The organism is Myxococcales bacterium, assembly GCA_016720545.1.
GTDB lineage: Bacteria > Myxococcota_A > Polyangia > Polyangiales > Polyangiaceae > JAAFHV01.
Map to the genome: position 1 here is coordinate 1 of JADKKK010000002.1, position 57,671 is coordinate 57,671.

The 57,671-nt window shown below is 72.2% G+C and carries 44 protein-coding genes, 1 tRNA gene and 1 pseudogene (1 of these 46 running past the window's edge); 32 read left to right on the forward strand and 14 right to left on the reverse strand.

The window, feature by feature from the left end:
• From IPQ09_04045 to IPQ09_04055, 3 genes are all read right to left on the reverse strand, one after another.
• Positions 1-1,689 (reverse strand): hypothetical protein (locus IPQ09_04045; protein MBL0193392.1); only part of this gene is annotated, 1,689 nt, incomplete at its 3' end.
• 173 nt (positions 1,690-1,862) lie between these two features.
• A complete protein-coding gene (locus IPQ09_04050; GenBank protein ID MBL0193393.1) occupies positions 1,863-3,419 on the reverse strand; it encodes a restriction endonuclease in 1,557 nt (518 codons plus the stop codon).
• A gap of 244 nt (positions 3,420-3,663) precedes the next feature.
• Positions 3,664-4,791: a prohibitin family protein gene (locus IPQ09_04055; GenBank protein MBL0193394.1), complete on the reverse strand. Its 1,128-nt coding sequence runs from the start codon at positions 4,789-4,791 to the stop codon at positions 3,664-3,666.
• Between the two features lie 186 nt (positions 4,792-4,977).
• Here IPQ09_04055 and IPQ09_04060 point away from each other — a divergent pair, with 186 nt between their 5' ends.
• Positions 4,978-5,706, forward strand: a complete 729-nt coding sequence (locus IPQ09_04060) for a CPBP family intramembrane metalloprotease (GenBank protein ID MBL0193395.1) — start codon at positions 4,978-4,980, stop codon at positions 5,704-5,706.
• A 198-nt stretch (positions 5,707-5,904) separates the two neighbouring features.
• The gene (locus IPQ09_04065) at positions 5,905-6,405 is read left to right on the forward strand and encodes a DUF2505 domain-containing protein (GenBank protein ID MBL0193396.1); all 501 of its coding nucleotides are present in this window, start codon (positions 5,905-5,907) and stop codon (positions 6,403-6,405) included.
• A gap of 49 nt (positions 6,406-6,454) precedes the next feature.
• Here the strand turns inward: IPQ09_04065 and IPQ09_04070 are convergent, their stop codons facing one another.
• The 4 genes from IPQ09_04070 to IPQ09_04085 form a co-directional block, all read right to left on the reverse strand.
• A complete protein-coding gene (locus tag IPQ09_04070; protein ID MBL0193397.1) occupies positions 6,455-7,450 on the reverse strand; it encodes a hypothetical protein in 996 nt (331 codons plus the stop codon).
• A complete protein-coding gene (locus IPQ09_04075) occupies positions 7,447-7,689 on the reverse strand; it encodes a hypothetical protein (protein ID MBL0193398.1) in 243 nt (80 codons plus the stop codon). Before IPQ09_04075 ends, IPQ09_04070 begins: the two co-directional genes overlap by 4 nt.
• Positions 7,690-7,742: 53 nt before the next feature.
• Positions 7,743-8,129: a hypothetical protein gene (locus IPQ09_04080; GenBank protein MBL0193399.1), complete on the reverse strand. Its 387-nt coding sequence runs from the start codon at positions 8,127-8,129 to the stop codon at positions 7,743-7,745.
• Between the two features lie 150 nt (positions 8,130-8,279).
• Positions 8,280-8,639, reverse strand: coding sequence for a hypothetical protein (locus tag IPQ09_04085; protein MBL0193400.1), 360 nt, complete (start codon positions 8,637-8,639; stop codon positions 8,280-8,282).
• Here IPQ09_04085 and IPQ09_04090 point away from each other — a divergent pair.
• Positions 8,638-11,406, forward strand: a complete 2,769-nt coding sequence (locus IPQ09_04090; GenBank protein MBL0193401.1) for a protein kinase — start codon at positions 8,638-8,640, stop codon at positions 11,404-11,406. The two genes, IPQ09_04085 and IPQ09_04090, sit on opposite strands and share 2 nt — an antisense overlap.
• A gap of 25 nt (positions 11,407-11,431) precedes the next feature.
• Here IPQ09_04090 and IPQ09_04095 read toward each other — a convergent pair whose 3' ends face one another.
• Positions 11,432-12,460 carry a serine/threonine protein kinase gene (locus IPQ09_04095; protein ID MBL0193402.1) on the reverse strand — a complete coding sequence of 343 codons (1,029 nt, stop codon included), beginning with the start codon at positions 12,458-12,460 and terminating at the stop codon, positions 11,432-11,434.
• 165 nt (positions 12,461-12,625) lie between these two features.
• On the opposite strand from IPQ09_04095, the gene IPQ09_04100 reads away from it, so the two are divergent.
• Positions 12,626-12,874: a peptidoglycan-binding protein gene (locus IPQ09_04100; GenBank protein ID MBL0193403.1), complete on the forward strand. Its 249-nt coding sequence runs from the start codon at positions 12,626-12,628 to the stop codon at positions 12,872-12,874.
• A gap of 22 nt (positions 12,875-12,896) precedes the next feature.
• Here the strand turns inward: IPQ09_04100 and IPQ09_04105 are convergent, their stop codons facing one another.
• The gene (locus IPQ09_04105) at positions 12,897-15,461 is read right to left on the reverse strand and encodes an O-antigen ligase family protein (GenBank protein MBL0193404.1); all 2,565 of its coding nucleotides are present in this window, start codon (positions 15,459-15,461) and stop codon (positions 12,897-12,899) included.
• Between the two features lie 175 nt (positions 15,462-15,636).
• Here IPQ09_04105 and IPQ09_04110 point away from each other — a divergent pair, with 175 nt between their 5' ends.
• The 7 genes and pseudogenes from IPQ09_04110 to IPQ09_04140 all read left to right on the forward strand — a co-directional run bounded on the left by IPQ09_04110 (position 15,637) and on the right by IPQ09_04140 (position 28,747).
• Entirely contained in the window at positions 15,637-17,844 is a 2,208-nt protein-coding gene (locus IPQ09_04110; protein ID MBL0193405.1) for a polysaccharide biosynthesis tyrosine autokinase, read from the forward strand.
• 517 nt (positions 17,845-18,361) lie between these two features.
• Positions 18,362-20,389, forward strand: a complete 2,028-nt coding sequence (locus tag IPQ09_04115; GenBank protein ID MBL0193406.1) for a hypothetical protein — start codon at positions 18,362-18,364, stop codon at positions 20,387-20,389.
• A 75-nt stretch (positions 20,390-20,464) separates the two neighbouring features.
• A pseudogene (locus tag IPQ09_04120) lies at positions 20,465-21,524 on the forward strand (MoxR family ATPase).
• A gap of 124 nt (positions 21,525-21,648) precedes the next feature.
• Positions 21,649-22,446, forward strand: coding sequence for a DUF58 domain-containing protein (locus tag IPQ09_04125; protein ID MBL0193407.1), 798 nt, complete (start codon positions 21,649-21,651; stop codon positions 22,444-22,446).
• Complete coding sequence (locus IPQ09_04130) at positions 22,443-24,353, forward strand: VWA domain-containing protein (GenBank protein ID MBL0193408.1); 1,911 nt, start codon at positions 22,443-22,445, stop codon at positions 24,351-24,353. The genes IPQ09_04125 and IPQ09_04130 overlap by 4 nt, the downstream gene beginning before the upstream one ends.
• Positions 24,350-27,175, forward strand: coding sequence for a VWA domain-containing protein (locus IPQ09_04135; protein MBL0193409.1), 2,826 nt, complete (start codon positions 24,350-24,352; stop codon positions 27,173-27,175). Before IPQ09_04130 ends, IPQ09_04135 begins: the two co-directional genes overlap by 4 nt.
• A gap of 222 nt (positions 27,176-27,397) precedes the next feature.
• Complete coding sequence (locus IPQ09_04140) at positions 27,398-28,747, forward strand: glutamate--cysteine ligase (GenBank protein ID MBL0193410.1); 1,350 nt, start codon at positions 27,398-27,400, stop codon at positions 28,745-28,747.
• A 36-nt stretch (positions 28,748-28,783) separates the two neighbouring features.
• Here the strand turns inward: IPQ09_04140 and IPQ09_04145 are convergent, their stop codons facing one another.
• Both IPQ09_04145 and IPQ09_04150 read right to left on the reverse strand, forming a co-directional pair.
• Positions 28,784-29,173, reverse strand: a complete 390-nt coding sequence (locus tag IPQ09_04145) for a response regulator (GenBank protein ID MBL0193411.1) — start codon at positions 29,171-29,173, stop codon at positions 28,784-28,786.
• A 45-nt stretch (positions 29,174-29,218) separates the two neighbouring features.
• A complete protein-coding gene (locus IPQ09_04150; protein MBL0193412.1) occupies positions 29,219-30,286 on the reverse strand; it encodes a type 2 isopentenyl-diphosphate Delta-isomerase in 1,068 nt (355 codons plus the stop codon).
• Between the two features lie 376 nt (positions 30,287-30,662).
• On the opposite strand from IPQ09_04150, the gene IPQ09_04155 reads away from it, so the two are divergent.
• The 12 genes from IPQ09_04155 (at position 30,663) to recO (ending at position 42,083) form a co-directional block, all read left to right on the forward strand.
• Positions 30,663-31,754, forward strand: a complete 1,092-nt coding sequence (locus IPQ09_04155) for a polyprenyl synthetase family protein (protein ID MBL0193413.1) — start codon at positions 30,663-30,665, stop codon at positions 31,752-31,754.
• The gene (gene mvk / locus IPQ09_04160) at positions 31,751-32,746 is read left to right on the forward strand and encodes a mevalonate kinase (GenBank protein MBL0193414.1); all 996 of its coding nucleotides are present in this window, start codon (positions 31,751-31,753) and stop codon (positions 32,744-32,746) included. The genes IPQ09_04155 and mvk overlap by 4 nt, the downstream gene beginning before the upstream one ends.
• On the forward strand, positions 32,743-33,714 hold the full coding sequence (gene mvaD / locus IPQ09_04165) for a diphosphomevalonate decarboxylase (protein ID MBL0193415.1): 972 nt from the start codon (positions 32,743-32,745) through the stop codon (positions 33,712-33,714). The genes mvk and mvaD overlap by 4 nt, the downstream gene beginning before the upstream one ends.
• Positions 33,711-34,673 carry a hypothetical protein gene (locus IPQ09_04170; GenBank protein ID MBL0193416.1) on the forward strand — a complete coding sequence of 321 codons (963 nt, stop codon included), beginning with the start codon at positions 33,711-33,713 and terminating at the stop codon, positions 34,671-34,673. Before mvaD ends, IPQ09_04170 begins: the two co-directional genes overlap by 4 nt.
• Positions 34,670-35,980 (forward strand): hydroxymethylglutaryl-CoA reductase, degradative, encoded by a 1,311-nt coding sequence (locus IPQ09_04175; GenBank protein MBL0193417.1) that lies wholly within the window; start codon positions 34,670-34,672, stop codon positions 35,978-35,980. Before IPQ09_04170 ends, IPQ09_04175 begins: the two co-directional genes overlap by 4 nt.
• Positions 35,981-36,065: 85 nt before the next feature.
• Positions 36,066-37,172, forward strand: a complete 1,107-nt coding sequence (locus IPQ09_04180) for a hybrid sensor histidine kinase/response regulator (GenBank protein ID MBL0193418.1) — start codon at positions 36,066-36,068, stop codon at positions 37,170-37,172.
• 144 nt (positions 37,173-37,316) lie between these two features.
• A tRNA-Leu gene (locus IPQ09_04185) sits at positions 37,317-37,398 on the forward strand.
• A gap of 143 nt (positions 37,399-37,541) precedes the next feature.
• On the forward strand, positions 37,542-38,345 hold the full coding sequence (locus tag IPQ09_04190) for a class I SAM-dependent methyltransferase (GenBank protein ID MBL0193419.1): 804 nt from the start codon (positions 37,542-37,544) through the stop codon (positions 38,343-38,345).
• A gap of 522 nt (positions 38,346-38,867) precedes the next feature.
• Positions 38,868-39,575, forward strand: a complete 708-nt coding sequence (locus tag IPQ09_04195) for a Crp/Fnr family transcriptional regulator (GenBank protein ID MBL0193420.1) — start codon at positions 38,868-38,870, stop codon at positions 39,573-39,575.
• 324 nt (positions 39,576-39,899) lie between these two features.
• A complete protein-coding gene (locus tag IPQ09_04200) occupies positions 39,900-40,775 on the forward strand; it encodes a tetratricopeptide repeat protein (protein MBL0193421.1) in 876 nt (291 codons plus the stop codon).
• 7 nt (positions 40,776-40,782) lie between these two features.
• Positions 40,783-41,304, forward strand: coding sequence for a helix-turn-helix domain-containing protein (locus tag IPQ09_04205; GenBank protein MBL0193422.1), 522 nt, complete (start codon positions 40,783-40,785; stop codon positions 41,302-41,304).
• Positions 41,305-41,321: 17 nt separating this feature from the next.
• Positions 41,322-42,083: a DNA repair protein RecO gene (recO, locus tag IPQ09_04210; GenBank protein MBL0193423.1), complete on the forward strand. Its 762-nt coding sequence runs from the start codon at positions 41,322-41,324 to the stop codon at positions 42,081-42,083.
• Between the two features lie 17 nt (positions 42,084-42,100).
• Here the strand turns inward: recO and IPQ09_04215 are convergent, their stop codons facing one another.
• Positions 42,101-43,117 carry a hypothetical protein gene (locus IPQ09_04215; GenBank protein ID MBL0193424.1) on the reverse strand — a complete coding sequence of 339 codons (1,017 nt, stop codon included), beginning with the start codon at positions 43,115-43,117 and terminating at the stop codon, positions 42,101-42,103.
• A gap of 154 nt (positions 43,118-43,271) precedes the next feature.
• Between IPQ09_04215 and IPQ09_04220 the strand changes: the two genes are divergently transcribed.
• From IPQ09_04220 to IPQ09_04255, 8 genes are all read left to right on the forward strand, one after another.
• On the forward strand, positions 43,272-44,879 hold the full coding sequence (locus tag IPQ09_04220) for a hypothetical protein (GenBank protein MBL0193425.1): 1,608 nt from the start codon (positions 43,272-43,274) through the stop codon (positions 44,877-44,879).
• 21 nt (positions 44,880-44,900) lie between these two features.
• Positions 44,901-47,939: a hypothetical protein gene (locus IPQ09_04225; protein MBL0193426.1), complete on the forward strand. Its 3,039-nt coding sequence runs from the start codon at positions 44,901-44,903 to the stop codon at positions 47,937-47,939.
• A 173-nt stretch (positions 47,940-48,112) separates the two neighbouring features.
• Positions 48,113-48,685, forward strand: coding sequence for a hypothetical protein (locus IPQ09_04230; GenBank protein ID MBL0193427.1), 573 nt, complete (start codon positions 48,113-48,115; stop codon positions 48,683-48,685).
• Positions 48,686-49,044: 359 nt separating this feature from the next.
• The gene (locus IPQ09_04235) at positions 49,045-50,103 is read left to right on the forward strand and encodes a carbohydrate kinase (protein MBL0193428.1); all 1,059 of its coding nucleotides are present in this window, start codon (positions 49,045-49,047) and stop codon (positions 50,101-50,103) included.
• Between the two features lie 160 nt (positions 50,104-50,263).
• Positions 50,264-50,620, forward strand: coding sequence for a DUF971 domain-containing protein (locus tag IPQ09_04240; protein ID MBL0193429.1), 357 nt, complete (start codon positions 50,264-50,266; stop codon positions 50,618-50,620).
• A complete protein-coding gene (gene murJ, locus IPQ09_04245; protein ID MBL0193430.1) occupies positions 50,617-52,476 on the forward strand; it encodes a murein biosynthesis integral membrane protein MurJ in 1,860 nt (619 codons plus the stop codon). The genes IPQ09_04240 and murJ overlap by 4 nt, the downstream gene beginning before the upstream one ends.
• A 153-nt stretch (positions 52,477-52,629) precedes the next feature.
• Entirely contained in the window at positions 52,630-53,271 is a 642-nt protein-coding gene (gene ysxC, locus IPQ09_04250; GenBank protein MBL0193431.1) for a ribosome biogenesis GTP-binding protein YsxC, read from the forward strand.
• Positions 53,268-54,137: a hypothetical protein gene (locus IPQ09_04255; protein MBL0193432.1), complete on the forward strand. Its 870-nt coding sequence runs from the start codon at positions 53,268-53,270 to the stop codon at positions 54,135-54,137. Before ysxC ends, IPQ09_04255 begins: the two co-directional genes overlap by 4 nt.
• A 75-nt stretch (positions 54,138-54,212) precedes the next feature.
• On the opposite strand, the gene IPQ09_04260 is transcribed toward IPQ09_04255, so the two are convergent.
• Both IPQ09_04260 and IPQ09_04265 read right to left on the reverse strand, forming a co-directional pair.
• The gene (locus tag IPQ09_04260; GenBank protein MBL0193433.1) at positions 54,213-55,427 is read right to left on the reverse strand and encodes a hypothetical protein; all 1,215 of its coding nucleotides are present in this window, start codon (positions 55,425-55,427) and stop codon (positions 54,213-54,215) included.
• Entirely contained in the window at positions 55,427-56,722 is a 1,296-nt protein-coding gene (locus tag IPQ09_04265; protein ID MBL0193434.1) for a beta-ketoacyl-[acyl-carrier-protein] synthase family protein, read from the reverse strand. The genes IPQ09_04260 and IPQ09_04265 overlap by 1 nt, the downstream gene beginning before the upstream one ends.
• Positions 56,723-56,995: 273 nt before the next feature.
• Here IPQ09_04265 and IPQ09_04270 point away from each other — a divergent pair, with 273 nt between their 5' ends.
• Positions 56,996-57,671: the start of a fatty acyl-AMP ligase gene (locus IPQ09_04270; protein MBL0193435.1), read on the forward strand. 1,040 nt of this gene lie beyond the right edge of the window; only the first 676 of its 1,716 coding nucleotides appear in the window; the start codon lies at positions 56,996-56,998; its stop codon lies beyond the right edge, outside the window.

Here is a 57,671-nt window from a genome sequence, read left to right on the forward strand (position 1 = left end):
CCGCACCGACCACGAAGGAGCGGTTGCGAGCTCGCTCGCGAGCTCCTCGTTGTCGGCGACGAGCGCGGGAGCGTCCTCCCCGAGCGAAATCGTGAGCCGATTCATCTTGCGCGCGCCGTTGCCGCCGAGGGCGCGATCGAGCGGCAGCCACTCGGACGGCTGCCCGAGCCCCGTGAGCTTCACGCTGCCGAGCGGCTGGTCGGCGCCGTCCGCCGTCGTGAGCACCTGGGCGACGGTTGGAAGGGAAGGGAAGCGCAGCCGCGCCGGGTTCGTGTGTGCGAGCGCGGTGACGCGAAGCGCGTAGCCGGCCGCGACGTCGCCGTGCTGGGGCTCCTCGTCGAGCGCTTCCGTCATCGCGACCACCGTGCCGGTGCCGGCGGCCACCGCGAGGTGCGAGACGATGCGACCTGTCCCACTGTCGACGACTGGAATCCCAAGAGGGAGGCCCGTGTCTGGCGCGCGCGGGACGAGGGTGGTCCCGCGCACCAGCGCGCGCCCATCGACTGCCCGGACGCGGGTCGCCTCGGCGGCCCAGAGCACACCCCGCGGCGTGCCCGGTCGCGCGGCGCGGTCGAACGCGAGCGCGTAGGTGGACGTGTTGAGCGAAGCGGGGGTCGGAGCCCGCCCAGCGGTGGGCAGTGCCAGACGCTCGAGCGCCGCCCGGCCGCGCAGGGCGGGGCCCAGGCCAACCGTCCTGAACAGGGCGTCGTCCGTCGCGACGAACGTGTAGGGGTCGTCCGTACACGGAGCGTTCGCCCCTTCGGTCCGATTCTCGACGCAGGGGGCCGCGCCTCGGTGGGCGAGGTGGCTCGTCGCGGAGCCCGGCATGCCGCGAAGCCCCGGCTCGGTCGGCGTGGGAGCGCGGAGCGGCACCTCGAGCAGCGTGTCCTGCGCGGCCCCGATGAAGAGGCGCTGGCCGTCGGCGCTGCGGGCGATCGATCCGAGCGCGGGCCGCGGGAGCCGCGCGCGGCGCGGGTTGGGCGCGTCGGGGCGCGTGGGCACCGGGACGCCGCGATCATCGAGCTCGACGACCCCGAGCTCGTCCGTGTAGGCGGTCGTGACGTAGGCGATCCCGCCCGCGGCGGGCGGGAGCAGAAGGCGCCCCGTGGACCCTCCGCCCAGCGTGCCGAGGGGGAGCACCCGGAGCGACGCCTCGTCCGGAGCCCCCTCTGGCGAGAGCTCGTAGGTGGAGAGCCACGCGGCGGCGTTGTCGTGCCAGAGCGCGTAGAGGCGTCGGTCGCGAACGATGATGTCGCTCACCGTCGTGGGGGCGGCGGCCCCGGGGTCGTCTACTGCCAGGGGGACATAGCGGGCGGCGCCGGAGAACCGGGCGTCACCGGTCGCGCGCGTGAGCACGGCGAGCGCGCTCGCGCGGGGGACACCCTGGACCTGGACACCCAGGAACGCGTGGGTCGCGTCGGCATCGACGGCGAGCGCCGAGAACACCGCGCGCGTGCTGGCTACCAGGTCGAGGTACTCCTCGGACGAGAGCACGATCGCGCGCGGCGCGGGGCTCGCGGTCGGTGCGACGAGGCCGCCGTCGGCCGGCCCGGATCGCGCCGCGACCGGGTCCGCGCCGCGCTGCGCGTGGCACGAGCCGCCGAGCGCCGGGAGCGTCAGCGTGAGCGTGAGCGTGAGCCCGAGCCAGCGCTGACGCGGGTGGGGCGAGGGTGGACGTGACGGCGCCATCCCCGCGAGGATAGCGCGTCGTCGATTGTCCGGGTCGAGAGCGGGGCAGGACGTGCGCTCGGGCCTCGGCCCACGCGCACGACAAGAGGTCATCGTTCGCTCAACGGGGCGATCGAGCGCGCTTCACGGCTCAGCGCGCGCTCACGCCGCGTCACACCCCCTCCCGCGAGCGCTCAGCCGCGGAGCATCTCGAGCAGCTCCAGATCGGGGATCGCGGTCACGTGCTTCGTGCGGATGACGGCGACGTCGGACTCCTCGAGCAGGCGGACGAGCGCGACGCCGTCGAACAGCGCCACCGGCGCAGCGTTCGGGGCCGCAGCCTCGTCGCGGGCGCCCGAGAGGACCTGGCCCGTCGTGACGAGCCAGCCCGCTTGCGCAGGCCCGTAGTGGTGGAGCGCCCCGCGGAGATCGGTCACCCGCTCGCGGCCAATCTCGCGCCCGTCGCGCCGCACCACGATCGCGGTGCGGATCTCGTCGGCACCGTTCTTGTGAGTCGCGGCGAAATGCGACTCGCCGCCCGGCGCGCCGGCGCGCCGGATCGTGCGGAGGTTCGTCATGCCGCTGCGCTCGAGCGCGAGGAGCGCGAGCTCGACGAACGCGTGCCCGGGCAGCTCCTGGAGCTTGCGGAGCATGGCGCGCCGCGCGGCCTCTCGGTAGCGCTCCACGGCGGCGAGGGCCTCTTGCTCGAGGCGAACGAGCTCGGGGCTGAGGGCCCAGTCGGTGAGCGCGACGCGGAAGCCCTGCGCGAAACGGAACCGCGGTCGCTGACCCTGGTCCTGCCGCCGGAGGTTGTCGGCGCGGAGCGACGCCATGAGCTGCGACTGCGCCAGCTGCGGATCGCCCGCGAGCCGCCCGCGGCGCGCGAGCGCCTCCGCCACGGTGCGCTGCGCGATCGCGCCCTGGTTGCGGTCGAAACCACCCAACACCATGACGGCGGCGTCGGCGAGCTCGCGACCGGAGAGGTCCTCGCTCTCGCGGGGCTCGGCGGCGGCGGGGGCGTCGATGCCCGTCGGGGCCCCACCGGCCATGATCTGGTGGCGCTCGCGGATCTGGGGGCGCGGTGCGGGCGCGAGCGGGTCGCGCGCGGGCGCCGCGTCTTCGCCTTCCACGGAGAAGCCGGGCTCGGTCCGCTCCGTGCCGGTCGCCTCGACGCCCCCTTCGTCGCGGGCTCCCCGCCCACGGCGGCGACGGCGGCGGCGGCGGCGACCTCCATCCGGGCCCCCTTCGGCGGCCGCGACCCCGTCGCTGCTGCTGGGCGGCGGCGCGAGGATCGGCTGGTCGTCGTCCTCCTCGTCGTCGAACACGTCGGCCCCGCTGGCCGCGAGGTCGGCGCGGAGGGCGTCCTCCCCGGAGACCTTCATCGCCGGCGCGTCGTCGTCGTCGAAGGGGAGCTGCGCCTGCTGGACGCGGGTCGCGGCCTCGACCTCGAGGGCGTTCACCTCGGAGCCCTCCACGCCCTCGTCGTCGGCGACGTCGGGCTCGGGGGCGTTCTTCTTCTTCTTCTCGTTCCAGTCGCGGAGGGCGAACACGCCGGGCTTCACGCGAATGATCGGGTTGGTCTTGTCTTCCTTCTTCAGGAGGGCCGCGAGCCGGGCGCCCATGGTCACCTCGGGGCTCTTCCCCACGTGCGAGAGCAGGTTCTTCTCGACGGCGAGCTCGGTGATTTCTTTGTAGTGGAGGGGCTTGCCCGCGAGGCGCAAGACCTCCGCGGCGGCTTCAGTGAACGTCATGAAATTCAGGTCTCCTCGGAAGCCACGCCGTCGGCCTCGCCGCGGGCGGCTCGTTGTGTCGGTCGCGTCGCGCTCCGGCCGGACAGGCACGGGTGGCGACGGAGCGGCCCGTATCGCCACCGAGCGGCGTCGCGGGCCTCGCGAAAGCGGTGAGGCCCAGCGCCTGCAACCCTTCCCCGACACGTCACCACATAGCCCGGGGGATTGCCGGCGTCAAACGGCTTCGCGACGCGCTCGCGCGGCCTCAGGGCTTCTGCGGGGCTGCGGGGGCGGCGGGGACGACCGGAGGGGCGGGCGCGAGCGGCGCGGCGGCGGTGGGGGCGGTGGGGGCAGCCGGGCTGCCTTGGGGCGCGGCGCCGTGGGGGCTCGGCTCGTCGAGGAGCTCCTTCAGGCGCCTCTGCCGGGCCGCCTCGTCTAGCCCCGCGCCTAGCTTGGTGGCGTCCACCGTGAGCAGCGGGAGCTGCCCGTTGCCCGAGTTGTACACGGGAAGCTGTCCGTTCCAGCGCTCGAGCCCGCGGTACTGGAGGACCGTAGGTGAAACGCTCAACCTTATGATTTCATTGGCTTTTGCCTCGGCTCGGGCGCGAATGAGGAGCGCGTCCGCCTCGCCCTGGGCCTTCTGCCGCATGGCCTCGGCGCCGCCGGTGGCCTGGGTGACCGCTTGGTCCGCCTCCGCCCGCACCTGACGCACGCGGTTCTCGCTCTGGATCGCGTTCTGAGTGGCCTCCATCGCGCGGTTGATGGCTTGCGCCACGTTCTCGGGCAGGCGGAGCGCGCCGTTGATGGTGAGCTGATCGATGACGACGCCGTCCTTGCCCAGCGCGTCGTGGACGTGCTTCTGCACGTCGGCGAGCATCTTCGACTTTCCGGGCCCGTAGATCGACTGCACCGGCATGGTGGACCCGACCTCGTTGAAGGCCTCGCGGACCACGTTGCGCATGTAGCCGTTCGCCAGCGCCACCATGTCGTTCTGGCGGAACCGTGCGTACAGCTTCGGCGCGAGGGTGGGGTCGATGTGGAACGACAGGCCGATGTCGGCGTTCACGTTGACGCCCTCCGCGGAAGAGAACGTGATGCTCTCGTCGTGGGGGGCGCCCTCGTTCTTGCTGCCCGTCCAGATGACGTTCTGCACGCTCGTGGGGAAGATCACGATCTGCTCGAACATGGGGTTGAAGAACACCCAGCCGGTACGGAGCTCCATGTCTTGAACGCCGCGCGCGTTGCCGGCGAGCTTCACCCGGATCCCGACGTGCCCCGCGTCGATGCGCTTGGTCATCGAGCAGCCAAAGAAGCTCACGACGATGAGGAGGCCCACGAACATCGCGACGCGTCTCAACGCGCTGCCGGACTCGCCAAACTGTACTTTCGCCACGCTCGAGCTCCTTGCAGGTCGCGCCCCTCGCTCGGCGATGTGTTCGCCGCCTCCCGTCGCGCCGCGACCGCGCACGACGAGCGCGACCTACGCTAGCCCCCCGGCGCGCGCGCGTCGACGTCTGCCGGGCGCCGCCGCGCCGCCGCCGTTGCAGTGCGCGACGGTGTGTCATAAGAGCGTGCCCGCATGGTCCAGCCCGCGCTCCTGGCTCTCGTCGCGCTCGTCATCGGGCTCGCCAGCTTCTTTGGTCTCCAGCCCGCGCGCGCGGGCCAGCCGAGCTTCTTCTTGCTGCTCGGAGCGCCGAACCTGGCGCTCGCCCTCTTCGGGCTCTGGCGCGCTCGGCGCGACGGGGTGCTCGGCTCGTGGTTCTCGGTGCGCGGCGGCGACTTCTCGATCGGGTTCGTCACGGCCGGCGCCACGTTCGGCGCCGCGTGGGCGTTCACGAAGGCCTTCATCCCGCCAGGGTCGCCGCGCGAGGCGTGGCTCGCGAGGATCTACCTGCAGCTCGGCGATCCCGCGGTCATTCGCGCGCACGTGGCGGTCTCGGTGCTGGGCCTGGTCGCGATCGCGGCGTGCGAGGAGATCGTCTGGCGCGGCCTCGTCGTCGCGCTGCTCGAGGAGCGCGTAGGGTCGCGTCGCGCCTGGCTCTACTCGGCCGTGCTTTACGCGGTGGCGCATGTACCTGCGGCCTTCGCGCTGCGCGACCCCGCGGCCGGACCGAACCCGCTCCTCCCCATCGCGGCGCTCGGGTGTGGGCTCGTGTGGAGCTTCCTCGGTCGTCGGCCTCGGGCGCCTCACGCCGGGCATCTTCGCGCACGGCCTCTTCCTCTGGGCGCTCGTGGTCATGTTTCGCCTCTGGGGGCCCTCGATCTGAGCGCGTCGGCGAGGCTGAATCCGCGGCTCTCTCCGGGCTAGAGCGCATGATGCATGACGCGTCCGCGCGAGCCATCCGATCCTCTTCCCGAGAGGGCTCCCCTCGACCTTCGTGCGCCGTTCGGGCCTCACGTGCCGGTTCAACCCGACCGCGCTCTCCCCGTCGGCCCCAGCGCCGCCGCCCGAGCGGGGGGGCGTTCGGTGTTTCCTTCTGCCCACGCGCGGTATTAGAAAGGCGGTATGAAGTTTCGCTGCGAACACCGCTTCACCGGCATCACCCTCGCGCAGTACGAGAAGATGTACTTCGACGAGGCCTTCAACACCGAGCTCTGCAAGGTGCTCGGCCTCACGCGCTCGGTCGTTTCGTACGACGTGACCGACACGAAGGTGAAGCGCGTCGTGCGGGTCGCGCCGAACCGCGAGATCCCCGCGCCGGCCGCGAAGATCCTAGGGGCCGCGAAGATCGAGTACACCGAGACCATCGAGTACGTCTTTGGCTCCGGCAAGGCCGACTGGTCGACGGTCTCGAGCGTCATGACCGACAAGGTCGACTCGCGCGGCACCGTGCGCTTCGCCGAGCGCGACGGGGCGGTCGTGCGCTCGGTGGACGGCGACGTCACCGTCAAGATCACCCTGCTCGGCGGGACGGTCGAGAAGTTCATCGTGTCGGACGTCGAGCGGAGCTACGAGAAGGCCGCCGAGTTCACGCGAGACTGGCTCTCGAAGCACCCGCCGGCTTGAGCGCCGGCGGTCGCGCGCCGGCCACGCCGGCAGCGTCGGGTCACGCGCGTCAGTAGGCTCGTGGTGGAAACACGACGGTCGGATCGGCGCCTACCGTGACGCGAGTGCGACCCATCGCGAGCTCGCGCGGGTCTTGGTCCACGACGAGCGCGCTGTCGATGTCGTACGTGCCGGGTTTGTTCATCACGCATGTCACCGGGACGCGCTCGAAGTGCGCCTGCCCGGGGCCGAGAGTGGGCGGCGGGTGGAGGGCCACGGGCTCGTCCATGCAGGGGAGGGGCGTGCCTACGCGGGTCACCCGGAACAGCACCCTCGCGGTCCGCAGCTCGAGCGCACGCGGTCCGCCGTTCACGAGCGCGACGACCACGGCGTAGCCCCCGCGCGCGAACCCTTCCGCGGAGAGGGCTCGCGCGTTCTTGTCTCCGGCCGTCATGGCCCACAACCCAGGCACGCCAGGGTGCGGCTGCGGCGCGCGCTCGCCGCGCGCCTCGACGTCGATCGGCAGGGCCGGGAGCGCGATGGGCGTCGCGCCGCCGAGCGAGAGCTTCACCCCGAGGACGTAGCGGCCCGGCAGGGTGAGCTGGCAGTCGAGGTCGCGCTCGAACACGTGCCCCTCGAAGGGACGGAGGCGAGTCGGCTCGCGCTCGCCTCCCGCCGCCCCCACGAGCGGCCGGCACGGGAACTCGACGCCCTCGCGTCGGGCCGAGAAGGTGACGCGCAGCTCTCCCAGCTCCAGGTGCCCGCGTGTGGTGTTCTCGAACGCGATGCCCACGTGATGGCCGGCCACCCCGAGAGCGCTCGCGCGGTAGGGAATCGTAGGTGGGGAGACCACGCGTACCCATACGCCGGGCCAGCCGGGGAGGAGACTGCCGCCCGTAGGTGTCGTTGCTGGTCGCGCGGCGGGGCTGGGAGGCGCGTGGCTGCCGCCGGTCGGCGGTGGCAGCGCGCATCCAGGGAAGCCAGCGAGCAGCGCCAAGCCGAACGTGAGGCCGAGCAGGCACACGATGCGAACCGAGTGGGGGCCGTGCAGCGGCGACGGGCTCACCGCAGCGAAGGGGGAGATTCGCTCTCGGGGAGCCCCATCACGAGCTTCGAGAGCCCCGCGGCCTCGTCGGCGAGTTGGTTGGCGACCGGGCAAGCCCACTCGAGCTCAATCCCCCCGCGCGCGTCGCGCGCGACGTGCCGCTCGAGCTCGTCGAGGAGGGAGCGGATGAGCGCGAGCCGGGCGCGCACCCGCAGGACGATGGCAGGATCTCGACAGCTGATCGGCGCTTCCGTGCACATGGTTGTCCGCCGAAGCAAGTTCAAAGCCACTTGAAGTGACATCGCCGTAGGCGCTAGTCACCGTCGGGTCGGTCCGACTCGCGCGCCTCGCGAAGCACCTCGGGGCTGGCCTTCCGGTCCTCCGGGTTCGTGCCGAGCGAGCCGCTCGTCACGCCTATCTCGTCGTCGAGCTCGCGATCGTGTTCCTCGCGCAGGTGCTCCTCGCGCTCCATCGCGACGCCCGCGATGGCGCCAATCGCGGAGCCGATCGCACCTCCCGCGATGGCTCCCACGGGCCCAGCGACGGCGCCTACGATCGCTCCGGCCACCGCGCCCGACAGCACGGCAGCCTCCGAGATCGCGTGGGGATGCGCGGGCACGCCGGGGATGACGTCCTGCTGGCTCTCCGGAGCGGCGGGCGGCGTGGGCGGCGTCTTCGAGGGGGGTTGGATCGTGGCCATGCCAGAGCAGTAGCACGCGCCATGCCAATGAGCACTCGACCCGTCCCGTCGGCGCGCCGCCGGCAGACCCGCAGCGCTTGCGCGGACCGCAATCCGTGCGCGTGACGCGCGCCAGGGAGAGGTCGCGCAGGCGCTCCTTCGGGGGCACCTTCAGGGGGGCGGATTCGGGGGAAGGATGGGCGGGACGCCCGCCCGCTCCCGGGCTCCGTTGACGGCACCGAGCACGCGGGGCTGCCCGAGGAGGCGGCGCTTCCCAGGGAGATCCGCCAGCAACAGGCCTGCGACCACGGTGAGGAGGCCCTGGCCGGGGACGCCCGGCAGCGCGAGCACGAGGCCGATCACGACGAGCGCGCCGGCGAGCACGTTGCGCGCGATCCGGCGCGTGAGCGTCTCGGAGGGACCCGGCTCGGTGAAGTACGTCGTGGGAAGGCGCAGGAGCACCGCGCGAGCGAGCCAGAGGCTCCCGCAAGCGGAGACCACGAAGAGCGTGGCGGCCAGGGCCCAGCGCATGAGGTCGGGTAGCACGTTCCACCGAGCGCCGGCGCGGTCGATCTCCCGCGCCTGCCGTGGCTTCCGTGGTAAGCGCGACTCGGTGAGCGCGTTCGAGCCCGGTGCGACGGTGTTCGACGGGTGGCGCGTCGAGCGGGCCACCCGGGCCGAGCCCCTCTGTGAGTCGTACGTCGCCCGTCGGGACACCGGCGAGCGCCGCGACGGGCTGCTCCACGTTTTGTGGCTCCGCGTCCGCGATCGCGCGCTGGCCCGCTGGAAGACCGAGATCGTGCGGGTCAACCGCATCGGGCACCCCGCGATCCCGAAGACGTTGGACGGCGGGGCGACGGAGGCGGGGCGTGCGGTCGTCGTGACCGAGATGATCGCGGGCGAGTCACTGGAAGAGCTCCGCCGCGCATGGGATGGCGAGGTGCCCGGCGAGGTCGCGGTAGCGCTCGTGGTGGAGCTGCTCGAGGCGCTCGACGCTGCGCACGCGCGCGGCGCGGTCCACGGAGCGCTGCGCCCCGAGAGCGTCTTCGTGGACGAGGCGCGGCCAGGCTCGCGGCTCTGCCTGATCGATTTCGCCTACGCGCGTCTGCTCGAGGAGAGCCGGCGTCGGCGCGGCGGCGAAGAGACCGCCGCGTTCGCCGGGTTCACCGCGTACCTCGCCCCCGAGCAGCGCACCGGCACCTACCTCGCGGACGCGAAGACCGACGTGTTCTCGGCCGCGGCGATCGCGGTTCGTCTGCTGGGCGGCGATCCTCTCGGGCTCGCGCGCACCGAGGTGGCCGGCCACGCGCGCCGCGACCTCGTCCGTTCACTCGTCCGTGCGCGCGGCCTCCCCGAGCCCGTCGCGGACGCGCTCCTCACGGGCCTGCAGCCGTCGCGCGCCGAGCGTCCGGCGGCCGCCCGCGTGCTCGGCGCGGCGTTGCGCGACGCCGTCGGCGAGCGGCTCGTGGTCGCCGAGAAGTGGAACGACAGCGAGGAGGTGCTCACCATCGCGACGCTCGCCGAGCTGCAGTTCGTGCTGCTTGAAGAGGCGCGCCTCAGCATGGGCGTGTCGCACACGGGCGTGGACCCGATGGCCGTCCCGCGGGTCGAGGACTTCTCGCGGGAGTTTCGCCCGCCGAGCGCCGCGCCCCCGAGCGGCTTGGTGCCGCCGGCGCCGGTCCCGTCGCGGCCTCGCGGCGTCGCGCCCTCCGCGCCCGCGCCCGCGCGGGCGTCCGAACCCGCGCGGGCGTCCGAACCCACGCCCACGCCTGAGCCGCCGGTGTCCGTGCCCTCCGCCGTAGCCGCAGCCGCGTCCGCACCGGCCGCGGCCACCGTGCCCCCGGCCGCGGCCAGCGCCAGCGACGACCTCGACTCGGGCTGGCCCGAGGATCTCGACGAGCCCGCCATCGCGGAGTCCGTGACGCCGCCTCCTGCGCGACCGGCGACCCCGCCTCCCGCAGGGGCCCCACCCGCCGCCGTCCTCGCGGGTCGCTTCGAGATCGTCCGCGCGTTGGCCACGGGCGGCACGGCGACAGTGCACCTCGGTCGTCCCCTCGCGGGCGGCTCGCTCGTCGCGATCAAGCGCCTGCACCCGAGCCTCACGGCCGACGAGCGTTGCGCCAACATGCTGCTCGAAGAGGCGCGGCTCGCCTCGCGCATTTCCCACCCCAACGTCGTCCCGATCCTCGAGGTGCTGCGCGACGCAGGCGAGGTGATGCTCGTCCTCGAGTACGTCGACGGGCTCACGGTCTCTCAGCTCACACGGCAGCGCGACGGTCGCCTCGCGGTGCCCGCCGAGGTGGCCGCCGCGATCGTGGTCGGCGCTCTCCGCGGGCTCGGGGCCGCTCACGACGCGCTCGCCGAGGACGGGCATCCCCTCGGGCTCGTTCATCGAGACGTCTCGCCGCAGAACATCATGGTCGCGCGGGACGGGGCCGTCCGCGTGATCGACTTCGGCATCGCGCGCGCTCTCGGCCGCGTCGAGATGACGACCGGCACCGAGCTCCGCGGCAAGGTGGGCTACATGGCCCCCGAGCGGCTCCGCGGTCACAAGACCGATCTCCGCGTGGACCTTTGGTCGGCCGGCGTCGTGCTGTGGGAGCTGCTGGTGGGGGCGCGGCTCTTCGAGGCCGACGATCCCATCGAGGTCGCCGTCCGCGTGTGCACGGCGACCCTCGCCCAGACCGGACACGACGCGCTCGACGCCGTCCTGGAGCGGGCCCTCGCCCGCGATCTCGAGCAGCGCTACCACACGGCCGAGGAGATGGCGGCCGCGATTGAGGCCGCCATCACGCCCGCCACGGCGGCGCAAATGGCCGAGTATCTTCGTGATCCGAGCGCTTGGTCCGGACCACCGGCCGCGTCGCCGGAGGCCCCCGCGCCAGCGCGTCCGCCTCCGGGCGCGTCCTCCGACCTCGCAGGGCCAGCGAACGCCGGACCTGACCACGCGCCCGACCTCGGCGCGGAGGCGCGGGAAGAGTCCGCTCCCGCGGCGCCCCTCGAGGCCCTCTCCGAGGCCCGCGCGCCCGAACCGGCGGGCGCAGTTGGCGGGTCGCCGGACGCGGTGGTCGAGGCGGAGCCCGCGGTCTCCGCCGACCCGGTCGCGAACGTCATGACGGGCGAGGCCGAGGCGGCTCCAGCGACCGTGGACGCGGAGACCCCCGCCCCGACCGAGCAGCCCGCGGCGGCCGAGGCGGGCGCTCTCGTCTCGCGCCGCGAGGCCGGCGGCCGTGTTTGGATCGTCGTCGCGCTCTTGGTGGTCGCCGCGGTCTTCGCGGCCTGGGCGCTGCGCCGCTGACTCGCGTCGGTTGCGCGTCCGCCCCTCATCGCCTCGCGAGGGCGTGGAGCGCCAGGAGGGTCGCCCCGCCCGCCGCGAGGCCGGCGACGATCTCGGGCCACAGAGTCACGAGGCGGGGCCGCACGCGCCCTGAACGCGCCCGGAGCAGCGCCGCTTGCCGATCCTCCCACGGCGAATGCCCCTCGGCGACGCGGCGGACGGCGCCGAGCGCGACGAGCTCGTCGCAGAAGGCCTTGGCGTCCGGCGGGCGGGCGGCGGGGTCCTTGTGGATGGCGCGCATCACGAGGGCCGCGACGGGCGCCGGGATCCACGGCGCGACCTCCCCGAGCGGCGCGGGCTCTTCGGACAGCTGCGCGTCCGCTAGGCGCTGGTCGTCGTGCGCGTGGTGCTCGAAGGGCGAGGCCCCGGCGAGCATCTCGTAGAGCACGAGGCCTGCGGCGTAGAGATCGCTCTTCGGCGCGGCTGCCTGGGCGCGGAGCTGTTCGGGCGCGGCGTAGCGCACCGTGCCCGAGAACGTGCCCTCCGAGCGGCCGTCGGCGAAGGCTATGACGCCAAAGTCAATGAGCTTGACCACTGGCGGGCCGTGTCGCGGCGTGTGGAGGAAGATGTTCTCGGGCTTCACGTCCCGGTGGACGACCGGGGTGTCGTGCGTGTGCGCGCAGTGGAGCGCCGAGAGCAGCTGGCGCGCGATCTCGAAGGCGACGTGCGGGGGGAGCACCCCTTTGGCGTCGAGCACGTCGCGGAGGTTCTGTCCGACGAGCAGCTCCATGACGTAGAAGGGGACGCCGTCGTCGCCGCGGTCGAAGTCGTAGACGCGCACGATGTTCGGGTGCTCGAGCTGCGCGAGGATGCTCACCTCGTCGAGGAACATCTTCACGAACGCCTCGTGCCGCGCGAGGTCGGGGTTCATGCGCTTGAGCACGCCCTGGATGTGTGGCGGCTTCACCACCTGGTACACGACGCCCATGCCGCCCTCGCCCAGCTTCCGGACGAGCTTGTACTTGGACCCGAACAGCCGACCTCCTGGCCGGGACTCGGATGGCGAAGGGCTCACGGTCACGCGCTGAGGCTACAGCGGATCCCGCGGATCCGGGCCGGGAAGCGCCCGCCTCCCCGATGGCTCCGATGGCACCGCCGAGTCGATCCCGCGGCGGGCTCCCGCGTCGTCCAGCTGGTCTATAGTGGCGCGACGGCCACACCGTGCCGCCGAGGAGCGACCATGTCCAGCATTCATCAGTCGGAGAAATACGGCACCATCGATCTCGAGTCGGTCGCGGGACTCCAGACCGCGCTCGTCCTGCTCGACGTCGACTCGGGCGAGGTCGATGGCATCCTTGGGCCGAAGACGCGGGAGGCGATCAAGGCGTTCCAGGCGATGGCCGGCCTGACCGCAGACGGCGTCTCGGGTCCGCAGACCCGCGCCGCCTTGGACGCGGCGCTCACGCAGCTCGCCGAAACCGGGCTCTGACCCTCGCCCACCTCGGCCAGAGCTACGGCGCCGGCGCGGGGGGCTCGGGTGGCGGCGTGAAGCGGCTCTTCGAGACCTCCGCGCGCGCAGCCTCGGCGCGCTCGGCGTACTCCGGCACCTCGGGGTGCCGCTCTCGCAGGAGGGTGAACGCGTGCAGGGTCTCGGCGTGGAGCTCGAGGCTCGCGGTGAGCCGCGCGTACTCGAGCAGGTACTCGTCGCGCTCGGGCGCGGAGTCGATGGCCTTGCGGTAAAACGCGACCGCACGCCGCGGGCTGCCTCGACCGAGGTAGAAGGCGCCGGCGAACGCGAAGTTCTCGGCGCAGTCCTTCGGCGACGAGCAGCCCGCGTTCGCCACGCGGGTGATGGCCGAGTCGACCTGCTCCGTGAGCCCCGTCGACTCCATCAGCTCGACGAGGCGCACGAGGCACAAGCTCCGGTCGGAGACGCGGTCGGTGGCCGCCTCGAGATCGCGCACGGCGCCCTGGGGATCACCGCCCGCCGCGCGGAGCTCGGCGCCGAGCGCATATCCGTCGCATTCGGTCGGTGCCGCCTCGCGGAGGCGCCCCGCGAAGGCGGCCCCCCGATCGATGCACTCGCGGCCCTTGCACCAGATCGCGGCGTCGCGGACGTCGCTCAGCGCGTCCCGGGCGTGACGCCGAAGCGGTCCCGTGGCGGCAGGATCGAGGGCGAGCGCGTCTTCGTCGAGCCCCGCGCGGGTCGCGGGCAGGCGCAGCTCGACCTCGGTCGCGATCCACTCGATGGCGTCACGTCGGTAGGGGCCGATCGGCAGCAGCTCGACCGCGTCGTCGTAGTCGCGGACCAGGCGCGAGACCTCTTGGCCCCACGAGTCGCCTCCGCCGTCCTGCTCCAACGCCAAGCGGTACTCGACGCGGGCCTGGGACGGCACCGTGCGGGCGAAGAGCCGCGCCAGAATGAGGTGCACGGGCCCGTAGATGGGGCTTCGCTCGAGGGCGTGCCCTGCCCACGCGAGCACGGGGCCATCGCGCAAAGCCTGCCCTCGCACCGCCGCCGCGTAGAAGAAGTACGGCTCGCCCGGGTGGCGCAGGATCGCACCGCGGAGCGCCGCGTCGAACTGCGCCCGCGACGCGGTCCGGTCGGTCGCGAGCTTCCCGACCGTCTCGCGGTCCGGGTAGAGCCCGCCCGGAGCGCCGCGCACCGCCGCGAAGGCGGCGAGCCCGGTCGCGAGCAGCGCGGCGCCCGCCGCGACGCGCGGGTGCCGGGCCCACTTCGGGATCGCTCCACCCTCGGCCTCGCGGCCCGTCGCGATCGCCGCGCACGTCGCGGCGAGGACCATCACGCCGGGCAGCTCGCTCGAGAAGTCGACGAGGTTGTGGACGCAGAGGCCGATGAGCGCGGCGTAGGCGCCTACGGGGGCCTTCGTCGGGTGGGCGAGCACCCACCGCGGCCGAAGCGCCAGGAGCAAGACGCCGAAGAAGATCGCGGCGCACGGGAGCCCCCACTCGACGACCACCTGCGCGACGACGTTCTCCGGGTGCGTCATCGTGATGAACCCACCGCTCGTTCGGTAGGCGGGGAAGGTCGACTCGAACGCTCCGCGCCCGACGCCGAACACGCCGTGCGGTCGGATCATCGCGAGTGACTGGAGGATCGGATCGAGCTTGGTGGTGTCCTTACTGGATAGCTCGCCGCGCGCCTCTTCGCTCCCCGCGAGGATGAGGAGGCCGACGCCGACTCCCGCCGCCAGCACGAGCAACATCGGGCCACCTGCCGCCGCCGCGGTGCGCCCGCCGCGGCGGGCACGGTAGGCGACGAGCCCGACGATGACGGCGGACAGCGCGCTGGTCGCAATGCCGCCGCGGGACGCGATGTAGAACTCCATCCCCAGCAGGAATAGGCAGCACCCGGCGAGGAGCACGCGCTCCCGCGCGGAGCGGGTCATCGCCATGACCCCGAGGCCCGTCGCGAGGCCCAGGTTGAGGTACCCCGCGAGGTGGTTGCCGTTGAGGATCGGGGCCAGGTGCTTGCCGTAGTCGTACTCCGGTCGGTACACCCCGAGCACCCGCTCCGCGCCGAGGACCGGGTGGAGGATCGACGCGGCCGCCATGAAGAGCGCGCACCCGATGACCACACGCTCCAGGAACGCGACGCCGCCCCGGCGGGTGGTGAATCGGAGGGCCGTGGCGAACGCGAGCAGGTAGGTCAGGCCTCGGAGCACCTCCACGCGGGTGGCTTGCGGGTCGAGGCTCATCGACACGGTCCCCGGGCCCGGGGACCCGAAGCCGCGCAGACATCGCTCCCAAATGTCCGCGTTCGCGGGCGCGATGAGCCTGACGAGCGACGCGGGCAGCGGTAGCGCCGTGACGGCCGTGTACACGACGAGGCCGACCGCCAAGAGCACGAGCATGGACGCGCTCACCCGGGGCCGCAGGGGCGCCGCGTCAGGGAGGTAGCAGAGACCGAACGCGAGGGCGATCAGCGCGGCGGAGACCGCCAAGGCGTACGTGTGGATCGAACCCAAGGCGAGCCCGCAGCTCGCGATGCCCAGGACGAACGCTACCTTCGCCGCGCGCGTGGTCCGCCCGTGCCCGTCGGTTGTCCCGTCCACCCATCCTCTCGTAGCGCATCTCACGACCGAGCGGGGCCGGGTCCCATCGATTCCCAGTCCGGGTGCCCCTTCCCGGGCATGTATGCTTTTGTGGGAAGGTTGCGCGAATGTCGCGGCGCCTCGCCGCATCACACCTGGCGCTTGGGCCGGGAACGGCCTATGACGGCGATTCCAGATGGAACAGGACGAGCAGGAGACTCCGGGACGCGAGCGCAGGGCCGAAGGCCAGGCCGCGGCGCGCATGCTTCGCGCCGTGCTGAAGGCGTGGCCCTTCCTCGTCGCCGCGGCGCTCTTGGGGGCCGGCGTCGCGATGGCGGTGTCGAAGGCGATTTCGCCAGTCTACGAGGCGGTTACGACCATCGAGTTCGACCCGCAAGCCGTTCGGCCGCTGACGGCGGACAAGTCGACCGGCCTCCAGAGCAACATGCTCGTGGACACCGCGGAGTACTACAACACTCAGAACCTCATCATGTCGAGCGACAAGGTCCTCGCCATGGTGGTCCGCGACCTCAATCTCACGACCGATCCGGAGTTCCTCAAAGGGCCGGCGAGCAAGCCGGTCACCACGGAGGACGCCGTCCTGATGCTGCGGCCTCGGGTCAAGGTGGACCCGCTCCTCGGCAGCCACATGGTGGCGCTCCGCGTGCAGGACTCGAGCCCGCGTATGGCGCGGAAGCTCTCGGAGGCCGTCGCGCGCGCCTACATCCGTCAGAACCTGGAGAAGTCGTCGGTCGCGACGGCCGAGGCCGTCGTGTGGCTTGGCGGGCAGCTAGACCACTACAAAATCGAGCTCGAGGCCAACGAGAACCAGCTCCACGACTTCAAGAGCCGCAACCAGCTGCCCAGCTCGACCCTCGACGAGGTGAGCAAGATGATCCGCATAGAAATGGCGGACTATCAGCAGGCGCTCACGCGCACGCGTACGCGTCGCCAGGAGCTCGCGGCCCGCGTCGCCGAGCTCCGCAAGGTCGACTCCGACAACCCCGATCGCGTGCCGGCCTCTGAGTTCCTGACGAACTCCTACCTCACCCAGCTGCGAAACGCCTTCCAGACAGCGTCGCGCGAGCGCCGCGAGCTCGTCGCCGAGGGGAGGGGCGAGAACCACCCCTCGGTGAAGAAGGCCGACGAGAAGATCTCCGCGGCGCGCAAGGACCTGCACGAGGAAGTTCGCAACATCCAGGGCGCGATCGAGCGCGATCTCGCGGTGGTCCAGCGCCAAGAGGGCGGCGAAGCCACACTGTACGAGGGCAGCCGCAAGAAGGCCGTCGAGCTCAACCTGAAGGAGCTCGAATACCGGCGCCTCGACCGCACGCGGTCGGAGAACGAGAAGGTCTACACGCTGCTCCTCGAGCAAATGAAGCGGGCCGACCTCGTTCGGATGATGAACGTGAACAACGTGCGCATGGTCGACCCCGCGCAGGAGCCGATGCTGCCCCTGCGGCCGAACGTGCCGGTCAACGTCGGCGTCGGAGCCGTCGCGGCGCTCATGCTCGCGGTCGTCTTCGCCCTCGTGCGAGAGCGCCTCGACAACTCGGTGAAGGGCGCCGACGACGTCGAAAACGAGCTGCACGCGACCTTCCTCGGTCTGCTCCCCACCGGGAGCGCCGCGGCCAAGGAAGGACGCCGCCCCCGTCGCGGCGCCGACGAGCAGCCGCCCGAGCTGACGGTCCACTACGAGCCGCTCTCGGGCGTGGCCGAGGCCGCGCGCGCCCTGCGCACGAACCTGCTCTTCATGAACCCCGATCACCCCTATCGGGTGATGCTCGTCACGAGCGCCGTCCCGGCCGAGGGCAAGACCACCGTCGCGTGCAGCATCGCGATCGCGCTCGCCCAGGGCGGCCAGCGAGTCTGCATCATCGACTGTGACCTCCGACGCCCCCGCCTGCACCGCATCTTCGACCGCGCGGGCGACGCCGGCCTCACGAACGCTCTCGTGGGCGATGCCACCCTCGACGAGATCGCGTTGCCGACCCTCGTGCCCAACCTCTCTTCCATTCCGGCGGGGCCCATTCCCCCGAACCCGGCCGACATGCTCCACTCCGAGCGCTTCAAGAACCTGCTCGCGGAGCTCGCGGGTCGCTTCGACCGCATCGTGATCGACAGCCCGCCGCTCGCCGCGGTCACCGACTCTGCGATCATCGCGAAGCTCGTCGACGGCACTGTGTTCGTGGTGCGCGCGTTCCGCACCTCGGTCTCCATGAGCCAGCTCGGACTGCGCGCCCTCACCGACGTCGACGCCAACGTGATCGGGTGTGTGCTGAACGCGGTCGACTACCGAAAGGCGTCGAGCCACTACTACCAGTACTACGCCTACCGAAACGAAGGCTATCGCGCGGACGAGCCGCTGAAGGGCGGCGAGTCGGTCGCTCCCTCCCCCAACTGACCCTCTGTCGACGCGCCATGCCTCGCCCGGCCTGCGTTGCGATGGGAACAATGCCGCGCGCCCCAACGTTCACCGCGCGTGACCGCTCGACGTCCCGAACGCACCCGCGCCCTCCCGGCGCGCTCGGCGTCGCCGCGCCCGCCGCTCCACTCCCGATGCTCCGCGCCGCCGGGGCGCTGGGGTCCACGCCCCGAAGCGCCGAGGCGCCGGTCCGCGCGGGCACGCGGGGAGTCGCGGCAGGGTCGTGTCGGGGTCGACAGTTCCCCGGCGCCGGCCAAAGCTTTTGATAGCGTAGGCGACGGCGAAGGGCCGACACTCCTTCACGAGGCGGATCGCGTATGATCGTCCAGAGGGGCGGCGCGAAGGTCTCCGGGGGCCGCCCCAGAAGTGTCATCCAAGGGGGAACTTTCTTGCGACTTCAACGTCACAGCGGTTCGGCCTCGGCGCTCCAGCGAGCGGGCCGAAGGTGTCGCGTCGGCGCTCGAGCCGCGGGGCACGCCGGAACGGAGCCTTCCCCATGACCACTCACGACACTCCCCAGGGGCGCCTCGACGCGCTCCGGGCCCCGGTTCGGCGCGCCGAGCTCCGCATGCGGCTCTCGCGCGCGCTGCGAGGGGCCTCCACCGCGCTCTGTTTCGCGTTCGCGGTCGCCGCGATCGCACTGGCCCTCCGGAAGCTCGGCGTGCTCCCCGAGCGCGCGACCCGCATCGCGCTCGGCGTCCTCGCCGCCGCCCCCCTCCTCGCCGGAGCCGCGTTCGGCCTCCGCCGCCTCCCTCCGCAGGCGGGCGCGGTGGCGCTAGACCGCCACCACGCGCTCTCCGACCGCATCGCCAGCGCGCTCTCGTTCTCGGAGCTGCCGGCCGCGGAGCGCACCCCGTTCATGGACGCGGCGATCGACGACGCGCTCGAGCACGCTGGGCGGGTCGAGCCGAAGCGCGCGGTGCCCGTCCCCGTTCCGCCCGACGCGTTCGTGGCGCTCGGCCTCGCCGCGCTGGTCGTGCTCGTCGCGCTCTTCGAGGTGCGCGTGCACCAGGCCGTGAAGAAGGCCCAGATGATCGACGCGGTCGACGTCACCGCGGACGACATCGACGCGATGAAGGAGTTCTTGAAGGAGCTCGAGCAGAAGCAGCAGACCGAGGAGGCGAAGGCGGCGACGCAGGAGTTCAACCAGCTCATCGAGGACCTCGCGGCCAAGCGGCTCGATCGCACGGAGGCGTTCCGTCGCATGGAAGCCCTCGAGAACAAGCTGCTCGAGGGAAGCGAGGCCGACAAGAAGGCCCTGGAGGCAGCGCTCCAGAAGATCGGCGAGGAAATGAAGAAGGCCGAGCTCACCAAGCCTGCGGGCGAGGCGCTCGACCAGAAGAACATGGTCGACGCCGAAAAGGCGCTGAAGGACCTCGCCAAGAAGCTCCGCGAGCAGGGCGGGAAGATCGACAAGGCCCAGCTCGAGAAGATGCGCGAGGCGCTCAAGGCCGCGGCCGGCGACCAGAAGAAGCGCGCCGAGGCCCTCCAGCAGCGCAGGGAGGAGGCCGAAAAGTCTCTGCTCCAGCAGAAGCAGAAGATGGGCGACGGCGGCGCGAACGAGCAGGAGCGCAGCCTGCTCCAGAAGAAGGAGCGCGAGCTCCAGCGGCTCGACCGCGAGCGCGAGCAGCAGACCGAGCAGCAGCGGCAGCTCGATCGCCTCGACCGAGAGCTCCAGCAGGCCGCCGACGACCTCATGAAGGACCTGAACCTGTCCGCGAACGACCTCGACCAGGCGGCCGAGGACATCAACCGCATGGCCCGCCAACAGATGAGCCAGCAGGAGAAGGCCGAGCTCAAGCAGAAGCTCGAAGAGCTGCGCCAAATGCTCCGGCAGCAGGGGCAGGGGGGGCAAGGGCAGATGCAGCGGCTGCGCGTGTTTCAGCGTCGCGCTCAGGGCCAGGGTGGCCAGCAAGGCGGCCAGCAAGGGCAAGGCCAGCAGGGCGGTCAGCAAGGGCAAGGCCAGCAGGGCGGCCAGCAAGGCCAGCCGGGCGGGCAGCAAGGGCAAGGCCAGCAGGGCGGCCAGCAGGGGCAAGGTCAGCAGGCCGGTGGCCAAGGCGGCCAAGGCGGCCAAGGCGGCCAAGGCCAGGGGGGTCAGGGCGGCCAGGGCGGCGAGACCTGGATCCTCGGTCCCAACGGCGAGAAGCTCATGCTCATCACCCGCGGCCAGGGCAGCGGCCAAGGCGGTCAGGGGCAGGGCCAGGGCGGTCAGGGCGGCCAGGGCCAAGGCCCGGGCGCGGGCACGGGCCACAACGATAAGGTCCAGGGCGGCGCCACGAACCCGAAGATGGGCACGCAAGACACTCAGGTCGCCGGTCAGGACACGGGCCAGGGCGGCAGTCGCAGCGAGGTGATCTTGGGCGCCGCGGAGCGCGGGTTCGCGTCGCGCGGGTACAAGAAGGTGTACCGCGAATACAACACCGTGGCGGAGGAGGCCCTCGACAAGGACGAGATCCCCGGAGGCTACCGGTTCTACGTTCGGCGGTATTTTCAGCTCATTCGCCCACGCGAAGGCCAGGAGTAGGCCGCCGCCGTCCAACGTTTACGCGACACGACGCGACACCGACGCGACACACACGACACGAGGCAGGGAGAGACGATGACCGACGACGCGCAGTCCGCAGACGTGAAGACCGAGGTCGCCGAGTTTCGGCGCAGCATCGACGCGCTCCGTGCCGAGATCGCTCGGTCGATCATCGGCAACCAGGAGGTGGTCGACGGCGTGCTCACGTGCCTCCTGGCCGGGGGCCACGCGCTGCTCGAGGGCGTGCCCGGGCTCGGCAAGACGATGCTCGTCCGCACCCTGTCGGAGACCCTGAGCCTCTCGTTCTCGCGCGTGCAGTTCACGCCCGATCTGATGCCGGCCGACATCCTCGGCACGACGGTCATCGACGACTCGCAGGGCGGCGGCAAGGTGTTCGAGTTCCGCAAGGGGCCCATGTTCGCCAACATCGTCCTCGCCGACGAGATCAACCGCGCCACCCCGAAGACGCAGAGCGCGCTCCTCGAGGCGATGCAGGAGCACCGCGTGTCGGTGGGGCGCACCACCCACGTCCTCGAGAAGCCGTTCGTCGTGCTCGCGACCCAAAACCCGCTGGAGAGCGAGGGCACGTACCCGCTGCCGGAGGCGCAGCTCGACCGCTTCTTCTTCAAGCTGCACGTCGGCTTCCCCGGACCGCGACGAGCCCACGGGATCCTGGATCGCACCACCGGGGCGAGGCGACCGAGGGGAAGGCCGTGCTCGACCGCGCGCGCATCCTCGAGATGCAGAAGCTCGTGCGCGAGGTGCCCGTCGCGCGGCACGTGCAGGACTACGCGGTGCGCCTGCTCCAGTCGACGCACCCGACCGAGTCGACGTGGCCGATCTCGGCAAGCGCTTCGTGCGCTTCGGCGCCTCGCCGCGCGGCGCGCAGTCCCTGTTGCTTGCGTCGAAGATCCGCGCGCTGTTCGAGGGGCGGTTCGCCGCCAGCATCGACGACGTGCGGAGCCAGGCGCTGCCGGCGCTGCGTCATCGCATCCTGCTCAACTTCGAGGGCGAGGCCGAGGGCATCAAGACCGACCAGGTGATCGAGGCGACGCTGAAGAGCGTGCCCGAGACCAAGGCGGGGCTGCGTGAGCGGGCCACCGACAACGGCGAGGCCCGCATTGGGGCTCCTTGACCGCGTCTTCGGACGATCGGAGAAGTCCGCGGCGCGCGGCGGAGACGACGAGCTCTTCGACGACGAGTTCCAGCGGAAGCTCGACTACCTCGCGCTCGTGAGCCGGCGCGTGTTCGCCGGCCGGATGCGGGCCGAGCGACGCACGAAGAAGAGCGGCTCCGGCGTCGAGTTCGCGGATCACCGCGAGTACCAGCCGGGCGACGATTTCCGCTACCTCGACTGGAACATCTACCAGCGGTTCGGCCGCCTCCTGGTGCGGCTGTTCGAGGAGGAAGAGGATCTCTCGATCTACTTCATCCTCGACACCTCTTCGTCGATGGGCTTCGGCGACGGGGAGAAGCTCCGCCACGGAAAGCGCCTCGCGGCGGCGCTCGCCTACGTGGGGCTCGCCAACCTCGATCGCGTGAGCATCGTCGCGACCGCCGACCGCGTGACCGAGCGCATGCAGGAGACCCGAGGGAAGGCCCGCATCTTCAAGGTGTTCCGCTTCCTCACCCAGCTGAAGGCGGAGGGCACGACCGATCTCGGTGAGGCCATGAAGACCTTCGTGGCGCAGAACAAGCGCCGGGGGCTCGCCGTGCTCATCAGCGATCTGTACGATCCCGCCGGGTTCGAGGCGGGCATCAACGTGCTCCGCTACAACAAATTCGACCCGTTCGTCGTGCACGTGACCGATCCGGCCGACGCGCGACCCAAGCTCGCGGGCGACGTGTTGCTCTACGACTGCGAGACCGGCGACGAGCGCGAGGTCACCGTGACCGCGAAGGTGCTCGAGCGCTTCGAGCATGTGTATGGCGAATACCTGGGGGAAATCGAGCGGTTCTGTAGCACGCGGCAGGTGCCCTACATTCGCGCCGACGTCGGCGTGCCCTTCGAGGAGCTCATCTTGCGCGTGTTCCGTCGCGGAGGGTTCCTCCGGTGATCCTCGCTGGCCTCCCGCTCCTGCAGTTGCTCGCGATCCTCGGCGGCGCCGGGGCCTTCGCGACAGCGCTCTACATCCTGAAGCTCCGCCGTCGCGCCGTGGCGGTGCCGTTCTCGAAGCTCTGGGAGCGCATCCTCCGCGACAAGGAGGCGACCAGCCTCTTCTCGAAGCTGAAGCGCCTGCTCTCGCTGCTGCTCCAGCTCGCGCTGCTCGCGCTGCTGGCCCTCTCGCTCGGCGATCCGCGCGCGGCCGCGACGCTCATCAAAGGGAGAAACCTCGTCGTCCTCGTCGACGCGAGCGCGTCGATGCAGGCCACCGACGTGGCCCCGACCCGGCTCGGCGCCGCGAAGGCCGAGATCAAGAAGCTCATTCGGGGGCTGGGCGGGTCGGACCGCATGCTCATCGCGCAGATGGACGCCACCGTGACGCCCACCGGGCCGATGAGCGGTGACACGTCGGAGCTCGAGCGCGCCCTCGATCAGATCCGCGCCACCGACACCCGCGCCGACTTTCCGCGCGCGCTGCGCTTCGCGACCGACGCGCTGCGGGGCGTGGAGAACGCGGAGATCGTCGTGGTCTCCGACGGGGCGCTCGGCCCCGCCTCCGACGCGACCGGCCCCGTGCGCCTCGGCGACGCCAAGCTCTCCTACATCCCCGTGGGGAAGGCGTCTCGCAACGTCGCGATCACGGCGTTCTCCGTGCGTCGCTACCCGCTCGACAAGAGCCGGTACGAGGTGATGCTCGAGGTCACGAACACGGGCGCCGACGTCGAGGAGATCGAAATGAAGCTCCTCGGTGACGGGCAGCTCGTCGACCTCACGAAGCTCCGGCTGCAGCCCGGCGAGCGCCTCCCGCGGTTCTACCCCAACCTCTCGGGCGCCAGCCGCACGCTCGAGGCCCGCATCCAGCCGATCGAGACCTCGAAGGACGAGCTCCCGGCCGACAACCGCGCGTACGCGCTGCTGCCCGAGCGCCGCCGCGCGAAGATCCTGGTGGTCAGCGCCGGAAACACCTACCTCGAGGCCGCGCTGCTGCTCGACGAGTACCTCGATGTCACCCTGATGAGCCCGCGTGACTACCTCTCGAAGGCCGGCGAGGTGAAGGGCGAGGTCATCATCTTCGACGGCGTCACGCCGGCCACGCCGCCGCGGGCCCACGCGATCTACCTCGACCCCCGCGGGCCGGGTTCCCCCGTCAAGGTCGACGCCGAGCTGAAGGGCCCGGCGTTCGATCGGATCGAGCGGAAGCACCCCATCGTGCGCTGGACCGCCCTCGACGACGTCAACATCGCCCGTGGTCACAAGCTCGTGCCCGAGGCGAACGACAAGGTGGTCGGCGCGAGCGACGCCGGGCCCATCCTCGTGACCGGTGCGCGCGGAGGCTTCAAGTTCGTCGCCCTCGGCTTCGACATCCGCGAGAGCGATCTCCCGCTGCGCGTCGCGTGGCCGCTCGTCTTGCTGAACAGCATCAACTTCTTCCTCGACGAGGACGCCAACTACATCTCGAGCTTTCGCACGGGCGAGGTCTTCCGTGTGCCGCTCGTCACCGAGTCGGGGCGCGCCGAGCTGCAGCTCCCCGACAGCCGCAAGGAGCTCGTCCCCGTGTTCGAGGGGCGCGCCGTGTATTCGGGCGCCCAGGCCGGCTTCTACGAGCTCACGGCGCCCGACGCGAAGGTGGGCGCTACGGGCGCCGAGGCGGGCAAGGCGTCCTTCGCCGCGAACCTGCTCGACCGCGACGAGAGCACCCTCGTACCGACCGCGGACCTCGTCGTCGACGGCCAGAAGGCGAGCGCGGTCGAGGGCTTCACGGTCGGCGTGCGGCGCGAGGTTTGGATCTACCTCCTCATCGCGGCGGTCATCCTCACGTCGATCGAGTGGGCGACCTACCACCGGAGGCTCACGGTATGAGCGCCGATCCGAAGGAGCGTCTCCGCAGGGCCGCGTACGGGGGCGGTGTGCTCGCCGTCCTCGTGGGGCTCCTGTGGGCCTACCACAGGTACGTGTACTCTGCAGGTCCGTCGCTCGCCTGGTCGCGAGGGGGCGTGGACTACGAGCTCCTGTCGCCGAAGATGCTCGCCGTGGCGCTGCTCGCGCCCTACTTCATGTGGGTCATCGGCAAGAGCCTCGCCGACCTGCCGATCGTGCAGCGCGTGCTGTCGGTGCTGCTCCGCGTCGCCTTCGTGGCGCTGCTGGCGCTGGGGCTCTCGCGCCTCGCGCGCACCGCGACCACGGAGAAGATCTGCACGGTCTACCTCGTGGACGTCTCCGAGTCGGTGCCCGACGAGGCGCTGGCCGACGCGCGCGCCGAGATCGCCAAGGGCCTCAAGGCGAAGCGAAAGGACGACCTCGTCCGCGTGATCACGTTCGCGCGTCGCGCGCGTGCCCTCCCTGTCGACGACCTCTCGTTCGACGCGCCCGCGATCGAGCGCCACGAGGCCCTCGCGACCGGCGATCCGAAGCTCGACAAGAAGCGGCAAGGCCTCGGTGCGGCGAGCGACCTCGCGAGCGCGCTGCAGCTCGCGTACGGCCTCTACCCGTCGGGCATGTTGCGGCGCGCCGTGATCCTCTCCGACGGCGTGCAGACCGACGGCGACGTCCTCGCGGAGGCGAACCGCGCCCGCGGCTTCGGCGTGAAGCTCTTCGCCGTGCCTTACACCCGCCCCGTGCCCGGTGAGGTCGCCCTCCGCGAGCTGCGCGTGCCTCCGAAGGTGCGCGTCGGCGAGCCGTTTAACCTGCACGCGCACATCTTCTCGAGCCGACCCCAGAAGGTGAAGGCGGTCTTGAAGCAGGGCGAGGCCATCAACGGCCTCGACGGCGTGCGCTCGATCGATCTTCTCGCGGGCGACAACGACGTCCCCTTCAAGAGCGTGGTGCGCGTGGCCGGCGAGGTCACCTATCAGCTCGACCTCTCCGACATCCCCGAGGATCGCTTCAAGGAGAACAACGGCGTCTCCGTGTCGGTGGCGGTGCCCGGCCGCCCTACGGTGCTCTACGTGGAGGGCACCGTGTCGCGCGCGAGCTACCTCGCGAGCGCCCTGTCCGCGCAAGAGTTCGACGTCGACGTGCGCGGCCCGCGCGAGCTTCCGCAGAACATCCGCGAGCTCGAGCGGTACGACTTCGTCATTCTCTCCGACGCTCCCGCCGAGTCCGTCAGCATGACGCAGCAGGAGGCGCTCGAGAGCTACGTGCGTGACCTCGGCGGCGGCTTCCTCTTCGCGGGTGGCGAGAGCGGCTACGGCCTCGGCGGCTGGTACCACACGACCGTCGAGCGTATGCTCCCGGTGCGCATGGACGCGGAGAAGCGCCGCGACGAGCCGCAGGTCGCGATGTCGCTCGTGATCGACCGCTCCGGGAGCATGAGCGGCCTGCCGCTCGAGATGGCCAAGGCGGCGGCGAAGGCCACAGCGGACGCGCTCTCCGGGGACGACCTCCTCGAGGTCATCGCGTTCGACTCGTCGCCGACCCGCGTGGTGCGCATGACCCCTGCGAAGCACCGCGCGCGCATTCAGGGCGACATCGCGCGGATCCAGCCAGGCGGCGGCACCGAGATCTTCCCCGCGCTCGACGCGGCGTACCAGTCGCTCACCGTCACGCGGGCGCGCAAGAAGCACGTGATCCTCCTCACGGACGGCCAGGCCCCGCAGGGCGGCATCCGGGATCTCGTGCAGGCGATGGCGGCCGAGGGCATGACCGTGTCGAGCATCGGCCTCGGCGGCGGCGTCGACGAGGGCCTGCTCCGCATGATCGCCGACCTCGGCGGCGGACGCTTCTACAAGGTGCTCGACGCCCAGCAGCTGCCCCGTGTCTTCACGCGTGAGACCGAGATGGTGTCGCGCTCGGCGGCCGTGGAAGAGTACTTCCAGCCCAAGGTCGTCACCTCGGCGGGCTTCATGCGCGGCGTAGACCTCGCGTCCGCGCCCTTTCTCCACGGCTACGTCGCCACCAAGATGAAGCCGCCGCCCGCTCAGGAGCTCCTGCAGTCGGAGGTGGGCGAGCCCATCCTCGCGCGGTGGCACGTGGGCCTCGGGTGGTCGCTCGCTTGGACGAGCGACGTGAAGAACCTCTGGGCGGTCGAGTGGCTGAAGTGGCCTGGCTATGGGCAGTTTTGGGGCCAGCTCGTCCGCGAGCACATGCGCCAGAAGCGTCGACAGCAGCTCGACATGCAGGCCGCCATCGACCCGGCGACCGGGCACGTGAAGGCCCACATCGACGCCATCGGCGGAGACGATCGCTTCCAGAATGGGCTCGAGGCGAAGTTCACGGTCGTCGGGCCGCAGCCCTCGGGGGAGAAGAAGACGGTCCCGATGAAGCAGACCGCGCCCGGTCGCTACGAAGCGGATTTTCCGCTGGAGCGCTTCGGCTCGTTCCTCCTGCACGCGTCTCTCGAGCGCGAGGTGACCGACGCGAAGGGGACCACGCGCTCGGCGCAAGTCGCGGAGAGCTTCGGTCACGTGCAGAACCCGTACCCGCGCGAGTACCTCGCGCTCGCTCCGGACGTCGGCACCCTCCGACGCGCGGCGGAGCTCACGGGGGGCACGTTCTCGCCGGCGCCCGCCGCCGTGTTCGACCCCGCAGGGGAGACTATCCGCTATCACCAAGACCTGTGGCCTCGGTTCATCCTCGCGGCGCTCGTCGTGTACCTCCTCGACCTGCTCGTGCGGCGCGTTCGCTTCTTCGATCGCAAGGTCACCGCGCGCGCGACCGTGCCCGCGCCCTCCACGCGTCGGTGAAGGCCGCCTCTCGATCTCGAGAACGGCTCTGGCCCAGGCGGCTCCGCGGCCGCGTCCGCGCGTCACACGAAGGCACCTCGGGGACCGAGGGGCGGGTGCAGCGCCGGGTCGATGAAGGTGCAGCGTGCTTTCGTCGCTTCCTTTGGGTAAGTAGCGCACGGCGGCCGCGTCCTTCGCGGTCCCCTGGAGCTCCCCTTGGCCGACCCGTCCGACGACCGCCCCCTGGTTTCCTACGAGCAGCTGCTCGAGCCGTTCGTGTCCGCGATCAAGCCGCCCTCCGCGTTTCTGTGCGGGGCGGAAGCGGAGAAGTTCGGCGTGTTCTCCGACTTCGCGCACCTCCCTTACGAGGGCGGCGGGCGCGGCGGCGTGGCCGACGTACTCCACGACCTCGCCGCTCGCGGGTGGGCGGAGTCACGCGAGTCGGAAGGCGGCCCCGTCCTCGCGCTCCTGCGCGCCGGCGCGTCGATCACCCTCGAGCCAGGCAGCCAGCTCGAGCTCTCCGGCGCGCCGCTCGCCGACGCGCACCTCATCGCCCACGAGCTGCGGGAGCACCTCTCGGAGCTGCGCGCCGTGTCGGAGCGCCTGGGCGTCACGTGGCTTGGCCTCGGATTTCACCCGTTCTCGAAGCGTGCAGATTACACGTTCGTGCCCAAGCTCCGGTACGGCGTGATGAAGACCTACCTCCCCACGCGCGGGGGGCACGCGCTCGACATGATGCTCCGCACCTCCACGGTGCAGGCGAACTACGACTTCTCTTCGGAGGAAGACGCGATGCGAAAGCTCCGCCTCGGCCTCGCCCTCGCGCCGGTCACCACCGCGATGTTCGCGAACAGCCCGTTTTACGAGGGGCGCGTGTTCGGTGGGAAGAGCTACCGCGCGAAGGTGTGGCTCGACGTGGATCCCGACCGCAGCGGCCTCCTCCCTGAGATGTGGAGCGAGAGGGCGAGCTTCCGCGACTACGTCGAGTGGGCGCTCGACGTCCCGATGTTCATGATCAAGCGAGGTGGCGCGCGCGTGGAGAACGCGGGGCAGACCTTCCGCGCCTTCATGCGCGACGGCTTCGCCGGCCATCGGGCCGTGGTGTCGGATTTCACGACCCACATCAACACAGTGTTCCCGGAGGTGCGACTCAAGAAGACCCTCGAGGTGCGGGGCGCCGACGCCCAGAGCGAGGCCATGACGCCGGCCCTCGCAGCGCTCTACACCGGGCTCTACTACGACGAGCGCGCGCTCGGGGAGGCGTGCGATCTCGTCCGCGACTTCACGCACGACGAGGTGGCGGAGTCCCGGCGGCTCGTGTGGCAGCTCGGCCTCGACGCGCCGTTCCGCGGCGCAACTCTGCGTCCGCTCGCGGAGCGGGTCATCGCGATCGCCGAGGGGGGCCTCGAGCGCCGGGCCCGACGGGACGCGTCCGACCCGACGGTCGCCGACGAGCGCGCGCGGCTCCGGCCGCTCGCTGCGCTGGTGGCGCGCGGCGAGTGCCCCGCCGACGCGCTCCTCCGTGACCTGCCCTCCGAGGACGACGCCGGGTTCAAGTCCGAGATCGTTCGCCGCGCGAGCTTCTCGCTCTGACGCGCGCGGCCCCGTCCTCACGCGTCGAAGCCGACCTCATGGGGGAGGGCCGACCAGGCCCAGGTGCTCGCGCACCGCGTCGACGACCTGGGCGGACTGGATGGGCTTGACGATGTAGGCGGTCGCGCCGAGCTCGAGGGCGCGCCGCCGATCTTCGGAGGCCCCCTCCGTCGTGACGATGAGAATCGGCACGTGCTTGTGGTGTGGATCGGTGCGGATGCGGCGGACGAGCTTGAGGCCGTCCATGATGGGCATGTTCACGTCGGTCACGACGATGTCGAACCGCTCGGCGGCCAGCTTGCGGAGCGCGTCGAGGCCGTCCGTCGCCTCGGTGACGACCACGTTGGGCACGCGGCCGATCGCCAGGACCAGCATCTGCCGCATGAGCGCGGAGTCTTCGACGACGAGGCATCGCTTCGTGGACATGGGCGCGCCATGTTGGCCAAGTTGGAGCGAAGATTCAACGAGGAATCATGGGGTCTCGGCCGCGGCGAGCCAGGCGCCGAGCTCGCCGCGGAGCACGCGCGGCGCACGTTGGAGCGCGCTGAGGTCGCGGCTTCCGGTGAGCAGCATCACCGCGCGGAGCTCTCGTTCGATGCGAGCGAGCGCGCGAGAAGCCCCTTCGCGTCCGCCCGCACGGTGGGCCCTCAGTACCGGCCGGGCGACGCCCGCGGCCGTCGCCCCGAGCGCGATCGCCTTCGCGACCTCGAGGCCCGTGCCGACCCCGCCGGTCGCGATCACCGTGTCGAACCCGAGCGGCGCGACGTGGCCCACGCTCGCGGCCGTGGGGATGCCCCAGTCCCAGAGCGCCTCGCCGAGGGCCCGCGCGTCGTCGTCCCCGGCCGCGTCTGCGCGGCGGGTCTCCACCGCCACCCACGACGTGCCGCCGGCGCCCGACACGTCGACGTGCCGCACGCCGACCTCGCGCAGCCGCCGCCCCACACCTCGTGAGAGCCCGCAGCCGGTCTCCTTCGCGACGATCGGGAGGCCGAGCTCGCGGACGAGTCGCCCTAGCGTCGCCACCCCGTCCCGGAAGTCGCGGTCGCCGTCGTCCTGCACGAGCTCCATCGCCGGGTTCAGGTGGACGCAGAGCGCGTCGACGCCGACGTCGCGGGCGAGCTCGCGCAGCGCCTCGGGCCCCGACTCGCGCGCCTGCACGACGCCGATGTTGCCGAGGAGCAGCGCCGTGGGGGCCGCCTCGCGCACGGAGTACGAGCCGCGCGCCTCGGGGCGCCTCAGCATCGCGCGCTGGCTGCCGAGCCCGAAGCCGTAGCCGCGCTCCTCGGCGATGGACGCGAGGTCGCGGTTGATGCGCCCCGCCTCCTCGGTGCCCCCCGTCATCGCCGCGATGAAGAGCGGCGCGCGGAGGCGCTTGCCGAGCACCTCCACGGACGTGTCGAGCTCGTCGAAGGCGAGGTCGGGGCAGGCGTCATGCACGAAGCGCACGCACTCGAAGAGGGTCGACTCGCGGCGGAAGCCCACGTCTTCGGTCGCGCAGAGCTCGATGTGGTCGGTCTTCCTCTGGCCAATGTCGGACATGGTTCTCCGTAGCGGCGCGCGTCGTATAGGGCGAGCCTCGTGGCGCGTCCACTGGCCTAGGGGAGCCGGCCGCCCCGAATCGTGAGCGCACGCTTGCGCAGCGTGCCGACTACCACTAAACCGCGCCAGAGCCCGCCGTTCGCCGCTCTAAATCTTTCAGAGAAACGTGAAGATGTCTGAAATCCTTGCACTATGGCGGGGGAGCCCGCGTTGACATCGCGACCGCTCGGCCCTAGCTTTCGCCCGCACCCAAGGCCGAATCGACCGGCGAAGGGGTTCGGGCTGGTTCGGGTCGGGCAACCGTGACTGGATGGACGGGTCACGCTGTCATTGACCGCGGAGCCTCGTCGGCGCCGCTGAAGGAGATTTTTCCCCCATGGTTTCGCCCGCGCGCCCCGATCCTGGCTCCGACCTCGAGCGCTACGCGCTCGACGTGCGGACGCGGGTTGACCGCGGCCTCGCCGACGCGCTCACGAGGGAGCGGGGGCTCGCGACGTCGCTCTCGGCGTCGGAGGAGCTGGCGCAGGTCCACGAGGCGCTCGCCTCGCTCGCCATGCGTGGCGGCAAGCGCCTCCGCTCGGTCCTGATCAGCCTCGCCTACGACGGCTTGCGCGCGGCGGACGAGCCCGACTCCCGGGTGCTGGTCGACGCGTGCGTGGCCATCGAGCTCCTGCAGGTCTACCTGCTCGTCCACGACGACTGGATGGACGGCGACGACACGCGCCGAGGTGGGCCGACGGTGCACCGCGCGCTCGGCGACGCGATCGGGCCCAGCCCGATCGTGGGGCACCTGACCGTCCTCGCGGGCGACCTCGCCTCGGGGATGGCGCAGGCGGCGTTCGCGCGGATCCCGCTGCCGAGCGCCCGGGTCCTCTCGGCCTTCGGGCGCTTCGCCGACATGCAGCGCGCGGTCGTCGCGGGGCAAGTCGAAGACGTGTGCTCGCCTCGCCGCCCGCTGGAGTCACTCGACGCGGCCTCGGTCGAGCGTCTCCACGCGAACAAGACCGGCGCGTATTCGGTCTCCGGGCCCCTGGCGCTGGGCGCGCTCCTTGCCGGGGCGAGCGCGGAACAGGTCGCCGCCCTCGACGCGTTCGCCGAGCCCCTCGGCGTGGCGTTTCAGCTCCGCGACGACCTGCTCGGGGTCTTCGGCGAGTCCGCGCAGACCGGCAAAGCGCGCTTCGGCGACCTGCGTGAAGGCAAGCGGACCGCGCTGGTCGCGGCGCTCGTGGGCTCGCCGGAGGGGCTCGCGCTCGCGCGCGACCTGCTCGGCCGGCGCGACGCCACCGACGCCGAGTGCGAGCGCGTCGCCCACGCGATGGTCGAGCGCGGGTGCAGGGCGCAGGTGGAGGCGCGAGTGAGCGAGCTCGCGGCCCTGGCCACCGAGCGAGCCGCCGCCGTGGGCCTCCGCTCGGAGCTCCAGGTGCTCCTCGTCGAAGCCGGGCGTGCCCTGACGGAGCGGAGCCGATGAGCGCGGTCGACGAGCTGCGGCCGCTCGGGCTCGCCTGCGGCAAGGTCATCCTCCTCGGTGAGCACGCCGTGGTCTACGGGGTGCCCGCCATCGCCGTGGGCATCGATCGCGGCGCTCACGCCCGCGCGGTGGGGCTCGCGTCCGGGCCCTCGGAGCTCCGCGTGAGAGGGTGGGACGTGCACGTCCGCGAGCACGAGGAGGGGCCGGCGTTGGCGCGCGCCTTCACCGAGCTGCTCCGGGCGACGCGCGACTCGCTCGCCGAGCGGGGCGCCGTGCTGCACCCGAGCCGCGTCGAGGCCGCGGCCGATCTACCTCCGGGCGGCGGGCTCGGCTGCTCCGCGGCGACCGGCGTGGCCGTCGCGCGCGCGCTCGATCCGCTCGCCTCATCTTCCGAGATCGCGTCCCGCGTCATGGCGTGGGAGCGTGTGTTTCATGGCAACCCCTCCGGGGTCGACGCGGCCGTCTCGGCCCGTGGCGGGTGCGTGTACTTCGAGCGCGGCGAGCCGCTCGTGCCGCTGCGCCTCCGCGGTGGCGCGGACCTCGTGCTGGCCGTCGGGAGCACCGGCGTCGGCTCGAGCACCAAGTTCATGGTGGAGGCGGTCGCCGCGCGCCTCGCCGCCGAGCCCCTCGCCACGAGGGCGCGCTTCGAGCAGATCCGCCGCCTCGTCCGGAGCGCGCGGTCGGCCATCGAAGCGGGCGACCTCGTCGCCCTCGGGGCGGCCCTCTCCCAGAACCAGGTGGTGCTCGCGGAGCTCGCGCTGTCGACCCCCGAGATCGAGCGCATGTGCGCCGTCGCGGCGGCCGCCGGCGCGCTCGGCGCGAAGCTCACAGGGGCGGGCGGGGGCGGCAGCGTGGTAGCGCTCGTCGACTCTCCCGAGCGCGGCGCCGCGGTCGTGGCGGCGTGGGGCGAGGCCGGCTTCGGGGGCTTCGTGTCTCGGGTCCGCGGTCAGCCCGAGAGCGCCAGCGCGCGCTCGATCGAGGTGGCGCCGTGAGCGCGGGCGGGCGGGCGACGGCGGTCGCGCACCCCAACATCGCGCTCTCTAAGTACTGGGGGAAGCTCCCGCGCGAGGGGAATTTTCCAGCAGTTCCAAGCATTTCGGTGACTCTCGAGGGGATGGCGACCCGCACCACAGTGGCCTTCGAGACAGACGAGGGCGACGACGTGCTCTCGCTCGGCGGCGCCCCCATGGTGCACGGTCGCGACAAGGCCGTGAGGCTCCTCGCGCGCGTCCGGCGCGCCGCTGGTCTGCGAGGTCGCGCCGTCGTCGAGAGCGCCAACGACTTCCCCACCGGCTCCGGCCTGGCCTCGAGCGCCTCCGGGTTCGCCGCGCTCGCGCTCGCGGCCTCGTCCGCCGCGGGCCTGTCGTTGACGGCGGGGGAGGTGAGCTCCCTGGCGCGGGAGGCCTCCGCCAGCGCGGCGCGCAGCGTCTTCGGGGGCTTCGTAGAGCTCCCGCTCGGCGTGGAAGCCGCCGCCCCGTTCGCCCCGCGCGAGGCGCTGCCGCTCGTGGTGCTCGTGTGCGTTGCCACCGAAGAGCGCAAGGCTGTCGCCTCGACCGACGGCATGCTCAAGACCGCCGCCGAGAGCCCCTACTACGCGGCGTGGCTGTCCCATGCGCCCGCGCTCCACGCGCGCCTCGGCGCCGCGCTCCTTCGCGGAGATTTTTCGGAGGTGGGCGCGCTCGCAGAGCAGAGCGCGCTCGCGATGCACGCCTCGGCCCTCGCGGCGGGCGTCGTGTACTTCCGCGGGGTCACGCTCGACGTGCTCGGCGAGATCCGCGCGATGCGCCGCGCGGGCCTCGAGGCCTACGCGACGATCGACGCGGGCCCGCACGTGAAGGTGCTCACGCGGGTCTCGGACCGCGAGGCCGTGCGCGCCCGTGTGGCCGCCGTGCCCGGCGTGCTCCGGCTCATCGAGGCGATCCCGGGTGAGGCGGCGCGGCTCGTGGAGGGCTCGTCGTGACCCGGGAGGTGTTCGCGCCAGGCAAGATGGTCCTGACGGGTGCCTACGCGGTGCTCCGCGGCGCGCCCGCGCTCGTCGTGGCCGTCTCCCGCGGCGCGATCGCCACCGACGCACGTGAGGCGCCGGCGACGCCTGAGGTGGCCGCCGCGCTCGGCGTGGCCACGGCGCCTGCGCTCGACCTGCGCGCACTCTTCGAAGGCGACCGCAAGCTCGGGCTCGGCGCGAGCGCGGCCGGCCTCGTCGCGACGCTCGGCCTCTGCGCGGCCCTCCGCGGCGAGCGCCTCGACGACGCGAGCGCCCGCGACGCCCTCTTTCGCGCGGCGCTCGCGGCCCATCGCGCCGCGCAGGGTGGGGGGAGCGGGGTCGACGTCGCGGCCTCGGTCTACGGCGGCGTCCTCGAGTACACGCTGGAAGGGTCCTCGGCGAGCCCCGAGGTCACACCCACGGCGCTGCCACCCGGGGTCACCCTCGCGGCGTACGCGGCCGGAGCGAGCGCGCGCACGTCGGACCTGCGTCGCCTCGTCGACGGGCTCTGCCAGCGGTCGCCCGAGCGCGCCGGTCAGCTCTTCGACGCGCTCGGTCGGGCGTCGTTCGAGGCGCGAGACGCCTGTCGGGCCCGGGCCGCGGACGCTTTCCTCGCGAGTGCCCGCGCGTTCGCGTCCGCGCTCGCCGCGCTCGGCGCTGCCGCGGAGGCCCCGATCGTGTCGGCGGCCGATCGCGCGCTCGCCGCGCTCGCCGCCGGCGCGGGCGGCGCGTTCTTCCCGTCCGGCGCGGGCGGCGGAGACGTGGCCGTGCTCCTCGCCTCGAGGCCCGAGGCGGCCGACGCGTTCGACGCGCAGGCCCTCGGCCATGGCTACACGCGCCTCTCTCTCTCCCTCGACGCACGAGGCCTACGGACTCTCGCCGGCGCAGGGCACCTGACGGCGCCTTTCACTGAAGAAACGAGCACCCCACCATGAGCAAGACGTCCCAGCTCCCCGGTTTTTACAAGGTCCAAGTGTCCGAGCGCCGCGCGCTCGTGTGCGAAGCCACCGGGGTCGAGCCGATCGAGATCGAGCGGGCGCTCGACGGGGGTGGGCTCGACGCGGACACGGCCGACAAGTTCGTCGAGAACGTGCTCGGTACCTACGGCCTGCCCTACGGCGTCGCCCTCAACGTGCGCGTCAACTCGCGCGATCACGTCGTGCCGATGGTGGTGGAAGAGCCGAGCGTGGTCGCCGCCGCGTCGAACGCGTCGAAGATGATCCGCTCGGGGGGAGGCTTCATCGCCGAGGTCGACGAGCCGCTGATGATCGGTCAGATCCAGCTCATCGATGTGGCCAATCGCGAGGCCGCGCGGGCGAGCATTCTCGCCGAGCGCGACGATCTGCTCGCGCGTGCGGATCGAGCCGTGCCCGGCCTGGTCGCGCGAGGCGGAGGCGCCCGTGACCTCGAGGTGCGCCTCATCGGGGCCGCGGAGGACCGCATGATCGTCGTGCACATCCTCGTCGACTGCCGGGACGCGATGGGGGCGAATCTCCTCAACAGCATGGCCGAGGGCGTGGCCGATCGACTCGCAGAGCTCGCGCGCGCCAGGGTGGGTCTGCGCATCCTCTCCAACCTGTGCGACCGTCGCTGCGTGCGCGTCCGGTGCCGCGTCCCCGCGCACGTGCTCGCCACCGAGTCCATGCCGGGTGAAGCGGTGATCGACGGCGTGGTCAACGCGTCTCGCTTCGCGGAGCTCGACCCCTACCGCGCGGCGACCCACAACAAGGGGATCATGAACGGCATCGACGCGGTCGTCATCGCGTCGGGCAACGACTGGCGCGCCGTCGAGGCAGGCGCCCACGCCTACGCTGCGCGCAGCGGCCAATACAGCCCGCTCGCGATTTGGCGGCGAGACGGCGCCGCGCTCGCCGGCACCATCGAGCTCCCGCTCGCCCTCGGGACCGTCGGCGGCACGCTCCGCGTGCACCCCGGGGCGCGCCTCTCGCTGCGAATGGCCGGCGTCGGGTCGTCGCAAGAGCTCGCGATGGTGGCCGCGGCCGTCGGCCTCGCGTCGAACCTCGCGGCGCTCCGCGCGCTCGCGACCGACGGCATCCAGCGGGGGCACATGGCGCTGCACGCGCGCGCGGTCGCGGTCGCCGCCGGCGCCACCGGCCCCGCCGTGGAGAGGGTCGCCCAGATGATCGTCGAGGCGCGCGACATCACCGTGGAGGCGGCCCGCCGCGCGCTGTCCATCGTGCAGAACGAGGCGGACAGCGCCGCCTCGCTCGACGGGGCTTGAGCGCGCTCCCGCGCTCCCCGCGCGAAAGCTCCCCGCGCCGCGCTTGTCGAGTGCCTCACCGGGCGAAGTCGGCTACCGTCCTCCCGTGAGCGATCGCGACCGGAGCGGCCAGCCGCCAGAGCCCGACGCGGCGACCATCTCGCGTGTCCGAGGGGCGCTCCACGACGTGTCGAACGCGCTCACGGTGCTCCTCGGTTGGGTCGAGGAGGCGCAGAGCCCGGCCGCGAGCCGTGACGAAGTGAGGGCCGCCCTGCGAGTCGTCGAGGCGCACGCACGCCGCGCCCGCGACCTCGCTCGCTGGGCGGTCAAAGGGGCCGTCGGCGGGGCCGCGGACGTGGCCTCGGAGCCGTCCCCCGCGGACTGCGACGCGGTGGTCAGCGAGGCGCTCGCGGGGCTCGCGATGGCGGCGCGCGACGCAGGGGTCACCCTCGCGGTCGAGGGGCACGCCGCGGGCGCCACCGTGTGCGCGCCGGAGGCCCTCCACCACGCCCTCGTGAACCTCGCGCTGAACGCGGTGGCGTTCTCCCCGCGCGGGGGAGTGGTGACGGTGGCCGTCGAGGCGCGTCCGGGGTGCGTCGTGCTCGCGGTCTCCGACGAAGGTCGGGGCGTCGCGGCGCCGGCCGAGGTGTTCTCGGGCCGGTCGGGCCGCGAGGGCGGCAGCGGCGTGGGGCTCGCGCACTCGCGCGGCATCGCGCGCGGGCTCGGCGGCGATCTCGAGCTCGATCCGGGCGGCTCGGGCGCCACGTTTCGGCTCACGTGGCCGCGGGCCGACGAGACCCCACGACCGAGCGGCGCGAGCGTGCGCGGTGGGGCCTCGCTCGCGGGGCGCCGGATCCTCGTCGTCGAGGACGACCCCGACGTGCTCTCGCTCCTCGAGGCGGCGCTCGGCGCGCGGGGGGCCACGGTGGTGGTCGCCGGCGACCGCCTCGCCCTCGACGCCGCCCTCACCGAGCCACACCACGGCGTGGTGCTCGATCTCTCGCCGCTCGAGCCGCTCGAGGGCCACCTCGAGGACGACCTCGCGCGCATGGCCTCGGCGGGTGCCCCGGGTGCCCCCATCGTGCTCGCCACCGGCGCGGCCGACCGCGTGCCCGCGAGCCTCGCGGGCGCGCTCCGCCTCGTGCGCAAGCCCTTCGAGCTCAGCGAGCTGCTCGAGGCGCTCGCCGGCGCGACGGCACGCCCTCGTGCGTAAGGGGGCGCCGCGTTGCGCGGCCGTCGAGCCCCGCCACGAGCGCGGTGGCGGCGGCGGAGCCGATTTTCTCGTTCGGAGCGCCGCCTTGTCGATGCCGCTTGACTCGGCGGCCAAAATGGTAGAAAAGCTCGCCCACTGCACGACGCGAAGGTGGCGGAATTGGCAGACGCACTAGCTTGAGGTGCTAGCGGGTAACACCGTGGGGGTTCAAGTCCCCCCCTTCGCACAAAGTGGCCACACGAAGACGGCCGCGACCCCCCGGGGTGGCGGCCGTCGTCATTTCCGACGAACACGCGCTGAAAGCGGCGCGCAGAGCTTGCGCGCCGCCCCATGTCTGGTAGCCCTCGCACCCGGAGTACCGCCAAGACCGTGCGATCGCAAGCTACGCAAGCCGACCCCGCTACGCCCCGCCTCGACCCCACCGCCGCGGCGGAGGCCCCGCCTTCCTCGCGGGCGTCGAGGCTGCTGCGGGCCATCTCGATCGCCTCGCAGCCGCCGCCACCCGCGCCCCTCTACGCGCCGGCCGAGGTGTACGGGCGCGAGGCCATCGCCAACATCGCCCGGCATCTGCCGCCCATCGAGCGGGCCTACGCGAAGGTGAGGTTCTCGATTCTGCGGCCGAAGCTCCTCAGCGTCATGGACCTGCTCCTCCCCGACCAGGGGCGCATCCTCGACATCGGCTGCGGTTTCGGCCTCTTCGCTGCGTACTTCGGGCAGACCCACCCGGGCCGGCGCATCACGGGCGTCGACCCCGACGGCCGCCGCATCGAGATGGCGCGACGGGTGGCCAGCGGCCTCGGCCTCGACGCCCAGTTCGTCACCGGCGACGCCCGCGACGTCGAGCTCGAGGGGCGCTTCGACGCCGCGTACGTGCTCGACGTCATGCACCACATCCCACGTGACGACCAGCGCACCCTCCTCGCGGCGCTCCGCGACCGCCTGGCGCCGCGGGGCGTGCTCGTGGTGAAGGACATCACCACCGCGCCCACGTTCGGGCTGAAGTTCACCGAGCTGCTCGATCGCGTGATGGTCGGCTGGGACGAGCCGCTCGCCTACCGCCACCACCGCGAGTGGGGCGAGATGCTCACCTCGCTCGGCTTCCACGTGCGGATGGTCCGGGTGCCCGACGTGCTCCCGTATCCGCACGTCGTCATCGCGGCGACCAAGCTCTAGAGCGCCGAACCGCTTGATTCGGTCGGCTTTTCGCCGATTTACGTCGCCGTACTTCGTTGCTCGTCCTCGCCTAGCAGCAGTAGGACTCGTCGTCGCGCCTCGCACGGCTCGCAACTCGGCGAAAATCCCCGGTCATCAAGCGGTTCGGCGCTCTAGTCCCCTGGAGTCGTGGTTCGTATCAGAAGTCGGTCTTCGGTGTCATTCCGAGGAGCGAGGGGTGCCCGTTTTCGGCGGCGGCGGGCCCGTCCTCAACTCGGACGTCGTTCCGCGCGGTGGAGGCGGCGCTTTGCGCTCAGGGGACAGTGGTTTCGGGTGTGACCGCGCGAGAACGCCGACCCTCGAACATGAGTATCCTCCCACCGCCGCCGAAGACGGGACACCCCCTCGCTCCCTTGTGGCGAAAGGCCGAGCCGCGCGACTTCTGTAAGGGATCACGCTTCCAGGAGACTAGCAGCTCGCGTACGCGCGCGCAGTGTCACGCTTGCGCGCGAGGGGCGGGCTCTCTACCCTACGCCCGCGGCCATGACGTCCCCGCCTACTCGCGCCCCCGCCTCCCTCGGCTCGCCCGACAGCGCGCCCACCTCGGCGGAGCTCGAGGTCTTCGGCCAGCTCGCGCCCCGGTTCGGGTGCGTGTTCCGCGCCGGCGAGGTGCTCTACTCCGAGGGCGATCCGGCCGACCGCGCCTTCCTCTTGCTGTCGGGGCGGGTCCGCGTCGTCAAGCGCGTGCGCCAAGCCGAACGCAGCGTGAGCGTCGCGCGCGCCGGCGAGCTGCTCGGGGAGGCCGCGCTGCTCACGGGGCACGTCCGCACGCAGACGGCCGTCGCGCTCTCCGACGGCACCGCGCTCGCATTCGACCGCCCATCCTTCCGGGAGACCGTGATGATGTACCCGGCGCTCGGCGCGCGGGTATGCGAACAAATGATCAGTCGTGTCCGCGACAGCGAGGACCAGCTCGAGGTCATCACCCTGCGCGATACGCAGTGCAGGATCGTCCGCGCGCTCGTGAAGCTCGCGCGGGCGCAGCAGGGCGCCGTGCTTGAGCTCTCTCCAATCGAGCTGTCCGCCCGGGTGGGGCTCGACGTGGACACGGTCAAGCGCACGGTGCTCCGCCTGCGCGAGCAGCACTACCTCCGCATCGTCGGCGAGAAGATCGAGATCCTGGAGCGCGACGCGCTGAACCAGCTCTCGACCCTCCTCGACGCAAAAGAAGAGCTCCGCGGCGCGACCTGAACGGGCGGAGGGTAGGGGAGGACCCCCGACAAATCGCTCGGATTCGCCCGAATGGTCGATTTGTCGCCCAAATGGCGGTCCAAAGACCTCAACTCGAGGGTTGACGGGGAGCACCCTCCCAGGTAGGTCCATGGCCACGCAGACCCGCTCCGGGAAGTCACTTTTTCTGCGCGCTTTTCCTCTTGCCTTGTGTTGACGGGTGGTTTCTTGGCGGTCCCGCCGCCGTTCGTCGTTCGTGGCGACACCTCGCCTTCGGCTCCGGCTCGCCATCGACCTTGGTTCGCCCCTGCGGGGCTCACTTTCAGGTTCGTACGCCGAATCCCCATGATCGCTTCCCCCCTCCCCAAGCGCGCGACGCGTCAGACCCTCCCGAGCCCCACGGCGTCTCGCCTGGGCGCGCTCGCGCACGTCGCGGCCGTCGCGCTGCTCGTGGGCGCGGCGGGATGCTCCCGCGGGCCGACCCAGCCCGGGGCCCTCAGCGAGGAGCGCCAGAGCGAGGCCGAGTACGACGTCGCTCGCGAATTCTTCGGCAAGCGTCAGTACCGCCCAGCGCTCGAGCACGCGCGCCGCGCGGTGGAGCTGAACGACGAGAACGCGAAGGGCGCCTACCTCACGTCGATCGTGTACCTCGCCTTTTGTGCGGGCGATCCGGCCTCGCCCGACTGCAGGCTGCCCGAGGCCGAGCGCTTCGCGCGGCTCGCCGTGAAGGCGGACGAGCGCTTCCGCGACGCGAAGAACTTGCTTGGCAACGTCTTGATTCTTCAGAAAAAATTCAAGGAGGCGATCGAGGTGCTGGAGCCGCTTACGCGCGATCCCGCCTACATCGAGAGCCACCTCGCGTGGAACAACCTCGGCTGGGCCCAGACCGAGGCCGGTCAGCTCGACGCCGCCATCGCTTCGCTCAAGAACGCCGTCGCGCAGCCGCGCTTCTGCGTCGGTCACTACCGCCTCGGGATCGCCTACGAGAAGAAGTCCGACCTGGCTCGCGCCGAGTCGAGCTTCAGCAGCGCGCTCGCGGTCGAGAGCCCGGACTGCCAGTCGCTTCAAGACGCTTGGGACGCGCGCGGCCGCGTGCGACTCCGGCTCGGCCGGGCCGTCGACGCGAAGACCGACTTCGAGCGCTGCCGTGAAATTTCCCCGAAGACCCCCACCGGGGCGCTCTGCGCGAAGGCCGCGGCGAGCCTCACGGGGGGCACCTGAGATGGAGATGCCGTTGAACGACACGCTGAGCAAGTCGGGCACGTCGGGCGCCGCCGGTGAGCGCACACTCCGCCCCGCGGTCGATGCCGGCCAGCCGGTGGGCGCGCTCCTGAAGCGCCAGCGTGAGGCGAAGCTGATGAGCCTCGCCGAGGTCTCGCGCGTCACGCGCATTCCGCTGCACACGCTCGAGTCGATCGAGAAAGACCGCTTCGACGACCTGCCCGGCGAGGTGTTCATCCGCGGCTTCCTCAAGTCGTACGCGCGGGCCGTCGGCGCGACCCCCCAAGACGTGATCGCCCGGTACGCCTCGAGCCGCCGCGTGGCCACGGTGAACCCGCTGCCCGTCGCCTCGCCCGTGCAGGCCGCCAGCGAGGGCCAGGGCCGCCGCTTCGGCGTCGCGATCGCCTTCGTGCTCCTGCTCATCCTTTTTACGCTCGCGCTCTCGATCGTCTTGAAGCCGCGCGGTCGCGACATGCCGCCCGAGCTCTCGCAGGGCGAGTCCGCGACCTCGGTCGACGGGCGCGGCTAGCGGCCCGGGAGCCTGCCGTGGCGATCGCGCGCCCGGGTCGCGCGCGCGTGGTCGCGCTCGAGACCAACGCGCTCCTCGTGCGCGCCATCCCGTACGGCGAGGCCGACCTCGTCGCGCAGTTCTTCACCGAGCGTCACGGGCGGCTCTCCGCGATGGTGCGCGGCGGGCGGCGCTCGAAGAAGCGGGCGTCCGGTGGGTTCGAGCCTTTCCACACGCTCCACCTTCGCCTGGACGATCGCGGAGCCGAGCTCTGCACGCTCCGCGACGCGGAGATCTCGCAGGTTCGCGGGGGTCTCGTGGCTAGCCTGCCGGCGATGGACGCCGGGGGCCGCGCGCTGCGCTGGGCGCGCACGCTGTTCCCGCCGCGGGTGGCCGAGCCCGAGGCGTGGTCCACGCTCGTCGGCCTGCTCGACGCGCTCGACGCGGCGGAGGCGGGCGACGCGGGCGCGCCGGCCACGCTGCTGGCTTGGGCGGGGCTGCGCTTGCTCGCGAGCGCCGGGTTTGGCCTCGAGCTCGAGGCGTGTATCGTGTGTGGTAAGGTGTGTCCCGAGTCGCGCCGCGCGCTCGTGGACGTCGCCAGGGGCGGTGTGGTCTGCACGGGGTGCGGCGGCGGCGCGCTCTCGCTGCCGTGGCCGGTGCGCCGCCTCGCTCAGGGGCTCGCGCGCGCGGAGACGGCAGCCGACCTCGCGCCCCACGTCGCCCCGACCGCCGCGCGGGCGCTCCTCGAGCTCGTCGCGCGGGCCATGGAGCATCACGCCCTCCAGGGGGCGCGGGCGTAGCGCTCGAGGCTGTACCCTCAGCGCGGGGCGGCGGGGAACGACTTGCAGGCCTCGCCGAACTTGTCGAGCGCGTCCTTCAGGGCCTGCGAGAGATCTCCGTCGCAGATGCTGCTGAAGACCGCGTTCTTCCCTGTCGCTGCGACGAACTGACCCAAGCGTTTGGCCTCGGCCGCGTCGCCGAAGCTCGATGTGCACTTGGTCTTCCCAGCGATGACCGCGGTGGCCCAGCGCCCCCTGTCGCCCTTCACGGCGTCGAGGACGGCGACGTAGCTCTCCGGCTTCTCCGCGCCGGTCTCGCAGACCGAAGGAATGGACTCGGTGATCTGGTTGGCCTTGATGGAGCAGTCGTCCTCGTCCGTGAGGAACACCACCGCGAGCAGGGCGTCGTCGCGAAGAAAGCCGATGTTCGTGTTGTCGGCCATGCGGTCGACGAGCCCGAGCTTCATGCACTCGAGGGGCATCTCTTCGCTGGGGCCGTTCGTGCCGACCCGGGCCCGGCACGGGAACGATGCGGCCGCCTCGCTCCGCTCGAGCCAGCGCTTCGACCCGCCGCAGTTGTTCCGGAACTTCCCGTCGTCGCCCTTCTCGGGCGGCACGGGGAGGCCGAACACGGTGAGGCTATAGGACTTTCCGGTGGTGGTGACGGCGACGCGGTAGTCGAGCGAGGTGCCCGCGCCGGTCTTGATGCTGTCGAGCACCGAGACGAACTTCGGGAAGTTCGTCGCCAGGTTCGACTGCTCTTCGCCCATGCTCCCGGAGTCGTCGATGACGAACAGGATGTCCATCTTCTCGCAGCCGGTGTTCGCGGGCGCGGGGCCGCCCTCGCCGGTGGGGGTGAACGCCCCGGGCGTGCCGCCGTCGCCGACGACGACGGGCGTGGTGGTGCCCGCCTCGCCGAACTCGTCAGGGACGACGCGGGCCGAAGAGCCGCACGCCGCCGTCGTCGCCGCGAGGACGGCGAGGCCGCCGCAGACCATCGCCACCGAACCTCGCGCCGCGCGCGGCACGCCCACCATCCCAAGCGTTCCAAGCATGACGGCGCTCTAGCACGGGCCCTCCCGAGCGCCAACGCAACGACCGGCCGCGACGGGCCCATCCCCGCGTCGGCTCCCGTGGGCCGAGCCTCCCACGCACCGCGCTCGCGGTTTCCGATCGTCACCGCGCAGCCGGGTCGACTACGGTAGCGCTGTGATCCGCCCCCGTCGCGCAGTGGCGCAGACCCTCTTCTCCGCCTGCTTCGCCTGCGGGCTCACGCTCCCGCGCCCCGCGTCGGCCGATCCCCACGTCTGCGCGCGGCTCGAGCCCGGGGTGCAGCCCGCGGCCGCGCTCGGCGGCCCACCCACCGCGGCGCGCCTCGCCGGCGACGCCACGGCGTACGCGCCGTACGCGCGCGCCTCGTTCGGTGCAAAGTGCATGCACCTCGAGCTGCCGCTCTCCCTCGCGGGCCGCGTCGAGGGGGTCTCCGGCTTCCCGCTCGATCGCTTCGGCGACTCGCTCGGCGCCCGCGCGAGCGCCAGCCCCGAGGTGCGCGCTGGGGCCAAGTTCTTCAGCGGCCTCGACTGGGCGCCGTTCGCGCTGCTCGCGGAGACCGAGGTCGACGTGCTCACCGGCACCGCCGCCGCCGAGCCGCGCGTGGCGGCGCCGGGCGCGCTCGGCACCGAAGGCCTCACCCTCCAGCTCCGCAAGCTCCACGTCCGGGCCTCGCTGGGCCCCCAACTGCACATCGACGTGGGCGCCCAGACCAGCCACTTCGGCATGGGCCTCTTGGCCAACGATGGCGCCCACGGCTGGGAGCCCGGCAGCGCGGTCTTCGTCGATCCCCGCCGCGGCGATCGCGTGCTCCGCGCGCAGCTCATCACCGGACCGCTGAGCGACATCGGGATCGTGGCGGCGGCCGGCGTCGACAAGGCGCTCGGCGACGATCTGATGCTCGAGGGCGACTCGGCGCGGCAGGTCTTCGGTGCCCTCTTGGTGGGCGTGGGGAAGCCCGCCTCCGGGGGCGCCTACGTCGTTCGGCGCCACCAGGAGAACGTGGCGGGCAGGGCGACCGACGTCACCGTCGCCGACCTCACCGCGAAGATCACCGCGCAGGTGCCCGGCGCGACGCTGGGGCTCGAGACCGAGTGGGCCCTGATCACCGGCAAGACCGACCTCGGCGCCACCGCCGAGCACCCCGTGCACGACGTCCTCCAGCTAGGCGGCGCGGCGCGCGCCTCCGTCGACGCGGGGGCCTTCGGCTCGGTCCTCGATTTCCTCTACGCCTCGGGCGATCAGAACTCCTACGACGGGAAGCAGAACGGGTTCCAGGTCGATCCGAACTTCGGCTACGGCCTGCTCCTTTTCCGCCACGTCGTCGCCTCGCAGACCGCGCGGGCCTCGGCGTTGGCCGGCGATCCCCAGCTCGTGGGGACCGCCCAGGACGTCGAGCGGCTGGCCACCCGCGGCTCTGCGATGAACACCGTCGCGCTCTTCCCGCGGCTCCGGGTGCGGCCCGCCGCGGGGCTCGAGGTCTATGGCGGCCCCCTGTTCGCGATGGCGAACGTGCCCAGCACCGATCCCTTCAACACGCGCATCACGGGCGGCGCGCCGCGCGCCACGCTCGGCGGTCCCGCCGCCCGAGCGCTCGGCACCGAGGTCGACCTCGGGGTCCGCTACCGCGCGCTCTTCTACGGCCAAGAGCTCACCCTCGGGGTCGAGGGCGGCGCGCTCTTCCCCGGCGCGGCCTTCACGTCGGTCGCCGGCGCCCGCATGGGTGCCGTCGGGGGTGCGCGTGGCATGCTTCGTTGGCGGTTTTGACATGTGCAAGGAGAGCCCCTGATGCCCCCGATGTTCCTCCGCCGGCTCGCGCGACGCCTCGCACCGCTCGCACCGCGCCTGGTCCCAGGCCTCCTCGTTCCGCTCGCCGTCGGCGCCGGCGCCGGCGCTGGAGGGTGCTTCTCCGAGGCGCCCACCTTCATGGGGGAGCCCGCCACCGGCACGGGCCCCGTCGTTCGCTTCGACGTTTTCAATAAACCTTTTGCGGAGATACCTCTCCCGAACGACTTCGCCACCCGCTACGACGAGACCTCGCCCACGCGGCGGAGGCTCAACGCCAGCGTGCTCGCCGGGCCCACGGCGTGGGAGCAGGCGACGCGCGCCGAGCTGAACAAGCTCTCCGGCTGGGGGACCCTCGCGCCGCTCGCGGTGAGCTTCACGGCGCCTATCGATCCCGAGGTGATCATCAAGCGGCACCACGGCGATCGCTTCGACACCCGCGACGACGCCGTGCTCGTGCTCGACGTGACGCGGGGCTCGCCCGGCTTCTGCCAAGCGGTGCCGCTCGACCTCGGCCAGGGCAACTACCCGCAGGTGCTCCACGAGACCAACGTGTTCGAGTCGGATCCTCGCGCGGGCCTCCAGACCCTCGTGTTCGACGAGACCGAGGAAGACACGAACGCCAACGGCGTGCTCGACCCCGGCGAGGACACCGACGGCGACGGCGTGCTCGACCACCCCAACACGCGCGACGGGCGCCCCATGCACCCGGGCTCTCAGGTGCTCGACTTCTACGAGCGCGAGACGAACACGCTCATCATGAAGCCCGTGATGCCCATGCGCGAGGCCACCACCTACGCCGCGGTGCTCACGAAGCGCCTCGTCTCGCCCGCGGGGGAGAGCGTGCGCTCGCCGTTCGGGGGCGTCCATCACGTCGAACAAGGACCGGCCCTCGCGCCGCTGCCCGAGTGCCTCGGCCGCCACGGCCTCGCGCTGCCCGACGTCGCGTTCGCGTGGACCTTCACCACCCAGAGCATCTCGAACGACTACCGCCTCGTGCGCGACGGCCTCTACGGAGTGGGCCCGCTCGCGAAGCTCGCCACCGATTTCCCCGCGACGCCGTCGCGCCTCGACGACGTGCACGACCCGGGCCCCGGCGTGACCATGCCGAAGCTCGCGCCGATGAGCGACTTCATCCCGCTCGCGCTCGATCTGTTCGCGCTGACGGGCTCGTCGAAGGAAGAGGCCGCCGTCTTCGAGGCGACGATGAAGACGGTGGACTACGTGGTGGCGGGCGCGATCAAGTCGCCGCAGTTCTTCCCGCGGAGCGACGCCGCGGGCAAGGCGCTCCCGCTCTACAAGCAGGTGTGGAATCTAGACGCCCCGCCGCGCTCCGAGGAGGTGCCCTATTGGCTGTTCGTGCCGAAGAAGCGCTCGGGGCCGGTCCCCGTCGCGATCTTCATCCACGGCCATAGCGGCAGCAAGTTCGACGCGCTGCCGTTCGCGGGGCTGCTCGCGAGCTACGGCATCGCCACCCTCGGCCTCGACGGACCCAGCCACGGCGTCGGCGTGACGAGCGTGCAGCTCGGCCTCGTGCGAGGCTTCTTCAAGAAGGCCCGCCTCGCCGGTCTCGGGGAGTCGCTCATCCTCGGTCGCGCCGCCGACCTGACGGGCGACGGCAACGTGGACTCCGGCGACGACTTCTGGACCGCGTACGTCTTCCACACGCGCGACATGGTCCGTCAGACCATCGTCGACGCGATGCAGGTCGTGCGCACCCTCCGCGGCTTCGACGGCAAGGCACGGTGGGCCTTCGACCCCGCCGGCCGCGGCGCGCCGGGGCTCGCGGGCGACTTCGACGGCGACGGCGTGGTCGACGTCGGCGGCGCGGCGCCGCTGCACGTGATCGGCGGCTCGCTCGGCGGCATCACGGGCGGCGTGTTCGCCGGGTTGGAGCCCGAGGTCGACGACGCGGTCTCGATCGTCCCGGGCGGCATGTTGAGCGAGATCGGCACGCGCTCCACCCTGCGCAACATCCGGAACGCGATGGTGCTCCGCGCGCTCGGGCCCATCTTCTACGCCGAGAAGGGCGCGCTCATGGCCCGCGTCAACCTGGGCCAGACGCAGGACATCCCGGTGAAGCTCCACGACCTTCCCGCGCTCGCCCCGAAGGACACGGTGGTCCTCCGCAACGGCAAGACCGGCGAGCACCGCTGCGCTCCGGTTCAGCCGAGCGGCACGTTCCGCGTCGCCATCGCGATGGACGAGGGCGATCCGCTAGAGCTCTCGGTCTACCGCGGGCCGGCCGCGCCGCGCCCGCGTGACGGGTGTGTGGTCCCGGCCGAGGCGCCGTACGTCAAGGTCACGACGTTCGGCTACGAGGTCGCGATCGGCGACAAGCTCTTCGCCGCGGGCTCGCCCCTCGTGGCGCCCACGGATGGCTTCGGGCAGCGCCGCGCCACGCCCGATCTCCGCCGCTTCCTCGGCCTCTCGCAGATCGCGCTCGACGCGGCCGACCCCATGAACTGGGCGCCCTACTGGGACGGCACCCGCACGATGACGTACGGCACGGGCGCCACCGTGGAGACCCGCGTGCTCATGGCGCCCTCGGTGGGCGATCCGGGGGTGGCCATCGCGGGCGGCGTGGCCATGGCCCGCGCCGCGGGCTTCGTGGAGTACGACCGCGACGATCCGCGCTACGGCAAGCCGCAGAACCAGGTGCTCATCGACACGGGCACGGTCGAAGGGACCTACCGCCTCGGTCGCCACCGCGACAGCAAGGGCAACCCCGTTCTGATGGACGTGGAGAACCTCGCGTCGATCGTCCCCGCGCCCGACGGCTTCGACGTGCCGCGCCTCGCGCCGCCCCTCCGGCTCGTCCGCAAGGGCGCCGACGGCGGCTTCAGCGGCGTCCTCTTCCCGATGCTGAGCCCCAAGGGCAAGCACGGCTTCGCGAGCCCCGATCCCACGAAGCCTTTCGACCTCGGTACGTATCTCCTCAACATCATGGGGAGATACATGCAGACGAGCGGGCGAGAGCTGTCCCTCGACAAGTGCCAGGCCACCTCGGCGTGCCCGTGGGAGACCCTCCCGCTCAAGTAGCGGAGGAGCAGAGCGTGGAGCGCGAACGCCATGGGCTCGACGAATCTTGCGAGTCTGAGGAGTCCGAGGAGGGGACGCACCGACGAGCCCCCCGCGCCGTGGGCCCGACGGCATGCGGGGCGCGATCTGCCAAAAGTCATGGCACTCGCCCAAACGGCTCGCACCATCGCAGGATGCGCAGCTCGCTTTCCCACTGGGCACTCCTCTTGGCCGCTCTAGGGCTCGCGGCAGGTTGCAAGGGCGAGGTCGCTGCAAGCGAAGACGGGGGGAACGCCGGGCAACCGGACGGCGGGATGGACGCCGCGGCGGTCCTCGCCGACGGAGGAGCCTTCGACGCCACAACGGACGCAGGTCCTATCGACTCCAGCTCGCCGATCGACGCCGGCTCGCCCGCCGACACGGGGCCGCCCAACGCCTGTAGGGCGGCGGGGGGGAGCTGCGTCGCGGAGGACGCGGGCACCTGCGCGACGGGCCTCGTCGGGGGCACAGCCTACTCCTGCGGCGGAGCGGGCCTCGAGTGCTGTCTGCCGCGCGGGACGCCCCCCACGTGTAACGCCATCGGCACGAAGAGCGAGGGCTGGTACGAACCGAGTGGTAAGCTTGTCTGCTTCGCACAGTGCGCGGCCGCGGCGGTCACCTGCGAGGCCATTGGGTCGCGGAGCGAGGGCTGGTACGCGACCCCAGCGACCGCCGCGTGCCCGCCCGGTGTGCCCCGCCTCGTGCAGTGGACTGACTGCTCGCCCTAGAGCGCCGAACCGCTTGATTCGGCCGGCTTTTCGCCGATTTACGTCGCCGTACTTCGTGCTCCTCCTCGCCTAGCAGCAGTAGGACTCGTCGTCGCGCCTCGCACGGCTCGCAACTCGGCGAAAATCCTCGCTCATCACCCAGGCGCCGAACGGCGGCGCGGCCGGCGGCTCGACGGCCCCTACGCCGAGCAAGGTCCGGCGCGGCCACGGGGCTCTCGCACGCGGCTGGGCTCGTCCTCGGTCTGCGCCGTCGGCGCGCGGCCGCGTGGGGGGGGCTCGCCCCGCCCCTGAGCCGCGCGGGGGCGACGGTGACCTTGAGCCCGTAAGCCGGGCCGCGCGCTTGTGTCGCGCCCGCCCACATGCCACCGTCTCGCATGCTCCCGGCCGCGATCGTCTGCTTCGGTGAGGTCCTCTGGGACATCTTCGATCTCGATCCGCCACCTCTCGGGGCGCGGCTCGTGCGGGTCATCGGCGGCGCCCCTGCGAACGTGGCGACCGTGCTCGCGCGCCTTGGGGTGCGCGTGCGCCTCGTAGGGGGGGTGGGGCGCGATCGCTTTGGCGAAGAGCTGTGCGCCGCGCTCGCGGCCGAGGGCGTCGACGTTGGCCACATGGTGAAGCTGCCCCAGCGAACGGGGCTCGCGTTCGTGCGTCGCGACGCGGCGGGCGAGCCGAGCTTCCTCTTCTACCGCCAGGGCACGGCCGACGTGTCGGTGGGCGCGCGCGACGTGACGCCGGCGATGGGGCGCGCCGCGCTCGGCCTCGTGGGCACGAGCACGCTGATGACCCCGAGGCTCCGAGGCGCGACCTCCGCGTTCGCGCGTGCGCTCGAGCGAGCGGGCGGCGCGCTCGTGGTCGACCTCAACGTTCGCGCCCACATGTGGAACGATCACGAGGAGATGCGCGAACGCGTAGGCGCGCTCGTTGGGCGGGCCGCGCTCATCAAGGCGTCGGAGGGGGACCTCGTGGCGCTCGCCAGCGGAGCCCCATCGAAGTCGCGGTCGAGGCGCATCGCGTACGGCGCAGCGTGGCTTCGCGAGCGCGCGCCTCGCGCGACGACGGTGTTCACGCGCGCGGGCGGGCCAGCCAGCGTGGTCGGGGCGGTCGGCGAGGTCTCCGTGCCTCCGCCCGTGGCCCACGCGCCCTGCGTCGACGCGACCGGCGCGGGGGACGCGTTCATCGCGGGGGTGATGGCCGCGCTCGTGGCGGCCAGGGCGCTCCCGGGCGCGCCGGGCTTCGCTGACGCTGCCGTGTGGCGCGAGGCGCTCGCCCTCGGGCACAGGCTCGGTCGGAAGGCGATCTCGCGGCCCGGCGCCGTCACCGGGGTGGTCGCCTTGTCCGCGTGCCACCGCGCCCTCGCGAGGCTGTCGCGCCGGCGCGAGGGTGGGGCCACGCAGGCCGCGCGCCGCGACGGGACTTGACGCGCTTGACCCGGCGGAGCGAAGTGGGCCATTTGGGGCCGTCGCGCCAGAGCGCGACGAGCCTGACGAGCGTGACGAGCGTGACGAGCGTGACGAGCGTGACGAGCGTGACGAGCGTGACGAGCGTGAGCTCATCGAGCGCCCCGAGGACGAGAACCCCATGAGAGATCCACGCACGAAGGCGCGCGCCATTCGCTCCCCGCGAGGCGGTCGAACGACCGAGATCGACTGGGCCGACGGCCACAAGGGCGTCTACCCGCACCGCGTGCTGCGCGGATTCTGCCCGTGCGCGGGCTGCCAGGGGCACTCCGGCACGATCGCGTTCCTGCCCCCCTCCGACCTGCAGCTCGAGCTCGAGGGGCTCGATCCCGTCGGAAACTACGCGCTCTGCTTGCGCTGGTTCGACGGTCACGCGAGCGGCCTCTACTCGTACACGTACCTGCGCGCCCTGTGTCAGTGCGCGGAGTGTAGGCCGCAAGGCGAGGCGGCGGTGGGCGAGGAGATGCCTCGCCTGTGAGCGAGACCCCCGCGCCCGACGAGGCGCTCGCCGCGCAGCCGGCGGCCGAGCCGGCTGACGCGACAGCTGCGGTCGACGCGCCGGGCGAGGCGGGCGAGGCGGGCGTCGCCCCGAGCCCGCCGGAGGGCGAGGCGGGCACACCGCCTGCCGAGGAGCCGTCCGTCGAGGCTCCCGCGCTCGAGACCCCGCTCGAGGCCCCGCCCGACGCTCCACCTGCGGAGGTCTCCGATCCGGCGCAGCAGGCGTCCGATGTCGTCGCGCGGGGCGACGCCGAGCGCGGCAAGCTCGCGCGGCGCGCGGCCATCGTGGGGGCGGGCACGCTCGCCTCGCGCCTCCTCGGGCTCGCGCGCGACGTCGCGCTCGCCGCGATGTTCACGCGCGCCGAGACCGACGCGTTCTTCACCGCCTTCCGCATCCCGAACGCGCTCCGCCAGCTGCTCGGCGAGGGGGCGGTGTCGAGCGCCGTGGTCCCTGTGCTCGCGAAGAAGCTCGAGACGGAGGGCGAGGAGCCCGCGAGGGACTTCTTCGCGAAGGCGCGCGGTGTCTCGCTTCTGGCGCTTGCGGTCGTCACCGTGCTCGGCATGCTGCTCGCCGAGCCGCTCACCGAGCTCTTCGCGGGCGGCTACCACGCTCAGCCTGGGCAGTTCGAGCGCACCGTGTCGCTCACCCGTTCGGTGTTCCCGTACATCTTCTTCATGGGCTCGGCGGCCCTCGGCATGGCCGCGCTCAACGCCAACAAGCGCTTCGCGGTCGCCGCGTTCGCGCCGGCGCTGCTCAACGTGGCGTTCCTGATCGCGGCGTTCGTGCTGCCGGCGGTCTTCCTGTCGCTGGGGGTCGACGCCGCGCAGGCCATCGTGGCGGGCGCCTTGCTGGGCGGGGTGCTCCAGGTGGCCGCCCAGTGGCCGTCGCTGCGCAAGCTCGGCTACGCCGGCCTCCCGCAGATAGATTTCAACGACCCGGCCGTGCGCGACATGCTCCGGCGCATGGGCCCCATGGCCTTCGGACTCGGTGTATACTACATCGACATGATCCTCTCGACGCGCTTCCTGTCCGAGCTCGGGCCGGGCGCGCAGAGCTACTTCATGTGGGCGAGCCGCCTGTGCGACTTCCCCCAGGGCATCTTCGTGCTCGCGCTCTCCACCGCGTCGCTCCCCTCGCTCGCGGGGTTCGCGGCGCGCGGCGAGATGGCCGAGCTCGAGAAGACCTACGCGCACGGAATGAAGCTCTCGCTGTTCGTGGCGATCCCCTCGAGCGTGGCCCTGATGGCCCTCGCCGAGCCCCTCATCGTGCTGCTGTTTCAGCGCGGGCACTTCCAGCAGGAGGCCTCGCACGAGACGGCGCGCGCGCTGCTCTGGCAGGGCGGGGCGGTGTGGACCGTGGCCGCGGTGAGACAGATCGTCCCAGTGTACTACGCGCTCGGGGACACCCGCACCCCGGTGGTCGTGAGCGCGCTCGACCTGCTCGCGTTCATCGCGCTCGCGCTCGCGCTGCGGGGGCCGCTCGGGCACGTCGGCGTGAGCGTGGCCGTCGCCGGCTCGAGCTTCGTGCAGATGGCGCTCTTGCTCGTGTTTCTTCGGCGCAAGCTCGCCGACACGCGGCTCGGCGACATCGCGCGGTCGGCTGGGAAGAGCCTCCTCGCCGCGATCGTCGCCGGGGTCGGCGGGGCGCACGCCGCCGAGCTCGTGGCCGGCGTGGCGGGCGAGGGGACCGTGGCGCGGCTGCTGCCCGGGCTTGGCGGCGCGGTCGTGTTCGCGGGGCTCTACGTGCTCGCGGCGTACGGCCTCCGCTCCGCCGAGCTCGAGGGGCTCACCGCGGGTGTGCGGCGGCGGCTCGCGCGAGGCGCCAGGGCCGCTTGACTTCGTCCGCGCGGAGCCCGGAGGGCGTGATCCCATCAGCGACCTTTGAAATGGTGGCCGCGTGCTCTAGAACCCGCGCATGAACCTGGAAGTGAGCCCCGTAGGGGCGAACGAAGGCCTATGGCGACCCCGAGCCGCAGGCGAGGTGTCGACATGAACGCGCCCATGAAGCCGAGCCCCCAAGAGACGCGCGTGGTCGCCGCCGAGTTCGCGGCCGGGGCGACGAACGTCGAGGGGCTGCCCGCGCCCGTCGCGCCCGAGATCGCCTTCGCCGGCCGCTCGAACGTGGGCAAGTCGTCGCTCATGAACGCCCTGATGGGCCGCCGAAACCTGGTGCGAACGAGCAACACGCCGGGCTGCACGCGGCAGCTCAACGTCTTCAGCGCGAAGCTCGCCGACGGCCTCGCCGTGCACCTCGTCGACCTCCCGGGGTACGGCTACGCGAAGCGCTCGAAGAGCGAGTTCAAGGGCTGGGGCGCCATGCTCGAGGGCTACCTCCTCGAGCGTCCCACGCTGCGCGCGGTGTTCGTGCTCGTCGACGTGCGGCGCGGCGTCGAGCAGGAAGAGCGGGATCTGCTCGAGTTTCTCGCGTCGCCGCCCCGCGCGCAGCGCACCATGCCCGTGTCGGTCGTCGTGTGCGCCACCAAGGTCGACAAGCTCTCGGGCTCCGCGCAGAAGCCGGCGCTCGCCGCCCTGCGGAAGGAGAGCGGGCTCGAGGTGCTCGGCACGAGCGCGGAGACGCTGCTTGGTCGCGAGCAAATGTGGGAGCGCATCCGAAGGGCGGTGGCGGGGTGACGCCCCGGCGCGCTGCGTCGGTCACGGTGGCCGCGTCGGCCGCCGTCGTCGCGATCTGCGCAGTCTTCGCGCTCACGGCGTGCCCGAAGCCGCCGGTCGAGGCGGCCATGGAGCACTGGTGCCCCGAGGGCTTCGAGGTCGGGCATGGCGACGTCTGCTTCGCGCTCCCCCCCACGCACGGGCCTCACACCGGCATCGTCGTGTACCTGCACGGGCACATGGAGGGCCGCGGTGACGCCGCCGAGTGGGCGGCCGCGCACGGGGTGGTCGCGCGTGGCTACGCGGTGGTCTTGCCACGTGGTCGCCGGGCGCTGTGCGCGCTGAAGGCGGGCCGTGAGGACGAGTTCTGCTGGCCCCACGGCGGCGATCCTGGCGAGATCCGCGCCGTCCTCGGGGACTGGGACCACACGCTCTGGCAGGTGAACGAGCTGCTCGAGGGCGCCGCGCACCCGCGGTTCGTGCTGGCGTCCGGCGAGGGCGCGACGTTCGCGGCCCGGCTCGCCCAGAGCGGTGCGTTCAAGGCCAAGGCCTTCGCCCTCGTCGGCGCGGGCGATGCGCCGGCCGAGCCCGGCGAGCCGACCCCGAGCCCACCCGCCGCGTCCGAGCGCCCTTCCGTCTTGCTCCTCGAGGGGCCCGAGGGTGAAAAGATCAATCGCCTTGACAAACGCCTCAGCGGCGCCGGCCTGCCGCTCGTCCGCTGCGCGCGGAGCGGGGCGACCACGCTGTCCACCCCCGACGTCGAGACCGCGCTCCGCTTCTTCCAGGGCGGCGGGGCCTTCGCGTGCGACGGCGCGGGGCGTCCCGCGCCGGCTCCCGCTCCCGCTCCCGTTCCCACGAAGACCGAGAAGCCTCGCGCGAAACGTTAGCCCGCGTGGCGCCTACGGCACGCGCGCGGACCTCTTCTCGAGCTCCGCCCCTCGACGCGCCACCGTCTCAGCGCTTCACGCCGGCGGTCGTCGGAGCACCACGGCCGAGGCGTTCCCGTAGAAGCCGAGCGACGTGACCACCACCGTGTCGATCTCGTCGGGCGCGTGTCCGGACACGACGGTCGCAGGTCGCGCGCCGGCGAACCACGCGAGCGCGGCGGCCATGCCGAACGCCCCGCCGGCGCCGAGGGTCTCGCCGAGCACGAGCTTGGGGGCCGCGATGCACACGCCGCCGCCGCCGCCGCTGCCGCCGCCGAAGACGCGCTCGAGGGCCACGCGCTCCGCTTCGTCGGCGCGGTGCAGGCCGGACAGGCTCGCGCACACGACGTCGACATCGGAGGGATCGAGCTTCGCGTCGCCGAGCGCATTCAGCACGGCGCGACCGAGCGCGTCGCCCGAGGGGCCGATGAGGGTCGACCCCTCCTCGGGCGCCTCGAAGGACGTGCCGTAGCCGACGATCTCCCCGAGCACGCGCGCACCCCGGGCGTGCGCGATTCGCTGCGGCTCCACCACGAGGAAGGCCGCGCCTTCGCCGAGCGACAGGTGCCCGACCTGGTGCCCGACCTGCCGCACGTGTTCGGGGTGATCGAGCGTGCCGAGCAGCGAGAACGCGAGGAACAGCGCCTCGTGCATCGCCTCGGCGCCGCCGACCAGGATCGCGTCGGCGCGCCCCTGGGCGAGGTGGATGTCGGCGCAGGCGACCGCGTCGAGCGCGCCGCAGTTGCCGTCCGAGATGGCCACGTTCAGCGCGCGCAGATCCTCCCAGATGCTCACGTAGCCGCTGGCCGAGTTGGCCACGGTGTTCGGGAACACGGCGGGGTTGATGTAGCGGGGGTCCTCCAGCTTCGCGACGCGGTTCAGCTCGGTGATGGCCTCGAGGCTCCCGTAGGCGTTCGAGCACACGACGCCCACGCGCTCGGCCGAGAGGGCGATGAAGGCGTTGTCGCGCTTCAGGGCCGCCTCGGCCAGCCCGAGGCGCGCTGCCACGACGGCGAGCTTGGTGAGGCGATCGAGCGTGCGAAGGCCCTTCGGGCCCAGGGTGCGGGCGGCGTCGAAGTCGGGCACCTCGAACGCGCGCGCGCCTGGGTACTTCGTGGGATCGATCGTCGTGAGCGCGCGTGGACCGGCGCCGGTGAGCGGCTGCGCCGAGCGCATCGCCTCCACGAAGGCCGACCAACCCACGCCGACGGTGGAGGTGATGCCCACCCCGGTGACCGCGCGAGGGAGCATCACAGCACCTCCCGGGTGGGCGGCTCGGGCAGCACCCCGGGTCGCGCGAAGCACGCCACGGCGTTGTAGCCACCGAACGCGAGCGAGTTGTTCAGCACGACGCTCGCCACACCGCCTGGCGCCGTGCGCGCCGCGTTCGCGACGACGTCCAGATCGCACTCGGGGTCCGGGGTCTCGTAGCCCGCCGTCGGGGGGAAGAGGCCGTTCTCCAGGGTGAACACGCACCCGACGGCCTCGATGGCGCTCGCCGCGCCCATGCAGTGTCCGATGAGGCTCTTCATGCTGCTGATGGGTACCCGTCGCCCGCCGAAGACCTCGCGCATCACCTTCGCCTCCGCGGCGTCGTTGGCCCGCGTGCCGGTGCCGTGGGCGTTCACGAAGTCGACGGCGTCGGGGGTGATGCCGGAGCGAGTGATCGCCTGCCGCATGGCCTCGATGCTGCCGACCGCCTCCGGGTGCGGCCGAGTGATGTGGTAGCCGTCGCAGGTGAGTCCGTAGCCGCCCACCTCCGCGCACGCCGTGGCGCCCCGCCGCACCGCGTGGGCCTCGCTCTCGAGGACGAGCACCGCCGCGCCCTCGCCCACGATGAGACCCTGGCGGTTCAGGTCGAACGGCTGGCAGCGCTGGTGCGCCATCGCCGCGAGCCGCGCGAAGCCCGAGTACTGCAGCTCCTGGAGGATCTCGGTGGCGCCTGCGAGCACGACGTCGGCGCGGCCCTGGCGGATGAGATCCGCGCCGAAGCCGATCGCGTAGTTGCCGGCCGCGCACGCCGCGGGCAGCGCGATGACGGCGCCCTCGGTGCCGAACGCGCGGGCGAGGTGGATGGGAAGCAGCGTGGAGCCGTATTTGGGCAGGTGCGCGCGCCGTACGGCCGAGACGCCGCGCGCGATCCAAGCGCGGTCGATGTCGCCGAGCACGTCCGCCTCGCCCATCGTCGTGCCGAGCACGACCGAGGTGCGCGGACCGCCGAGGTGGCTCGGGCGAATGCGCGCGTCCTCCACCGCCATGCGCGCCGCGGCGAGGGCCATCGCCGAGCAGCGCCCCATCCGCCGGGTCTCCGCCGCGGTGAGGTGGTCGCGGGCGTGGAAGGCCTTCACTTCGCCGCCGTAGTCGCGGCCGATGCGCGTGGTGTCGAACGACTCGACGCGCGAGATGCCGCTCTTACCCTCCGCGAGCGCCTCGAAGAACGCGCGACGCCCGAGGCCGATCGAGCTCACGACCCCGAGGCCGGTGACCAGCACGCGCGCCGGCGCGGCCGTGGGAGGCGGGCTTCGGGTGGGGTCGTCGGCGCTCATGGCGACACCTCTCTACCCCAACTCACGCGGCTTGCGTTGGGCGGCGTTCCGGTCCTTGGAGGACGGCGGGCAGGGCGGTGGGGGCTGGCGCGCGGGGCCCCACGCGGCCCCACGCGGCCGGCGCCCGACGACGCGTAAGAAGCTACGCGGCGGTGTGGAAATTACGCAGGAACGATGTGTGTTCGACAGCTTGCGTCAAGCCCGTCCGCAAAGTATTGGGAGCGCGACCGGGCACTCGTCCCCCGCGCGGGGCGGGACCCTCCACGGAGCCGAATGATCGACCCCCGACACGTACCGCCGACCCTGGTCGACGCCGTCAACGAGCTCGCGCGGAGCAGCGCGCTCGGGTTCACGTTCGCGCGGTCCGACGGGTCCGAGCGCCACATGCCCTTCGCCGAGATCCGTGAGGAGGCGCGGCGTCGCGCGTGTCACTTCGCCGCGCGGGGGCTCGTGAAGGGCGATCGCCTCGCGCTGGTCGTTCCCGATCCGGACGAGTTCGTGCTGTCGTTCCTCGGCGCGATCTTCGCGGGCGTCGTCCCCGTGCCGATGGTGCCCCAGCTCTCGTTCAAGAACGTGGAGACCTACCACGACACGGTGGCGCACATCGCGCGCGCCTCGGGCGCGAAGCTGCTGCTCACCACCGAGTCGACCCGCCCCTACGTGGCGCCCGCGGCCGAGCGCGTGGACACGCTCTTGGGCGTGCTGACCACCTCCGAGCTCACCGACCCGATGGCCGGCGAGGTCGACGCGCGCGTGGGCGGCGCGGACGTGTGCTTCCTCCAGTTCACCTCCGGGAGCACCTCGAAGCCGAAGGGGGTGGTGGTCACCCACAACAACCTCGCCTGGAACTCCGAGAGCTTCATGGTCCACGGCCTCGAGAAGGACTCGTCCTTCGACAAGGGCGTGAGCTGGTTGCCGCTGTTTCACGACATGGGGCTCATCGGCTTCG

Excerpts from the sequence above, each read along its gene's own strand:
- IPQ09_04080 (MBL0193399.1), bottom strand. The coding sequence starts at position 8,129 with ATGGCCACGATCCAACCCCCCTCGAAGACGCCGCCCACGCCGCCCGCC.
- IPQ09_04075 (MBL0193398.1), bottom strand. The coding sequence starts at position 7,689 with ATGTGCACGGAAGCGCCGATCAGCTGTCGAGATCCTGCCATCGTCCTG.
- IPQ09_04145 (MBL0193411.1), bottom strand. The coding sequence starts at position 29,173 with ATGTCCACGAAGCGATGCCTCGTCGTCGAAGACTCCGCGCTCATGCGG.
- IPQ09_04200 (MBL0193421.1), top strand. The coding sequence starts at position 39,900 with ATGATCGCTTCCCCCCTCCCCAAGCGCGCGACGCGTCAGACCCTCCCG.
- IPQ09_04115 (MBL0193406.1), top strand. The coding sequence starts at position 18,362 with ATGACCACTCACGACACTCCCCAGGGGCGCCTCGACGCGCTCCGGGCC.
- IPQ09_04175 (MBL0193417.1), top strand. The coding sequence starts at position 34,670 with ATGAGCAAGACGTCCCAGCTCCCCGGTTTTTACAAGGTCCAAGTGTCC.
- IPQ09_04225 (MBL0193426.1), top strand. The coding sequence starts at position 44,901 with ATGCCCCCGATGTTCCTCCGCCGGCTCGCGCGACGCCTCGCACCGCTC.
- IPQ09_04065 (MBL0193396.1), top strand. The coding sequence starts at position 5,905 with ATGAAGTTTCGCTGCGAACACCGCTTCACCGGCATCACCCTCGCGCAG.
- mvk (MBL0193414.1), top strand. The coding sequence starts at position 31,751 with ATGAGCGCGGTCGACGAGCTGCGGCCGCTCGGGCTCGCCTGCGGCAAG.
- IPQ09_04155 (MBL0193413.1), top strand. The coding sequence starts at position 30,663 with ATGGTTTCGCCCGCGCGCCCCGATCCTGGCTCCGACCTCGAGCGCTAC.
- IPQ09_04240 (MBL0193429.1), top strand. The coding sequence starts at position 50,264 with ATGAGAGATCCACGCACGAAGGCGCGCGCCATTCGCTCCCCGCGAGGC.
- IPQ09_04235 (MBL0193428.1), top strand. The coding sequence starts at position 49,045 with ATGCCACCGTCTCGCATGCTCCCGGCCGCGATCGTCTGCTTCGGTGAG.
- IPQ09_04090 (MBL0193401.1), top strand. The coding sequence starts at position 8,638 with ATGAGGTCGGGTAGCACGTTCCACCGAGCGCCGGCGCGGTCGATCTCC.
- IPQ09_04265 (MBL0193434.1), bottom strand. The coding sequence starts at position 56,722 with ATGAGCGCCGACGACCCCACCCGAAGCCCGCCTCCCACGGCCGCGCCG.
- IPQ09_04085 (MBL0193400.1), bottom strand. The coding sequence starts at position 8,639 with ATGCGCTGGGCCCTGGCCGCCACGCTCTTCGTGGTCTCCGCTTGCGGG.
- IPQ09_04195 (MBL0193420.1), top strand. The coding sequence starts at position 38,868 with ATGACGTCCCCGCCTACTCGCGCCCCCGCCTCCCTCGGCTCGCCCGAC.
- IPQ09_04215 (MBL0193424.1), bottom strand. The coding sequence starts at position 43,117 with ATGCTTGGAACGCTTGGGATGGTGGGCGTGCCGCGCGCGGCGCGAGGT.
- IPQ09_04135 (MBL0193409.1), top strand. The coding sequence starts at position 24,350 with ATGAGCGCCGATCCGAAGGAGCGTCTCCGCAGGGCCGCGTACGGGGGC.
- IPQ09_04125 (MBL0193407.1), top strand. The coding sequence starts at position 21,649 with ATGCGGGCCGAGCGACGCACGAAGAAGAGCGGCTCCGGCGTCGAGTTC.
- IPQ09_04230 (MBL0193427.1), top strand. The coding sequence starts at position 48,113 with ATGCGCAGCTCGCTTTCCCACTGGGCACTCCTCTTGGCCGCTCTAGGG.
- IPQ09_04205 (MBL0193422.1), top strand. The coding sequence starts at position 40,783 with ATGCCGTTGAACGACACGCTGAGCAAGTCGGGCACGTCGGGCGCCGCC.
- IPQ09_04260 (MBL0193433.1), bottom strand. The coding sequence starts at position 55,427 with ATGCTCCCTCGCGCGGTCACCGGGGTGGGCATCACCTCCACCGTCGGC.
- ysxC (MBL0193431.1), top strand. The coding sequence starts at position 52,630 with ATGAACGCGCCCATGAAGCCGAGCCCCCAAGAGACGCGCGTGGTCGCC.
- IPQ09_04150 (MBL0193412.1), bottom strand. The coding sequence starts at position 30,286 with ATGTCCGACATTGGCCAGAGGAAGACCGACCACATCGAGCTCTGCGCG.
- IPQ09_04100 (MBL0193403.1), top strand. The coding sequence starts at position 12,626 with ATGTCCAGCATTCATCAGTCGGAGAAATACGGCACCATCGATCTCGAG.
- IPQ09_04110 (MBL0193405.1), top strand. The coding sequence starts at position 15,637 with ATGGAACAGGACGAGCAGGAGACTCCGGGACGCGAGCGCAGGGCCGAA.
- IPQ09_04050 (MBL0193393.1), bottom strand. The coding sequence starts at position 3,419 with ATGACGTTCACTGAAGCCGCCGCGGAGGTCTTGCGCCTCGCGGGCAAG.
- IPQ09_04060 (MBL0193395.1), top strand. The coding sequence starts at position 4,978 with ATGGTCCAGCCCGCGCTCCTGGCTCTCGTCGCGCTCGTCATCGGGCTC.